This is a genomic window from Microbulbifer variabilis, assembly GCF_052467165.1.
Genome location: NZ_CP174301.1, coordinates 2,378,601 through 2,436,271, shown reverse-complemented (window position 1 = coordinate 2,436,271; position 57,671 = coordinate 2,378,601). Strand labels below are relative to the sequence as shown.

The following is a 57,671-nucleotide window of genomic DNA, read 5'->3' as shown; positions in this document are numbered from 1 at the left end:
GTTAGCCTATTTCCTAGTATTAAAATCAAAATAGTACCAGCCGCTCAAAGATGAAAAGGCACCACTTATAAAGCGGTGCCTTTTGCTTGTCTAAGGCGAAGCCATGCTTAACTTAGTAAGCTATACCTATTGTGCTTCATGCATAGTTTCAGTAACTTCAACTCGACTTTCAACAGCCAAGCCAGACTGTTTTATCGCATTGAAAGCTTCTACTAAGTCATTGCCTTCTTTAACTTTCAAGATGGCAATATCAGTACCGGGAAATACTGACAATACTTCCATGCCAGAAATTGACGCTACTTCTGATGCTTCAACATTCTTGCCTAATAATATTGTTATATTTCCGGTTAAAGTTGTCAGTTTGTTTGTGATTGTGTTTCGTACAATTGTACCTTTGCCAACAACATCTGATGCAGAATTATTGCCGATATTGACTATCGCCATTTCGCCTTTTGTCACAACAATAGATTCTGGTGCAGCAATGGATGCTGGGACAGTTTTCAAGGATCTTTCAACCTTAAAGATACCAAAATCAGCAGAATTCGTTCTTGCCGCAGCTATGGTGTTTAGCTTCTTAATCTCTATATCTTTCTTTTCCACAGCATCAATAGCGTTTGCCTGTGTAATACCTGATAAACACATTGCAGCAGTTAAGATCGTTAATTTATTTAGCTTCATTGTATTTCCCTTCTTATTGAACAGCACGACCAAACGCTCTAAGTGATACGCCTTCTAGAACACTCTCTACTGGGTTGTTCATCAGGCCTGTTGCATCCCAATAGTTATCTGGGTCTGTGAATACGATATTAGTCTCACCTGTATCTAATGCTTTGATAGTCCAAGTTCCTTTAGCATTTTCACCATAAAATGCATTAGAAAGGAATACGGCACCATTTAAAATATAACCCATGCTATACCCATCAGCAAAGCTATAAGAAGCATCTAATAATGCCTGCTTGGAAGAAAGTAGAACACTTCTTGTACCTGAGGGAGATACCACCTCCAGCGCCAAGTCATTACCAGCGGAGGTTAATAGACTATCATTTAAAATAGAACCCATGTGATCATTACGAATATCAAATTCGAACTGCATAGCTTCAATAATAATATCTTCTGTTACTTCGATTTGTTGGCTCACACCAGCCGCACTGTTATCTGGAATAACCGCCTCCATGGCTTCTTCATCAGCTGTTGAACCCAAACCTTGCCATTGGGTGATAATTTGTTCACCGAGACTCTCTGAGTAATCTAGAGCCATAGCAACAGCTGCACCTGCATCAACCCGACCAAAGCCATATAAGTTATTAAATTGATAACCAGCTGAGTTTTCAATCCAACCATCATGAGCAACAAAAGTACCCTCACCAATGGTGAGTTCAACCTTTTCATTTTCAGCATCAATCACAGTGCTAGTTGAAGCTAAGATGTGACGAACATCACGCCAGGTCAATTCTGGGTTTGCTGATAAGATTAGAGAGACAACACCTGATGCATTTGGCGCAGCGGAAGATGTACCATTAAAAGTTGAAGTATAGTTACAGCTCGCATTCTCAGGATGGCCTGGGTAATTAAATGGGAACTGGCTGGCTGCGAAGTCTTCGCCATAGGCTCCGCCCCAAGCACTTATTGTGCCGCCATTAAAGCCAGAGTAACCATTAATACAGGTCATCTGGTCAGTTGTTACCATCGCGGGAGCATAACGACCATACTCGCCCGCAGGGGCTGATACCATCATACTTGCACCAGCGGTTGAGTAACTTGTATGTTTACCGTTTGCGTTCACCGCTGCAACATTTAAGTAATATGGGTGACCATGGCTAGGCTGAAATGCCGAGTTATAGCACGTTAGGCCTAAATCATTTGCTCCGTTATCGGCACATAAAGAGCCTTCACCATTGCCGTCTTCAAAAGAATTACCGCTAGATTTCATGTTCAAAGCACCCTTACCGCCTCGAAGCATAAGATTAGGATAAGACTCAACAGCTTCATCTAGTGCAGAGTACGCAATAAATCCAGGATAGGTAATACCATAGCTACGGTTAAATGCCGAAATTTCTTCATCTGAAGAAATGCCACTTCCTGGGAATCCATGAACCAATAGATCTGTTTGCTCTATTTTTCCACTGCCTAAAAAGTTCATACCGATTAGCCCTGTGTCTGGAGAAACACCTCGGCTACCGATATTGTTCCAGCCTTTAGCCGCAATTAAGCCAGCTACACTGGTACCGTGATCACCACTATTAGAAAGACTTGTTGGATCTGTTCTGTCAGTTGCTGACTCATCCAAGTTGAGAGAGCGATTTATTAATACGTTATCTATTAAGTCTTCGTGGCGAATTTCTAAGCCTGAATCTACAACAACAGCAGTTACATTTGCACCGGTTACACCTTGAGCATAAGCCGCTACAACATTCATGTCTTCGCCAGCTACAAGCTCCTCGACTTCATTTTCCTCAAAGATGGAATTAATTTCCTCGGTTGTATAAATTCCGATATCGACAAGGCCTTGCTTCATTTCATCACTAAGAGCGTAAGCTTTTTGACCTGTGTTGCGTAAATGCCATTGTTGATAGGCTAAGGGATCATTTTCTACGTTCAGGATATCAACTTTTGCAGATGCTGAGGCACCGTTTGCGGTCACGGTATAAGTAATTGAAGCGTCCTGCCCCGAGATTGAAGTATATTCAAATAGATTGCCATCTAATGTTAACTGGCCATGGCTGAATGTATAAGTGCCATCAAGCGGACTAATAGTTTCATCATTTTCTGAGAAACTAAATGTTAAAGCATCGCCATTTTGATCAGTGCCCAATAGTTTTCCTGATACAGGAATCCATTGCTTTGCCCCATCTACAGTTACATCACTAGCAGTTGGCGGAATGTCAGTAGGAGTGGGAGCAGGAGCGGGAGAAGACGAGTTACTACTGCTATCACAGCCTGATAATGTCATTAAAAGAGCTGCTTGAATCACAGAAAGTCGAAACATTTTTTTATTCATTTAAATTCCCCATTATCCCCATTATAAGTATTTATCGGGTATTGGCATTATAAACCACCTCATTAGTCTTTAGCCAACTAAACTTGGTCAGCAAAATATTGCAACCTGACTTTAAGTGATGTTGTGACATTGAATTATCATATGGATTAAATAATGAACAACTTAAAAGAGGTGTTCGGCATTGAATTATGCTTGGAATTTCCATAGATGATAGTGGACTGGGGTTGTATGATAGGGGGCGTTTGTGAAGCATTGATAGTTATAAAATCTATAATGGGATTGTGGGCTAGACAGCTATGTGAAAAGGTAAGACTTTAGAGGGAATTTTTATTACCATGAATATGAAGAAATACTCACTAAAGCAATAACAAGGTTAGTAATGATGCTGTCAGAATATAGGACATGATTAGACGTCCTTACTATCAGACTGCTCGGTGAATGAAACTACTTGATAATCCAGTTATCAAAAAATATGGATGCGAGTAGCGTCCCAATTAGGTTTCATGAATGTTGGGATATATAGTTTTATGTAGATTGAAAGAGTTTAACTTAGATTTGATAAGTGTGAATTGTTCTGAACCGTTATCAAGTCTGGCTTATTTAGGTGTGCTCGCTTGGACTTGCTTCTACTTCAATAGGGTAGGTGAGGTCATCATTGGGCTACAAGTATGAGGTTTCCAAAAGTCAGAGGGCTTTTTTCTTGAGGTTTCAGTTAGCTAAATTTGGATAATAAATTGGTTGTCGTATTTAAAAGTGATTAAATTGAGTTAAGTAGGATTCTATTAGATGGCCCAATGCAAGGTAATCTGGAAAAGTTATGGAGATCAAGTTCTCATTTAAATCCATATGAGCCCTTGAATTTCTAGTGTTGATTGGGTGAAGTTGGGTTGGGCATTTAGCTTGAGGTATACAATCTTATCTATATATAGACGCACGGAGGATATCGCTGATGGCTTCTTAAACGTTTTCGATCGTGAAGTGCTCCTAATGTTAAGCTCCTCACTTCGAAGTTCATAAGTTCAAGCCTTTAGTGCTGTTTGAAATTAATAGTAAGTTTCTATCTAGGGCAAGGGTTATGGATGATGAAAGAAAAATTTATAGCAGAGTTTTATACTGCTTGATAGCGAGTTACTTATTTGTAGAAACTTTAACATTACCCTTAACGTATAAGCTCTACATGTAAGGTAATCTCAAAAATTCATCCTGTGTTAGCTGCCGTTTAAAGGGGCGCTCAGGATTTATTCGTTAGGTTAACGCTATGAAACCTACCACAATAGAAGAATTTAATGCGTCTCAGAATGATTGTGAAAGCCCTATTTGTGAAAAGCTGATGCATGAAATCAACCGAGGGCTACCTATGGCAGAAAGTAAAATCTGGCACGGACACCCCGTGTGGTTCTTGGATGGGAATCCAATAGTGGGTTATAACAAGCTGAAGGGTTCTATTAGGCTGATGTTTTGGAGCGGGGCTGACTTTGAGGAGCCGGATCTTAAGCCGGGGACAGGTAAGTTTAAGGATGCTTCTGTTTGTTATACAGGGGTTGAGCAATTAAATATAAAAGACCTGAAGCGTTGGCTGAAAAAATCTACAGAGATTCAGTGGGATTATAAGAATATCTACAAGAGAAAGGGTAAGTTGGTGCGACTTATCTAATAGGTCTTTTAAAGAAACGGCATGGTGCGCAGCTAGTATCCAAATGAGGTTGAAAATAAAGGTAGGTGGTAGTTGACGTCCTCATTATTTCCTCTCCAGATAAATCTGGAAGACACAAGGCTTGCATATTCTCGTTTTTGGGTGTTGTTGGCTCTTTCTGTGAGCTAATTGCCTAGTGAGATTGCCACTGTCTTTGGCACTTGAGTCGCTACAAACTTTGGGATAATTGCCCACCAATTTTTATTGATGATGATTGTAGTGTCAGAGTACAGTCTTTTACGATTTTCTAATCTTGTCACAATGATTCAGCTGTAAGAAGCCGCTCTAATTTGTACGATTTCTCGAAATTTGGATTATTGTTCTAGGAAGAATATTCAGCGTTTTCAGGTGGATAATAGTGACTTCATCAGATAAAGCTTCCTCAAAAGAGAGTCTCAAACTAAAAATTAAGTCAAAAAAAGAATGCGACTCTTGCGCCGAACCAGTGGTCCATAAATATGGAAACAATAAAATTTGTGTCACTGATAAGGTTGGGTTTCCTACTTTAGGTAATAAGTCTCCATTAGATCTGGTGTTGCATAGTGGTGAGGGTTTTATACCGTTGTGGGAGAAGGGTACGACTTTAAGGTGGAAGTTTGATGATGAGTCTTTAAGGTATTTTAAAAATCCAGATGAGATAAAGGACTATATTCGAATTCTTTTGGGCGAGGCACTACTTCAGTGGGGAGATGCTTCCCCGGTGAGGTTCAATGAGAATCCAAATGTTTGGGATTTTAAAATTAGGGTAGAGCCTGTAGAAAACTGTAGTGTTATCGGTTGTACTCTAGCTCGTGCTTTTTTTCCAAATCCTGGGCGGAATGAGCTAGTGCTTTTCCCCACAATGTTTGATCAAAGTCGGAAGGAGCAGGTTGACACTATGATTCATGAGTTGGGTCATATATTTGGGCTTAGACACTTCTTTGCCGATGTGAAAGAGAAGACCTGGCCGAGTGTAATTTATGGTGAACATAAGCCCTTCTCAATCATGAATTATGGGGAGCAAAGTGAACTTACAGAAGCTGATAAGAATGATTTGAAAAGCCTGTATTGCTTAGCATGGGCAGGGCAGCTTACAGAAATTGATGGTGCGCGAATCAAATTTGTTATGCCATACCATGAGGCTATCCTTCTTGAGCCAATTAATTATGAAAGCTCACCAGGGTAAACGAGGGGTCTAAGCATAAATAGCTTTAATATATTAAAAGCTTTTTAAATTACTGATATCAAATAATATTGAATAGTAAGTTTGTAGCCCGTTAAAATTGATTGATATAAGTCCAAAATTTTCATCTGTATGCCCTGTCAGGAATCTTACCCTTGATGAGCCCGCGCCGTAGTTTCCAGCAGATAGTAGAGTCAGGCCCCTTTTTTGCATTAGTTGACATTCCAGTGCCTTTCCACTAGTTTCGCGACCACGATAAGAGGTGCCTTCTGCCCTGTGCTGGCTGAGAAGGTTAAACGGGAAGTCCGGAATTCCGGCGCTGCCCCCGCAACGGTGATCCACCAGTATTTTGAGTGGTAAGCCCGATACCGGCCTCTTCTCGAAACACGATGGAGCGGAGGGCTACCATCTCGCAATACGATCTTTCACGCTTCGTCGGCGTGCCGCATTGCTATTCCTCCCTCGATCCCATGAGCTTTTGTCCTTAGGGGTTGAAACTTGAAAAAATCTTTATTGAGCTTGACTGTGCTGTCAGCTGTGAGTGTGCCAGTACTTGGCGAATCTACCGATAGTGCATCTTCTATTCCCGACCTGGAAACTTTAGTTGTTGTGAGCTCCCGCCAAGATGAGCCTTTGCGCAGGGTCGCCACTTCGGTAACCGTATTGGATGAAGAGCAACTCAAAGCACGAGGTTTGGCTTCCTTGGCCGATGTGCTGCGAAGCGTACCTTCGGTTTCTGTCAACAACAGCGGTGGTATTGGTAAGACAACCTCGCTACAGGTGCGGGGGGAATCTGGCTTTAGAACGCTGGTCCAAATAGATGGCATCGATATTTCTGATCCAACCGGTCTCCAGTCGGGTGCTCATATTGAGCATATTATGAGCAGTAATTTGCAGCGAGTAGAATTGCTACGCGGTCCGCAAGGCATGCTCTATGGGGCTGATGCTGGTGGTGTACTGGATATCTCGACCCGTCGAGAGGATGTAGGGCAGCGCTTTGAATTATCCGCTGAGGGTGGTAGCTACGATACTGAGCGCTACAATGCCAGTGCCAGTGGAGCCAATGAAACACTGGATTACTTCCTTTCAGCTGCGGCGCTGGAAACCGATGGTTTCAATACCAGCAGCGATGACACTGAATTGAGGGATGACGACGGTTATGATAACGAGACTTTACATGGCCGAGTAGGCTGGAATATCTCTGAGCTGTGGCGAGTGGAAGCTGTAGCGCGGGATACCGATGCCTCAGGTGAATATGATCGTTGCGGCTGGCCCTCTCAGGACGATTGTAACTTTGATTTCAGCCAGGAAAGTGCTCGTGTCAGCTTGGCTCACAATGGCGAAGATGGTCAACAAGAGTTGGCCTATTCACATTCTGATTTGAAGCGCACCTACATCGGAGGGGGAACTTCCTATGAGTATGAAGGTGATATTGAAAAATTGAACCTCACTGGTTCTCATGGGTTTAGTCGCGAACATGGGATGGCCTACGGGGTGGAGCACCGTGAAGATATTTCGGGAGACTTGGACCGGGATCAGTGGGCAGTTTATTCTGAATACCGGGGAAGCTATGCCGATCAAGCCTATATCACCCTTGGTCTTCGCCATGACAACAACTCAGATTTTGGCCGCTTTAACAGTTTCCGCGCCAGCTCAGCGTACCTGTTTGAGGATGTTGCCAACGGTACTGTAAAGATAAAAGGCAGTTACGGTACCGGCTTCCGCGCTCCCAGTCTGTATGAAGTTAATCACAACGCTACCGCAACTGATCGGTTGACTTCTGAGCCACTAGAACTGCCAACACTATCGCCGGAAGAAAGTCGAGGCTTGGACCTTGGTGTTGAGTACTTTGGTGAAAATTCCCTCTATCTGGAATTCGTACTGTTTAAGCAGGTCATTGATAAGGAAATTGGCTGGAATAACGATGCGTATGGTTACCTGCAAAGCAAGGGAACAAGCAAATCCCGTGGAGTTGAATTGATAGCCGAAACTCAGGTCACTGATACTCTGCTGCTGTCAGCCAACTACACCTATACCGATGCCGAACAGGCTGATGATTCTCCACGCCCGCGAATCCCGAAGCATTTGGCTAACCTGGGCTTTACCTATAAACCGACCGGCGCTCTTAGTCTTCTGGTGAATCTACGCTCTAGTGCTGGAGCGGAAGATACAGATGGCTCCTCCATAGATGATTACCAAGTATTGGATGCTAGCGTACGTTACCAGTTGAATAACGCTACCACCGTTTACGTTCGTGGAGAAAACCTCGTGGATGAAGACTATGAGGAAGTGCCTGGGTATAACACCGCGGGTGCTGCTGCTTATGCCGGTGTGGAATTCAGCTTCTAAAGCACTCTCTATAATAGATTCTTGAACTGAGGTGGCCATGCCGGAAGACCAGCAGAAAAAAAATGCCAAACACAAACAGGCAATGCAAAAACATAAGGCGAAGGTTGATGCAAATATAGCAGCGGCCGATATCCAGCGTGGAGTTGCTGTATTGCTAACTGGTAATGGCAAGGGAAAATCCAGCTCTGCTTTCGGCATGGTTATACGTGCGCTAGGTTATGGCCAGAAGGTGGGGGTAGTGCAATTTATCAAAGGCGCACAGCAATCTGGAGAGGAACTCTTTCTCAAATACCATTGCCCTGAAGTAAACCTCTACCAAATGGGTACAGGCTTTACCTGGAATACACAGGATCGCAGCAGTGATATAGCAGCTGCAGAACGAACCTGGGAGGAAGCCGGGAAAATGCTCACCGATGCCAGCTATGATCTAGTGGTATTGGACGAGTTAACTTATATGCTCGCGTATAAATACCTGGATGAATTACAGATATTGAAAGCTTTGGCGGAACGCCCTCCAGAGCAGAGTGTGGTAGTGACCGGCCGCGGCGGTGGTAGTGCTCTGCAAGAGCTGATGGACACTGTGTCTGAAGTAAAAGATATAAAGCATGCCTTTAAAGCTGGGATCAAGGCCAGAAAAGGGGTCGACTACTAAGTTGTATTCGTTATGTCCGTATTGATGATCCAGGGCACCACCTCGGATGCTGGCAAAAGTACTCTAGTTGCGGCGCTTGCCCGCTATTTTGCCCGGCAGGGACTTTGTGTTGCTCCATTCAAACCACAAAATATGGCGCTCAATAGTGCAGTCACTACGGACGGTGGCGAAATAGGGCGGGCGCAGGCGCTACAGGCCCAAGCTTGCGGAATAGAACCGCATAGCGATATGAACCCTGTGCTGCTTAAACCTGCTTCAGACACTGGGGCTCAGGTGATTATCCAGGGCAGGGCGCTGGGAAATATGCAGGCCCTGAATTACCACCATTACAAATCCACTGCACAAAATGCCGTGCTGGATTCCTTTAAACGCCTTAATGATCAATATGAGCTGGTGCTTGTTGAAGGCGCGGGAAGTCCGGCGGAAATCAATTTGCGGGAAAATGATATTGCCAATATGGGTTTTGCTGAGGCGGTGGATTGCCCTGTGGTGTTAATTGCTGATATTGATCGCGGCGGTGTTTTCGCCCACTTGGTAGGCACCCTCGAATTACTGTCCCCAACTGAACGCGACCGCGTAGTTGGATTTGTGATCAACCGCTTTCGTGGCGACTTGCAGCTGCTAGAGCCGGGGCTCGAATGGTTGGAAAACTACACCGGTAAACCCGTTCTCGGGGTATTGCCATATCTCCACGACCTGTACCTGGATGCGGAAGATGCGATTAGCACCCAGCAGGCTGGTGCTGATGCTCGGCTAAAGGTAGTGGTACCGGTGCTGCCCCGAATTAGTAACCATACAGATTTTGACGCACTGAGGTTGAACCCGGATATTGACTTGCAATTTGTTAGCGTGCGTGAATCAATCCCCCCTTGCGATTGGGTTATCCTTCCAGGAAGTAAAAATGTGCGGGCTGATTTGGCCTATTTAAAAGAAAATGACTGGCCTGCACAACTGGATCGGCACTTGCGTTATGGTGGAAAACTCATAGGTATTTGTGGCGGCCTGCAAATGCTGGGAAAAGAGGTGCAGGACCCAGATGGGGTAGAAGATGTCCCCGGCAGTGAGCTAGGCCTTGGTTATCTGGATTATATAACCAGGCTGCAGCCATATAAGGCATTAATAAATGTTACCGGGTTTCTATCTCTGGGAAATCAGGATAATGACCAGAGGGATATCGCCCTTCAAGGCTACGAAATACACTGCGGGATTACAGAAGGGCCAGCTTTGCAGATCCCCGCGGTATTTCTTCATGACGAAGCTGGAAACCTTAGGCCAGATGGGGCTATCAGTGCCGACGGGCAGGTGCTTGCTACTTATGTGCATGGGCTTTTCGATTCTCCGCAAGCCCAAAATGCGCTGTTTTCCTGGGGCGGCCTAACAGGGGCTACACCGCTGAACCTGAATGTCCATCGTGAGAAGCAGTTGGATAGGCTGGCTGATTCTATTGCCGAACATATGCGGAACTCTTGGCTTAGGCAATTCGGACGAGACCAAGGTGGGGCAACATTGGAAGAGGTAAGCCAATGACAATCGCCCGTGTCAAAGCTTTGAATCTTGCCTGGTGGGTATTGCCCGCAGGGCTCACAATGAGTTTTGTTGTCGCAGTGGCCGTCGGTGCTGTATATCTTTCGCCTTCTCAAGTTGTCTCTGCTCTCAGTGGGCAAGGGGAGGGAGGTCTGGCAAAAGATATCGTTCAGGCAATTCGCTTGCCACGGGCTTTATTGGCGGCAGGAGTAGGGGCAGTACTCGCCATCTGTGGTGCGATGTTACAGGGCTTATTTCGCAATCCACTGGCTGACCCTTCATTAATTGGGGTTACTGCGGGTGCTTCCCTTGGTGCCTGTCTGGCTATTTTACTTGGAGCAGAAGTAGCCGGTGGCTTTGGAAGTTTGCCGGTGGTATCAATTTCGGCATTTTTCAGTGGCTTGCTAGCAGTGACATTGGTTTATCGGGTGGCAAAAAGTATCAATGGAACTTCGGTGGCCACCATGCTGCTGATGGGTATCGCTGTGACTGCTCTATCAGCAAGTTTAATCGGGCTGATGGAATACTTTGCAGATAATGACACGTTGCGTCGTATGAGCCTCTGGCTAATGGGTGGGCTGGATGCGGCCAGCTATCCCCGTGCTTTTCTGATTTTGGCAGTATTGTGTGGGTTGCTTGCCAGCCTGCCCGGTTTTGGTTCTTCACTGAATGTTCTTTTGCTGGGGGAATCCCAGGCACGGCATCTCGGTGTCGATGTGGAGCGGGTAAAAACCAGCTTGATCGTGCTTGTCGCTGCAGGGGTGGGAACTTCAGTTGCCGTGGCCGGCAGTATTGCTTTTGTGGGTTTGGTGGTGCCGCATATAGTGCGGTTGTGGGTGGGGCCGGATCATCGCCAGCTGTTACCCCTATCGGCGCTGGCTGGCGCCAGCCTGTTATTGGTTTCTGATACCCTCGCACGCACAATTATTGCGCCCGTCGAGATACCGGTAGGGTTGATTACCGCCCTGATTGGGGTGCCATTTTTTATTTCCTTGTTACGCAAAAACAGGGGGTCCCTCTAATGGCTCTGTTACAGGCTGAGGGAGTCACGGTAAGTGTGGACAATCGACCGCTGCTTACCGATGTATGTCTTGACGTTGATGTCGGGGAGCTGGTTTGCGTGATTGGTCCCAACGGTGCCGGTAAGTCGACACTATTGCGCGCACTTTGCGGTGAATCTGCGATGGAGACTGGAAGAGTTCACTTTAAAGGTGAGTTGCTTGCTAGTTTGCCCGCTCGCAAGCGAGCCAGGCAGTTGGCAGTTCTGCCACAAAGCAATCCGCTTTCATTTGCCTTTACGGGCCTTGAACTGGTTGCCCTCAGCCGCACGCCACACTCCACAGGCACTGAGCGAGATAGAATTATTTGTTTGGAAGCTATGGCGGCACTGGACGTTTGCCATTTATCTGGGCGTCTCTATCCCACATTGTCGGGCGGTGAGCAGCAGCGCTTGCAACTGGCACGGGTAATGGCACAAATCTGGCGTGCTGAAGATGGAGGAGATCGTTTGCTTCTGCTGGATGAGCCGGCTACCAGCCTCGATATCGCTCATCAGTACGAAATGATGAGAGCGGTGCGCGACTTTGCGCGAAGTGGTGCGTCTGTTGTGATGACGGTGCATGATCTCGCTCACGCCAGTGGTTACAGTGACCGGATCCTCGCCCTTAAGCATGGCCGTAGCGTGGCCTATGGTTGCCCAGAAACGGTACTGACCGCAGAAAATATGCAGCAACTCTATGGTTACAGCGTCACAGTGGTACCACACCCGGTAACTGGTAAATCCCTGGTGGTTGCCGATGTATAACAACAGTAATTTGCACCTGATTCTCGGTGGTGCGCGCAGCGGCAAGAGCCGACTGGCACAGCAGCGTGCTGAACAGTGGCTGCAAAGTAACAATGCCGGTGGACTTAGTTACCTGGCAACTGCTACAGCGGGGGACGAGGAAATGTCTTCTCGTATCGCTCGTCATCAAGGAGACAGGGGGCAACACTGGCAAACTATTGAAGAGCCTATCGCGTTGGCTGAGGCTTTAGATGCATCCCCTAAATCTCACTGTGTTTTGGTGGATTGCCTGACGTTGTGGCTCAGTAACTGCATTCATGAAGGCGTCTGGGCGCGTGAACGCGAAGCATTGATGCAGCGTGTTGATCAAAGGCGCAATAATTCAGAAAACAATGCCGCCCCATGGATATTCGTTAGTAATGAAGTTGGCTCCGGGATAGTGCCTCTTGGGCAATTATCACGGGAATTTGTGGATGCTGCAGGCTGGTTGCACCAGGCGTTGGCGGAGCGGGCTGACAGCGTAACCCTGGCTATTGCCGGTTTACCTCTGACGGTAAAATAGATTGAGCACGAGAGGCGAAAGGTTATGTCTGATGAACTGAGCTGGCTCTATAACCCGGCACCTGCACCAGATCAATCGGCTCGAAATGCAGCTATTGCCCGGCAGAAACAATTGATAAAGCCAGAGGGCGCACTCGGCCGGTTGGAAACTATTGCTGTAGATTTTGCCGGGTTCCAGGGTAAAGGGCAGCCTCAACTTGAACGCCTATCTGTGCGTGTTTTTGGAGCTGATCACGGTATTGCAGCCCAGGGCACTTCGCAATTTCCCCAGGCCGTTACCTCAGTAATGCTTAATATTTTCTGTGAGGGTGGGGCGGCCATCAATGTATTGAGTCGAGAGCAGAATGCAGACTTTGCTGCTATTAATTTGGGCTGTGTGGTGCCCACTGAGCACCCTGAATTGATCGATGAGGTCATTGCGCCTTCTACAGCGGATTTTTCCCAAGGTAAACCCGCGATGACTTATGGGCAGCTCATAAGTGCGTTTAATGTGGGACGAAGGCACTCTACCGATAGTGATTGTTTTATCGGCGGGGATATGGGGATCGGTAATACCACCTCGGCAGCTGCAATTTTTGCTGCTTTGTTTGATTTGAAAGTTCCAGAAATCACAGGGAGAGGTACAGGTATCGGTGATGATGTACTCGCCCGAAAAATTGCACTGATTGAATCTGCTTTGGAGCAGCACAGCGCTGCTCTGGATTCCCCCGTGAGTATTCTGCAAATTCTCGGTGGTTTCGAAATTGCGGCCCTGGCCGGGGCATTTATCGCCTGCGCCCAGCGGGGAACCCCGGTTCTGGTTGACGGGTTTATGGCCACGGCTGCAGCTGCTGTTGCTGGAGCTATCAATCCCTCTGTAAACCCCTGGTTCTTATTTGCGCACCTGTCGGATGAACTTGGGCACAAACTGGCCCTAGAGTGTATGGGGGTTAGTCCTATGCTCAACTTCAATATGCGGTTGGGGGAGGGTACTGGTGCTGTTCTGGCTATAAGTATTATCAGGCAGGCGCTTAACCTGCATAACAAGATGTTCACATTTAGCGAAGCAGGTGTACCGGTTGAGGATTGACCTGTTACGACATGGCGCATGTGCTGGCGGTAGCATATTTCGTGGTCAGATTGATGTCTCTTTAACTGAAGAAGGTTGGGAGCAAATGTGGCAAGGACTCAGGGATCTTACCGGCCCATGGGATAGAATTATCACTTCCCCACTGGGTCGTTGCCAAGCATTTGCTGCCCAGCTGGGCCACAAAAGAAAGTTGCCAGTAGATATTGTTCCCGGTATCCGCGAAATTAGTTTCGGTGAATGGGAAGGGCAAGCGATCGACAAAATCTGGACCGAGCACAAAACCTTGTGTAATGCATGGAGCCGCGAGCCAGAAAAGCACTGTCCCCCAGGCGGTGAGCCTTTCACATCTTTCCGGTCCCGGGTGCTACAGACTATTAGCGAGCTGTCTGTGCGCTACTCGGGAGAATCTCTGTTATTGGTAACCCATGGTGGCGTGATCAAGTTACTGCTGACCATTGCCAATGGTTGGGGGCCCAGTCAGATGATGTCGTTACAGGTAGGCTATGGATTTGCCGCGTCAATGGAATACGATTGCAATAGCGGCACTTTCGGGATTCCCTATCCGGGGCAGGATACCTATGTTTATTGTCCGTAAATTTTCAAGTCTTATCCAGGCATTCCTATATGCACTGGTCTTTCTTACCCGGCTGCCAGTCGCGGGGTTGTTGTACCGGGTCGATAAAGAAACAGTAGAGCGGTCAATATACTTCTATCCGTTTGTTGGAGTTGTTATTGGGCTTCTATTATCCGCCGCAGCATACCTGCTGGCCCCACTGGGAATTCAGCTACAGGCGGCAATATTGCTGGGGTTTTGGGTCATTTTAACTGGTGCCTTACATCTTGATGGTCTTGCCGATTGTACTGATGCCTACTTTGCCGGTCACAAATGTGCCGATCCTGAAGAGAGGCGCAATCGAATCCTCACTGTAATGCATGATCCACATTGTGGCTCAGTTGCGGTTGTTGCACTTGTTGTATTTCTACTGACTAAATTCGCAGCGATCGCAACTCTACTTGCAGCAGAACTGGATGCGATAGAAAACTGGATATACCTGCCGCTGGTGCTGTCGCCGATGTTGGCCAGGGCGGCAGCGTTATCTCTAATGAGTATTTCAGACTACGCCCGTGTGGAGGGTTTTGTTCCACCCTCTGGCTCAAAGAGAAGGTGGGAACTATTACCTGTGGTAGTTATCGTTATGGCCATCGCCTTCGCAGCAGCTCCTATAGCCATCGTAGTTGGAATGGCTATTGCTTTACCTGTGCTGATTCTTTGTTGGCGCCACTTATGGGAGAAAACTATCGGTGGCTATACCGGTGATTGTCTGGGTGGCCTGGTCGAAATTATCGAACTTACAGTACTAATTCTGTGGGTAGCTCTTGCCAGTGTTTGAAATTTGAGTGTTACAAAACAATAAATTTAGAGTTAGACGAGTTAAATGATGTCTCGGAGTATTTTCACAATCTTCATTACTACCCTGAGCCTTTTTTGGACAGGCTCTTGTTGGGCCGATAAACCAGTACGTGTACAGGATGCACGGGGGCACTGGATCGAATTGGCAGCGCCGGCAGAGCGTATTGTTGCCCTGGCTCCACATATTGTAGAAAATTTCTACAGCGCAGGTGCGGGAGAGAAGCTGGTTGCTGCTGTTAGCTACAGCGATTATCCCGAGCAGGCAAAGAAGTTACCAAAGATTGGCAATTACAAAGCACTAAGCTATGAATCTTTGCTGGCTCTGAAACCGGATCTGATTGTCGCCTGGGGGTCGGGAAATGGCGATGAAATGATCCAAAAGCTGGATGATCTCGGGTTTACGGTATTCGTCACTGAGTCCCGAACTCTGGAAGATATTGCAAAGAATGTAAGATTTTTTGGCGAACTTGCCGGCACAAGCGAGAATGCGGACCGCACTGCAAGCGAGTGGCTTAAGAGACTAAATGAACTCCAGCATAGCAACAAGAAAAAAACACCGGTAAGTGTATTCTACCAGGTATGGAATGATCCCCTCCAAACACTCAATGGCGAGCATTTGATCAGCGATGTGATCCAAACTTGTGGTGGCCGCAATGCATTTGCTGATGCGATGGTTTTGGCGCCCAAGATCAGTATCGAATCTGTTCTTAACCGGAATCCTGAAGTGATTATTTCCAGCGGCATGGGAAAAAGCCGGCCAGATTGGCTGGATGCCTGGAAAGCCTATCCGACACTCAATGCGGTGAAAAATGATAGTCTCTATTTTGTACCCCCAGATATTATCCAGAGACATACCTTTAGAGTGCTGGATGGGATGGAAATGGTTTGTGATCACCTGGACAATGCGCGAATAAAAGTTGGCGCAGGCTCCATATAGCTAAGAATGATCTGTATTCCTGAGCAAAAATAGTTTCTACTGTCCGCTAGATATGATTTTTATATCAAAGCAGTGACGAGGCTAGGTATTTATGTGGTATCTGGTACTGGAAACAATAACAACGATTATAGTTTTTGCAATGATTATTGGAGGATTGCTAGCTATTCCTTTTGGAGCGGCTAAATTAACTAATCTTGAAAAGGGTAGAAATAACCGATGGTCAATTTTTTGGCGTCATATCTCTAAAGATATAGCTGCTGGAAAGGTAGCCTTATTAAGCCCTTTTTTAGGATGGTTTGTCTATTATGGATTCTATCAGTTTGTAAAAGTTGGAGATGATTCCTCTGCGATTTTAGCCATTGTCTCGTGTGCTGCAATTGGCTTGTTCCTTGTTTTTCATATGGGTTTGCTTGACCGTAAATTTTTTGATTTTCATTTAGATAACATGAAATTGCTGGCTGTGAGTTTGATGTCACTTATTCTCGTTGCGCTAAATGTTTCATTTTGGTTTACAACATTTATTGGCGCTATAGCTACTATGATTTGTGCAATAAAGTATTCTGTAGAGCAGATCATTCTGGAGGCTGAGCGAGCTAGAGCCAGAGAAGAGGGGAAATCACGTAAAATCTAACTCAGCCCTCCTTTATGAAGGCTGTTAGGCTGTAGAAGCTATTGAGTTATTGAAAAAATAACTAGAGGCTGTTTCATAACTTGAAATCGGCTATTCTCACGCAATTACATAGAAAAAAGTCCAGCAATAGTGAGCCGATTCAAGTCAGAGTTAACCAATGATCAATGGAAATTGATTGAACCTTGTCTTCCTGAGTTAAAACTAGGAAAGGGAGGCCCAAAACCCATTGTTAATCGAGCTTGTTTTGAAGGCATCCTGTGGGTTTTGCGTTCTGGAGCGCGATGGAAAGATCTTCCTTCACACTATCCATCACCGAGTACATGCTGGAGAAGGCTTCAATTTTGGGAAGAGCAAGGAGCTTGGTTACAGGCATGGAGAAGATTTCTGAAGCTGTTGGATCAGCAGTCTTTGCTTAACTGGGAAGAGGTCTTTTCTGATGGCAGCTTTGCACCCGTAAAAAAGGGGCTTCGAAATCGGGAAAACCAAGCGGGGCAAGGGTTCAAAGTGGATGGTGGTGGTCGATGGCGAAGGTATTCCACTGGGAGGCACCATTACTTCGGCCTCACCAGCAGAAGTGAAGTTATTACACCCATTACTTGATGTTACGTATAAAAATACAAAGATTCATCGCTTAGTTTATGATAAAGCGGCGGACTCGGATCCTCTTAGAGATAGCCTGTTGAGTCGTGGAATCGACCTTATCTGTCCACACAGGAGAAATAGGAAAAAAGTCTCAAGGCAGGATGGCAGAAAGCTCAGAAGGTACGCTCGCCGTTGGAAAGTTGAGAGGACTTTTGCGTGGTTGGGAAATTACCGCCGTTTAGTTATTAGATGGGAGCGATATTTGTCCACTTATCGTGCTTTTTTCTATATTGCATGCATGTTAATTACGTTAAAGAAGTTATGAAGCAGCTTCTAGGTATTGAACCGAGCATGAACTATCCAGGATTTATGAATGATAATGTGTATGTAGAATCATTTTTTTAGGCATTAAAAACTGAGAAATTTAAATGGTTATTTTTGATTCGGTTGAGGACCTGAGAAGTAACTTATTTTGGTATCTTGATAGATACTATAACCTTATAATAAGACATAGTTCACTTGGGTTCAAAAGCCCTGATGAATATGAAAGAATGGCCGCATAAGATGGCGTCTACTTTAAGGGGAGAGGCTTCTTGGTAAAATTTGATATTCAACCCTTCATAAAATTCCTTTGCTATATTCTTTGGTGTGAATTCCTTTGCTATATTCTTTGGTGTGAATTCCTTTGCTATATTCTTTGGTGTGAATTCCTAATGTGCTGCTTAAAATTTTATACGCCAAATATGAAGTAAATTTCATTTGGGTAGGATATTTATGAAGAAGATGACAACTACGTTGAGGGCAATGATTAATCAGCCAGGCCTAATTGTTGCGCCAGGGGCCTATGATTGCCTTACTGCGAAAATCATTCAGGAAGAGGGTTTCAAGGCACTTTACATGACAGGAGGTGGAACCGCTGTTACTCATGTTGGTCGCCCTGATCTTGGGTTTATTACATTGACTGAAATGGCTGCGAATGCGCGTGCTATAGCTTCAACTGTAAATATACCAGTGATTGCGGATGCAGATACCGGTTTTGGCAGCGCATTAAATGCCTATAGGACAGTCCAGGAATATGAGCGGTCGGGAGTTGCAGGATTACATATAGAAGACCAGATATTACCGAAGCAATGTGGTCACTTAGCCGGAAAGCGAGTAGTGCCAATCTCAGAGATGGTTCATAAAATATACGGAGCACTGGAAGGTCGCACTGACGATGATTTCGTTATTATTGCCAGGACAGATGCCTTGGCGGTGACAGGTATCGATGACACCCTAAAACGATGTGTTGCTTATGCTGAAGCCGGTGTTGATGCATTATTTGTAGAGGCAATTACAAGCAGGGAAGAAGTCCTTCGTGTACAGAATGAGGTGGATATACCTCTAATGTATAATTTTGGCGAACACGGTAAGTCCCCATTATTTACACATAAAGAACTTGAGGAGTTGTCTTATAAATTGGTTATTTACCCAGGAAGCCTGATGTTTTCTATGTGTAAGCTTGCCCAACGAGTATTGAGGGAACTTAAAGCGAAGGGAACAACAGAGGCTCTTATGAATGATATGTACTCTCCAAAGGAATTTTTTGAAACCATGGACTCCCAGCATTTTCAGGACCTTGATAACAAATGGAAAGCAGCGGCAGATAAAAATTTTGGAGATGAGCAAAAAGGGGCAATAAAATAGCTGTTCTTTAATTAATACAATTTAATCTTTAGGTGAGCTTGGTTTCAGATAACAGGTGCAATTGGTAAGGGAGGGCTAAGCTGGTAGAGTCTGTAACTCTCCCGACCAAGAGAAAGGCACTGATGAGCTACTACCAACTGAGCGAGAACGAACGACACCAGATTTACAGCTTAAGAAAATCCGGACACTCTCAGAAAGCAATAGCAAAATTATTAGAAGCTGTTTCATAACTTCTTTAACGTAATTAACATGCATGCAATATAGAAAAAAGCACGATAAGTGGACAAATATCGCTCCCATCTAACAACTAAATGGCGGTAATTTCCCAACCACGCAAAAGTCCTCTCAACTTTCCAACGGCGAGCGTACCTTCTGAGCTTTCTGCCATCCTGTCTTGAGGCTTTTTTCCTATTTCTCCTATGTGGACAGATAAGGTCGATTCCACGACTCAACAGGCTATCTCTAAGAGGATCTGAGTCCGCCGCTTTATCATAAACTAAGCGATGAATCTTTGTATTTTTATACGTAACATCAAGTAATGGGTGTAATAACTTCACTTCTGCTGGTGAGGCCGAAGTAATGGTGCCTCCCAGTGGAATACCTTCGCCATCGACCACCACCATCCACTTTGAACCCTTGCCCCGCTTGGTTTTCCCGATTTCAAAGCCCCTTTTTTACGGGTGCAAAGCTGCCATCAGAAAAAACCTCCTCCTAGTTAAGCAAAGACTGCTGATCCAACAGCTCCAGAAATCTTCTCCATGCCTGTAACCAAGCTCCTTGCTCTTCCCAAAATTGAAGCCTTCTCCAGCATGTACTCGGTGATGGATAGTGTGAAGGAAGATCTTTCCATCGCGCTCCAGAACGCAAAACCCACAGGATGAAAGGTGGCCTTTTGCTCTCCGGAGGTGTCTACCCGCCAGGCGCCATAAAACTGGCTGTGTAAAAAAACATGTGCTTTTAAGTGGAAAACCCTGAGCAAATCACTTAACACGTCCATAACGGCGAACACCTAAAAACCATATAGTCATACGATCTGACATGAAATATATACTTTTAAGCATTTATCATACAGATTGTGAAGATATTATACGTTCCAGGTTAAGCGCTAGCAATGCCCTGCTTACTTACCCTACATAACTTAAGAGCTTTGGATAGGAAAATACCTGATGAACTTTTTAAATAATCTAGTAGCGCCAGTTGTAACACTAGGACTTATCTCTTTCTCACTGAATTGCTTTGCCGATCAAGCTGAACCTGGTATGAAAATTGATCCTGAGCGGACTGCAATCGTAATAACCGACCCGCAGAATGATTTCTTAAGCCCTACTGGTGTTACCTGGGGTGTGGTGGGAGAAAGTGTAGAAAAAAAATACAGTTCAGAACCTTGAACGGTTAATGAAAGTTGCAGGGAAAAAGAATGTGCCTTTATTTATTTCTCCGCATTATTACTATCCTCATGATCACAAGTGGAAGTTTGAGGGGAGCCTCGAAGTGGTAATGCACAAACTTGGTATGTTCAACCGAGAGGACCCTCTAAGTTTAAACGGATTTGAAAACTCTGGAGCTGATTGGTTGGAGCAATATAAGCCATATATAAATAATGGTAAGACTGTTGTGACCGGCCCACATAAAATTTATGGCCCTGAAACAAATGATTTAGTACTTCAATTGAGAAAGCAGGGTATTGATAAAGTAATTCTTGCAGGGATGTCTGCAAATCTATGCACAGAATCTCATATGCGCGAACTGTTAGAACAAGGGTTTGAAGTGGCTGTTGTAAATGATGCAACAGCTGGTGCAAATTTGCCTGAGGGTGATTGCTACGAAGCGGCAATGATTAACTTCAAGTATATGGCTAATGATATATTAACCACAAAGGAAGCTGTTAAATTGATTAGAAAGGAATTCTAAGTAAGCGTAGGCATAATCAAGTCCATTGTTAATCTTGATTTTCAGTGAGTGATTATGCCTACAAAGGACATATATCAACATTTGATGGGTAGGCATTTTGACGAGCTGGGTTTAGGTCTGAAGTATAAAAAATCTCCTAGTTCATGAGTAGTACAGTCGATATGGACCAATTCTGCTTAAACTTCCCGAAGATTTGCCCTCTTATAAAGCATTAAGTGTCAGAGCTATTGACACATCGGGGAATACCATAAATATTGAGATCGCTTTCAGACAAAAGCGTATATACCCATGGTCTCTTCATGAGGTGATCAAATATTGTTCGTCCTGATTGCCTGTCATGATTATCTGTTCCGCTATGTATGATGTGCTTTGTATAGCGCTCCTTAAAGTATCTCCGTAATCAGAAGGAGATGGATTTTTTATGATGCATAAATAAATTGATAATTATATTTTAAATTGATTTCTGGGTTTTAATAAAAGTTAGAGAGAAATTATGTTTACAATAGACGAAAATGACTTCAATCGAACGTATGATGAAAAGCGCGACACTCTAGTTTTAAAAGATGACTTACCTGTTGCGGTTAGAGATGAGCAAGTCTTAAGGAGTCTTGGAACCGTTATATCAATCCCAGGAGTTACTTCAGGTAATGCTCTCCGCCTAAAAAATATTACAAACTCGCCACTGAGGGATTATATTCCAGAGGAAGAGCATATTTGGGTCAACCCTAATTATACAAGTTATGGAACTGCGTGGGAGAAAGCTGGTTTCGAAAAGCCTGATAGAGGTCTGGGTGACTTGGATCACCTTCATTCCAAAGAATGGGCAAAAAAAGGGGGATATGGGTATGTTGTCCTGATTCCCGTCAGATCGGGCGTAAATAGAAGCGCGGGTACCCTCGAAAAGAGCCAGGTAAGTTTAACCTCAAGAAATCATAGCCTCAAAGAACCTATTTTCTACGGCAATTATATTCACTGGGGCAAAATATGGAAACTTAAAATCGATCTTAGACGTGATTGAATGCAGATTTTATAGTGTTAAATCTGATTTCAGGCTTGATTTCACAGTGACATTTTTTAGAGGGTGCTTGTCAGATGAATTCTAATCTAGTAAAGATAAACTAGGCATCATTGACCGTACTCTGGTTTCTCACTTATTGTTATCAAATAGATCTGAATCGTTCAATATCTCCTCCTGATTTTTCAATTTAAAGTCTATTCAATTGAATGTGACTTTACTCAAAATTTGTTAGCCTATCATTGCCTTTCCGTATCTTCCATGTTCCTATTTATTCACTGCTAAGAGATCCTGCCGGGGAGAAATTGCGGTGTTGTCACCCTTGGCTTGTAGTAGTCCAAACTAAAATATCCAAATAAATTCCAGTATAAAAGGAAAATAGTTTTGAATAAGGTTATATTGACGGTTCTACTGATTGTATTCAGTTTTAAAGTGCTCGCATCTGACCCGAACGTAGAGCAAGCACGAGAGTCTTTGGATACCATCAAGGAGCTTACTCCCTGGTCTTGGGAAGAGCCCATTACCCCGATATTTGATAGCTACTTAGCAGCTGATTTCGATCAATACCAGGGAAGGTATAAATCTTTATACATGGTAGAAGATCTACTGATGCATAAGTGGGGCCAGTCTATTACTGAATTTATTGTACTGGCTGAACTATTGTACACTTTCCAGCCGGAAGATTATCAGCAAGAGAATCTGCCGGTATTTGAAGCAGCTATTCATGAATTGGATGAGTTCAGGTTAGCAATTAATGAATTTTTATTGCCCTATGTGCCGAGCTACAGTCTTAAACAGCAAAGTTTAGTTAGGCATTTTGATGGAGAAGGGATCGTTATAGCGGTATTCGATTTATTTGACCCTATACGATTGAAGGAGCAGCGTGAAATGTACCCAAATATTGAGGCTGAAGTTCAATTTGGTGACCCTATTACTTTTCTGCACGGAAATACTGTGATTGATATCATCCTGGATATCGCGCCTAAGGCCACTATTGTTCCAGTGAGTACAGAGAGTAAAACTTACAACGAAGCTATGGAATACATGCGTGCTCGTGAGGATATTAGTGTTATCAACATGAGCAGGGCATTTCACATTACCGACGATCAGTTAGATCAGGAGTTTGCCGATCATTTATCCAGTATCCTGCAGACAAAAATCTTTACAAAGTCCATTGGTAATACAGGAACAGACTTGGATGGAGTAAATACAGATGTTCGTGAGCGCTTAGGTCTGCCGCCGCTTGGTAGCTTTTTCACTTACGACCTGGAGTTAATAAAATCATTTCTTGTGCGAAATGAGGGTCAGCCTGGTGATAAGAACTTAATGTTCGCGATTAATTTGCAGCCTTTTTCAAATGAGGTTTCACTGACCGCCACCGTGCCTGGGTACAATCAGTTGGCTAGTGATCGAAGCTTTGCAATCGCGGGTGATGCGGTCTACTCAGCTTCAAGCAACAATTTTGAGTCCGGTAGTTCCTTTTCCGCGCCACAACTGGCAGCAGTGAGCGTTCTTTTACTGGATGCTGCAGAACGCTATGGTTTCTCTGGGAGTGAGGCAACTCAAAGGGTAGTACAAGCACTTCAATCGACAGCAAGACACTCACATCTGGGGGCTAACAATACAGGTCTCGGTTTTGTTGATGCTCAAAGAGCGTGGCATAAGGTGAAAGGTAAGGGCAGATATAAGCCCCATCCACGTACTGCTGAAAAGTAGTCAGTAATTGATATTTAGAAGATTTCTAATCTGGCAGGGACTTCTCTGTCAGGTTAGATACTATTGGGTTCCTGCCTAGATCAAGTAATAAAGAGATAAGCTCAAAAGTGGCTCTCATCCCCAGTAATAATCGAAGATATCATTGCAAATTAATTAGTATACTATACCTTTAACCTCCCATCGAATATTCAAGTAAACGGCCTTGTCAATATTGATTGCCAAATATCCTGGCTGAATGACTTCTGGTGAATTTATATAAATGGAGAGTGTAATGGATAAGTGCTTTCTTTTTGATAATGACGGTACCTTAGTTGACAGTGAGTATCTCTGTAATATCGGTTTGGCCAAAATGTTCCATCGATACGCCATAAAGCTTGATCCGGAGGAGTTGGTTATACGCTTTAGAGGATGGAAATTGGCCAGTATTCTCGTGATTTTAGAGCGAGAGAATGAGGTGACTCTACCGGATAATTTTGTTGATGAATATCGCTCGGTAGTATCAGACCTGTTCGATAGAGAGCTAAAGCCAGTGAATGGTGTGATCAACGCTCTTGAGGCACTGAATGGGCCTAAAGCTGTGGTTTCCAGTGGGCCATTGTCTAAAATCAAGCATGCGCTAAAGCTATGTGGGTTATCTCATTATTTTGGCGATAACCTATACAGCTCATATGATGTGGGGATCTGGAAGCCTGATCCTGGTATCTATTTGCATGCTGCCAAAGAGATGGGTTATACGGCTGAACAGTGTGTCGTAGTAGATGATGGGCCCGTAGGTGTCGAAGCGGGTTCCAAAGCCGGTATGAGTACTTTCTTTTACAATCGATATAATGAAAAATGTGATATTGATGGTGTTATAAGTTTTACAACCATGAATTCACTACCAGCATTAATAAACGCAGGGATTTAATGAAGTTAAATTGGTCGCAAGACGTATATCTCAAAGCCTGGAATTTTGCAACCTTAGTACATAGTGGGCAAAGGTACGCTAGTTCGGTAGCTGGTCAAGATTTCCCGTACATTAATCATATCGGAAGTGTGGCTATGGAGTTGATCTTTGGATTAGCTTCAGATGTTAACCTTAACGGTAACCTCGCCATTCAGTGTGCTTTACTCCATGATACTTTGGAAGATACTGAGTTTGATTTTGAATTCATAAAGTTCACATTTGGTGGGGATGTAGCTGAGGGTGTTCAGGCACTCACTAAAGACGATACATTAGTTACAAAGCAGGAACAGATGCTTGATTCGCTGAAGCGTATTAAGCTTCAGCCTAAAGAAATTTGGATGGTAAAACTTGCGGATCGAATAACCAATTTATCTGAACCACCGGCACACTGGGATTCAGTGAGGAAATCTGCATACCTGCAAGAGGCAATGGTTATCTATCAACATTTACATGAAGCAAATGAGTTGTTGGGTGCCAGGCTCCAAAAGCGTATTGAAAGCTATCGAAAGTATATCGGTTAGCAAATTCTTATACCATATTCCGATTTCGTACACATAGTTCCAAGATGAAGATAACTTCAGCTTCAATGAAGATTTGATTTTATTTGAGATGTCAGTCCATTGGATAACTGCTATGTTAGTGGTTTACTGGGCATTGACTGGCGGTGTTTTAGCTTGCTGACAGATTTTTAGTGCCTCAATCAAAAAAAGGTTTAGAAAATAATGAATGTCATTAAACGTTGCTTGAGAGTAGGCACTTTTTTTGCATTTTTGATTACCAGTCATGCTTGGGCTTCCGAGGATTTGATATGTGATGAGTCCTGTACATTTGTTCTTAAGAGTGAACGTGAATCCAAGTTTACAGTTATCAATCAAAGCAGAGCAGATACAAGGCTTTCACCTTTTTCCACCTTTAAAATACCCAATACCTTAATAGCCCTGGATTTGGGTGTTGTAAGTAGCTTGAATCAAGAGCTCACTTACGACCATGAGAAGTACCCAGCACAGAGGTGGTGGCCTACGGTTTGGTATGAAAAGCCACTCCCAATACGGGCTGCGTTCCAAAATTCTGCAGTTCCTATATACCAGCAAATCGCCTTTCAGGTTGGTGTGGAAAGAATGAATCAGTATTTGACAAGATTTAACTACGGAAATATGGATATTTCCTCTGGAGTGGATCGTTTCTGGTTAGATGGTAGTTTAAAGATTTCTGCTCGAGAACAGGTTAACTTCCTACATAAGTTATTTAGTGGGCAACTGCCGGTATCCTCAGATACATTGGTTTCTTTTAAAAAAATCATGCTGGTTGAGGAAACTGACAAATATAAATTCTATGCAAAAACGGGTGGAGGGCAAACCTCAAAAGGATACGCATTAGGCTGGTATATTGGTATTGTGGAATCCAAGGATAATGTGCATTACTTTGCGCTTAATATGGACGGGGATACGTTTGGTGAGGTTCAAAAGAATAGAGTTAAAATGGCTAAGCAGCAGTTAATAAAGCTTGGGATCCTTTAAATAACCCCTAATACTTCATATGCATACAATGAGTCAATATGCTAACGGACTCATTGTATTTCCTTTGTGAAGAGTTTGTGCTACAGGTTATGGATTTCGGTAGGCCAACCATTAAAAATAATTATATGTTAGTGATAAAATATATTAGAATATAATTTTAATATAGGTTTGGATATCTTGAGTTGAACTCCTTTATCGCTTTGGAATTGTAAGGAGTGGGGATATTCATCTTCCTTCCGAGTTCAACGATATGGCCATTTAAGGAGGCAATTTCAGTTTTTTTATTCTCTTTGATATCCTGGTAAGTGGATGGGTAATGATTCATATCCTTTACTCTATGATAAATGTTGTCCCAAAGAGTCTCTTTACTTTGATCAAATTCAATCTTTCTTGATAAAATATCATATGACTCAAAGTATGTATTTCTTATCCTTTTAGTTATTTTTTCGTCTTCGAATAAACCTTTATAGTTCTTTAAATAAATCGCAGAGAATATATTGGTTGAGCAGTTAAAGATGGCTTTTATAGCTCTCTGCTGAGAGATCTGTTTGGTTGTAGCTATCTCAATTTCTGCATCCTTAAATACGGAATATATTTTACATGTGTGCTCACTTTTTTCTATAAGAAAGCCTTTACCTCTAATGTAAGTGAGCTGATTGCCACGCAAATTAAATCCGTCATTAACAACAGCGATGAAAGTATTCCTTTCACTTGAGCCTATAAATTCGGATGTGTCAAAAATACAATTTTGCAGCAAAATATTGATTTTTGACTTGATCTTGCTTTTGGCTAAAAGGTCCAGATTTTCTTTTACATCAAAAAGCTTGGAAGTTAACAGTACAATGTCATAAGAGGTGCCGTTTTTTAATGCTTTAGAAACTGGAGGGAAATTATACTTTTTGTTATTGATGTAAAGTTGTCTTCCAACTTTTTCAGCTTTTCGGCCTATGACGTCTACATGGTACTGCGCATTGTAAAGTTTTGTAGCTAGATATGAGCCAACTGAACCTGCTCCAAGAACTAATATTTTCTCGTCTTTCATGGTAACTTTTCACATTTTATGATTGATAGCACAAATTAGCGCGGGCACTTTCTGTAGATGGGTACTTTAAGTGGAACAATCAATAAGTGTAGCGCAATTAAAAGACTTTCTTCCCTTAGGCGCGATATTCATTATGTCTTTCTATATATGACCTGTTAACTATTCTGTACAGCGGTAATGGTTAAGTAAAGGTCAGCAAGACTTGAGCTCATTTAAGTCATCAATTGTCAAAAATTTGATGTGTTTTATTTGGTATATCTCTAGGTTAAAATCGATGGTGTAAATCCTTAGTTACGTGCCGCTAAACCCCTTGGGCCATCATCTGAGTAACTTAACTATGATTGGATTTTTTTTATTTCCACTTCCAGGTAAATTGAGTCAGTAATTAATGTATAAGCCAAGCCAGCTGGATAAAATAATGAGAGGCATAATGCTTGGTTTTATCCCTCCTACATTTGCTTTATTCGCATATATTGCATTTTTTGCCAGAGGAGCAAGAACTGCAGTGGGAGTAAGCGATGTTGGTGATTTGTTATTTCTATCTTATGGAGAAATATTAATTGCATCATATATTTTTCTTTATATTGTTTCAGCAGTACTAGGTTATTTTATTGGATGGGATGGCTTTAGGTTGGTGGCGAAAAAAACAGGTGGGATTGTTGAAAAGATAAAGTTCCCTAGGAAAGTATCGGATCGGGTATTTGGTCCCAAAGTAGATATGGATGCCAAGATAATCAGTCCGAGAGAGCGAGTGGAGATGATGCATGATAAATCGTAGTTGATATAGGTTTATACCATCAGAAAAACCTATTGACGATCGGTTTTTGACGTTCTACCATCACTTAAAGAATGATTTTCACTGTTGGAATAATGGTCTATGCGACTTGGCGATCTTGAGAAACAGGTGCTCCAATATCTCTGGGATAGAAAATCTGCGGATGCCAAACAGGTCCACTCGGACTTGAGCCGGGCCCGTGGAGGATCTCTCAATACCATCCAAAGCACGCTGGACCGCCTCTACAAGAAAGGTTTGCTGTCCCGGGAGAAGCAGGGGCATGCATTCCAATACAGCCCGGCAGTGGAGCGCTATGAGTTTGTCGGGCAGCTGATTCAAGACGTTACTCGTGAGTTTGTTGATGATGAGAACGGGCTGGTAGCCGCATTTACCTCTATCTCATCGGAACTGAGCGAAAGTCAATTAGAGCAACTGGAGCAGTTGATCGAAAGCCAGAAGGTAAAACGCCAGCAGGGTGATCGCGAATGATTTTGGGGCAGGTTGCACTCTGGTTAAACCTGCTGACTATTGCGGCGCTTGGCCTGTTTGTCGGCATTATACTGGTGTCAGCTGCCTGCCTTTCTGCTTCCCGGCATTCACTTCGCTTGTCTGCCAGTAGTCGGCGTTTACTGCTATGGAGCGCGGTATTGCTGCCGTGGTTCGCGGCTTTCTCTGCCGCTGTTATCCTGGCATTCCCAAACCTTTTAGGGGGCGTTGCATCTCTGGCGCACTGGCACCATATCAACGCTTTTAATCTCTACAGTTGGCATGGTGTTTTTACCATTGCGTTTCTTTTCCTTACCGGGTTTTTGGTGTTTCAAAGTTTTAAACGAGTTCATCGTCATTTGGCGCAGCTCCGATTGTTAATGCAACTTTGCGAAAGGGATAAGTCTGATCAGAGTATTATCCAGGCCCAGGGTCCCCAAGCTTTCACCAGTGGTCTGCTCCGTCCACAAGGGTTTTATACCAGCGGTCTGCGAGACCAGTTAACAGCGGAAGAGTTTGAGGTGGTGCGCCTACATGAGGAAGCCCATGTGCAAAAATTTGATCCTCTGAAGAAATTAATATTCGCTTTGTTTGCCAGCTTTTTCCCTACGCGTTTGGGGAATTATCTGAATCGGCAGATGGCGCTGTGTATGGAGCAGCATGCAGACGCTTATGCCCATAGGCAGGGGTGGAGTGAGACCTTTATCGCCCAAACCCTGCTTAAGGTAACCCGTATCTCCAATGGGTTGCAGCCCAAAGAGAGAAGTTCAGCATTGGTCTGTTATTTCGCTCTTGACCAGTTGGATGCCCGTATACGTTACTTGCTGTCTGATAATAAGGGGCGCAACTTATCCCCTTTATTGTTAGCTGGATTGTTTGTAGTTCTCACTGGCACTTGCCTTGTGTCGGTGGATGCGCTCCACCACACCGTCGAAACCCTGTTCTCCCACTAAGGAAGCCGAAGTGTTTAATTGTTTGCGTTTAGTCATAACTAAAAAACCGACTATAGATCGGTTTTTTATGGCCGGGGCTGTGTTCATTTTAGTCGTATTGAGTGGGGCCCTTAGGGCAGAGCAGGGCGAGGAGTTATCGGGCCTCACTTATGAGCAGGCAATTCTTAAAAGCTTGCAAAATCACCCTGAACTGGCGGGTTACCGATATCAGTTTGAAGCTGTGGATGCTCTATCCGAGCACGCCAAGCTAGGACCACGACCGGAGCTTAGTGTTGCCGCTGAGGGGGTGGGAGAGGATAAGAGCAGCGATGGCAACGACAGTTCCCAGGTAACAGTCGGCATCAGTTGGCTATTACAGGGTGATCTCGCAGAAAAACGTGTATTGGCTGCACGCAGCAAGACTCCTGTGATTGAGGCCCAAAAGCAGGTTCTTGAATTGGAAATTGCCGCTAATACCGCGCGTTACTTTTTCCAGGTCCTGGCGCACCAGGAACGCCTGAAAATTGCTAAAACAGCTGTCGACCTGGCTCGCAATATGACCGCTGAAATTAATCGTCAGGTTAGTGTTGGCAGAACGAATGAAGCCGATGCTTTTCGGGCTGAAGTCGATTTGCAGCGTCGACTCTTAGCTGTGGAAGATGTCGAACACGAATTGGATATTGCCAGATATCAATTAGCTGCCCAGTGGGGCTCCAGAGAGCCCAGCTTTCTTGGGGTGGCGGGCTCTCTTTCCAGTGTCATTCCAGAAGTTGATTTATCTAGATTGCGAAGCTTGGTTGCGAGCAACCCAAATTTGGAAATATTCATGAGCCGCGAGCGCGTGAAGCAGGCGGAAATTGATTTGGCACGTGCAGAAGCGGGCATTCAGTGGCGGATTGATACAGGAATTCGTCGCAACGAAGCGAGCGGAGATTATGGATTGGTGGCCGGCTTCGCAATCCCACTAGGAAAGGGCGATCGCAATCGCGGCAAGGTATCTGCTTTGAGGGCGGAACAGAATCGTTTCCGAGCAGAAAGAAATGCGAAAGAGATTGCATTGGATACACAACTCTTTGTGATGACCCAAAGGCTACAGCATCACCGGCACGTGGCTGCCGCCTTGAATGAAAAGATGATTCCCAGTCTGGATAAGGCGCTCACCGCTACGCAAAAAGCCTATCGACGTGGCCGCTATAACTACTCGGAATTGGCACTAGCCCAACAGGGACTTACCGATGCGCAGCTTTCACTGCTCCAGGCACAGTACAACGCACACCTTAGCCTGATTGAAATTGAAAAACTCACCGGCCTGTCAGTGGCACAGATAAGCGAGAGCGAGATATGAGATCCGCAGTTTTTTCCAGCCTGATATTCAGTGCTTTACTTTCCTTGTTCCTTAGTGGCAGCGGCAGTGTCTATGCGGCCGGAGCTGTCGCAGGGGCGGAACCGGAAAAAGGGCCCAATCGTGGGCGCATGTTGCGAGAAGGTGATTTTGCCGTTGAGCTAAGTATTTATGAAACTGGTGTTCCCCCGGAGTTTCGGGTTTGGGTGAGTAATGATGGAGAGCTGGTTAATCCTCAGCAGGTTGATCTTAAAGTGGTTCTTACAAGGCTTGGAGATGGAGAGGATCACATCGAGTTCAGGCCCGAGGGGGATTATCTGCGTGGTGATATGGTGATCTATGAGCCCCACTCATTTGTTGTGACTCTAACAGCCAAGTACCAGGGGCAAGAACACCGTTGGCAATATGATAACTTTGAGGGGCGAACCCGTATTGAATCCGCTATTGCTGAATCCATGGAAATTGATACGGAAACCGTTGGCCCAGCCAGGATGAGTGAAACCAGCCGCGCTTACGGCAGGCTTATTGTAGACCCAGAGCAGGTACGTGAAATTAGTGCACGTTTCGACGGCTATGTAGAAGCTGTGCAGGTGGGATTGGGGGAGCGCGTTAAAAAAGGGCAACCCCTAATTGCCATTAACAGCAATCAAAACCTAAACACCTACACTATTCAATCACCAATTGCCGGTGTAGTTGTCCAGCGCAATGTAAACCCTGGTGAACAGACCGCAGGTCGAGTTTTATTAACGGTTGCCGATGATACTGCTTTGTTGGCAGAGCTGGATGTTTTTCCCTCGACACGCCCCCAGATTCGCCAGGGCGCGCCCGTTTCCGTCAATATCAAGTCCTTGGATACTCCTCTGCTCGGGGTAGTGAAACAAATTGATACTTTGATGAAACCCAATCAAGCCACCGCCGTTCGAGTGTCACTGCAAGATATTCCCGCAGGCCTCGCACCGGGTTCTTTTGTAAGCGGCGATATCCAAGTTGCTGAATATGAGGTGCCTCTTGCCGTCAAGCGTTCCGGTTTACAGGCGTTCCGCGATTTTACTGTCGTTTATGCCAAGGTGGGCGACCAGTATGAAGTGCGTATGTTGGAGTTAGGGCGTGAAGCCGGTGATTGGGTTGAAGTGCTGGGGGGGATTCGACCGGGAATCGAGTATGTCACCGGTAACAGCTACATCATTAAAGCGGACATTGAAAAGTCCGGTGCATCCCACGATCACTGAGGGTTCGACATGCTTGAGTACTTGATAAGAACCTCAATTCAAAATCGCGGACTGGTTATTGCCCTTGTGCTATTACTGTGCGGTTTGGGGATTTGGAATTTCACCCGGCTGCCCATTGATGCAGTACCAGATATTACCAATATCCAGGTGGTTATTAATACGGAGGCACCGGGGTATACCCCAAAAGAAGTTGAGCAACGGGTTACATACCCTGTGGAAAATGCAATGGCTGGATTGCCGAGCCTTGCTTATACACGTTCCGTTTCGCGGTATGGGTTGTCCCAGGTTACGGTGATTTTTGAAGATGGCACCGATATTTATTTTGCCCGCCAGTTAGTGAATGAACGGCTCACTAGTGTACGTGGTGCACTGCCTGCTGGTTTGGAGCCGGAGCTTGGACCCATCGCCACGGGTCTTGGTGAAATTTTTATGTTCACAGTGGACTCTGAACCTGGAGCCACCAATGCTGATGGCAGTGCCGTAACACCTAAAGACTTGCGTTCGGTGCATGACTGGATTGTGCGCCCGCAGTTACTGCGTGTACCTGGTGTGGTGGAAGTCAATCCGATCGGCGGGTTCAAGAGAGAAATTCTGATTGCTATAGAGCCGGATAAACTGCTGGCATTCGGCCTGACGCAGGAAGACCTGATTCGCTCGATCGAGGAGAATAATCGTAACCGCGGTGTAGGCTTTATTGAACACAGTGGCGCCCAGTGGTTGTTGCGGGTTCCGGGGCAGGCAAGCTCGTTAGAGACACTGAAGGATTTCCTGGTTGCGGAAGTGAATGGCGTTGCTATTCGCCTTGGCGACTTGGCCAAGATCGAAGAGGGGCGCGAAATGCGCACCGGGGCGGCTACTCAGAACGGCAGGGAAGTGGTGATGAGCACCGTTTTCATGCTGGTTGGCGAAAATAGTCGCACCGTTGCAGGTGCAGTTGGTGAAAAGCTAGAGGATATCAAACAGAGCCTACCGCCTGGTATCACATTGACTGCGGTTTATGATCGTACCGGTCTGGTTGACCAGACATTGCGCACGATCCAAACCAATCTTATGGAAGGTGCGCTGCTGGTTATCGCGGTTCTTTTCCTGCTGCTGGGGAATGTTCGCGCAGCAATTCTCACTGCGCTGGTCATTCCGGTAGCCATGTTAATGACTATCACCGGCATGGTTCAGGCCCGCGTAAGTGCAAACCTGATGAGTCTGGGGGCGCTGGACTTTGGCTTGTTGGTGGATGGGGCCATCATTATTGTCGAGAACTGTCTGCGACGTCTCAGCGAATCCGCCCGCGAGCGTGGCCAGTTGAGTCTTAAAGAGCGGCTTACCCTGGTATTTCAATCGACGCGGGAAGTGATTCGCCCGGCCATGTTTGGTGTTTTCATTATCACAGCCGTGTATTTACCCATTTTTGCCCTGACCGGAGTGGAGGGCAAGATGTTCCATCCGATGGCAATTACCGTGGTGATTGCGCTGCTTTCTGCGATGTTTCTTTCCATCACTTTGGTGCCAGCCGGCATAGCGCTGCTATTTCGCAAACCGGTGATCGAAAAGAAAAACCCTGCACTTGAGAAGCTGAATAGCTTTTATCGCCCGGCCTTGGAGTTTGCACTGCGCCAGCGTGGCATGGTTGTCGCTATTGCTGCGCTACTGGTGTTGGTTTCCTGTTATACGGCAAGCAGAATGGGTAGCGAATTTGTGCCGAATCTGGATGAAGGCGATATTGCCATGCACGCCTTGCGTATTCCCGGCACATCCCTGGAACAAGCGATTGCACTACAAAAATCCTTGGAGGAGCGGATTAAAGAGTTGCCCGAAGTGGAGCGTGTATTCGCCAAAATTGGTACTGCGGAAGTGGCTACCGATGCCGTTCCCCCAAGTGTTGCCGATAACTTTATTATCCTAAAACCCAGGTCTCAGTGGCCAGATCCGGATAAGCCGAAAGAGCAATTGGTAGAAGAGCTGGCAAAGTTGGTAGAGCCAATCCCCGGCAACCGCTATGAATTTCTCCAGCCAATCCAGATGCGCTTTAACGAGCTTTTAGCTGGGGTGCGTGCGGAATTGGCGATCAAAGTCTTTGGCGATGACTTTGAGCAATTAGAGCGTTTGGGCGGTGAAATTGAAGCGGCTATTGGCAGTGTAGAAGGCGTTGCTGATATACAGATGGAGCAAACCAGCGGTTTACCGGTTCTCGCCATTGTTCCTGACCAGGCCGCACTAACCCAGTATGGGCTGGCTATCAATCAGGTACAGGAGCAGCTGGCAACCGCCCTGGGAGGTACGGTTGCTGGCCGCTTTTATGAAGGAGACCGCCGCACCGATATTGTTGTGCGTTTGCCAGAGGTATTGCGCCAGGATTTGGATGCGCTAAAGAAACTGCCGATTCATCGACCCAATGGCAACTATGTGCCCCTGGAGGAAATTGCCAGCTTGGAACTCACTGCCGGTATCAATCAGGTTTTCCGCGAGAACGGTAAACGCAGGGTAGTGGTAACGGCCAATGTGCGGGGTAGGGATCTGGGTAGCTTTGTTGCTGATGTACAGCAGTCCGTTTCCGATAAAGTGGAAATACCACCCGGTTACTGGGTTGAATACGGCGGAACCTATCAAACGCTACAGTCTGCTACTGAACGCTTATCGATTGTAGTGCCGCTGACCCTTGTGTTGATTATGGGGCTTCTCCTGCTGGCACTTCGCTCCATAAAAGATGCGGCAATTATTTTTACCGGTATACCCCTCGCATTAACCGGCGGTGTGCTCTCTTTAATGTTGCGGGATATCCCTTTCTCCATTTCCGCAGCCGTTGGTTTTATCGCACTTTCCGGGATTGCCATCCTTAACGGCCTGGTAATGGTTTCCTTTATTCGGGATCTGCGTGACCAAGGTTACAGCATAGAAAAGGCCATTATTGAGGGCGCCCTGATCCGCTTACGTCCGGTCATTAGTACCGCACTGGTTGCCTCACTCGGTTTTGTGCCCATGGCCCTGAATACTGGTATTGGCTCTGAAGTACAGCGCCCACTGGCTACGGTGGTTATTGGCGGTATTGTCTCATCAACAATCCTGACGCTTTTAGTCTTACCGGCACTCTACAGAATTTTACATGGCAGGAATGCCAAGTCTGAGAGCTTACAAGATAACCCTGAAGTGGCTCTGGCTGGAGCCAGTTAACTGGGCCTGTGTGCGCTTTGGTTCACAAGAATTTAGAACTTTAAAAACGGGAGATAGTAACGTTGCTCAATAGTTTAAAAACAGTTTTCGGCTTGATGACGCTGATAGCAGGTATGGTGATATCTATGCCGCTATTTGCCCATGGAGTGGACGATGCGACCAAGACTTTTCTTGCCGGCAACGAAGGGGTATCTATTATTCCCTTTCTATATATTGGCGCCAAGCATATGGTGACTGGCTATGACCACCTGCTGTTCCTGGTGGGAGTCATTTTCTTTTTATATCGATCAAAAGATGTTCTTATCTATGTAAGCTTCTTTACGCTCGGTCATAGCTTAACTTTGTTATTTGGAGTGCTTAACGACACCCATGTGAATGCCTATTTGATCGATGCCATTATTGGATTATCCATTGTCTATAAAGGCTTCGATAATCTCGGCGGCTTCAAACGGGTTTTTGGCTTCCAGCCTAATACCAAGGCTGCCGTACTGATTTTTGGACTCTTCCACGGTTTTGGTTTGGCAACCAAATTACAAGAATTCAAGCTGTCCAGCGATGGGTTGGTGGAGAATATCCTGGCCTTTAATGTCGGAGTAGAAATTGGTCAGTTTGTTGCGTTGCTGTTTATTCTTCTCGCCATCAATTATTGGCGTCGCTTTGACAGTTTTCTGCGCTTTTCCACCATGACAAATACCTTACTAATGAGTGGTGGACTGATGTTGGTGGGTTACCAGATGACAGGCTACTTCGTAGGTTAGATAGCCAGAAAGTGGCTTTTACAAGTTTATTGAACAGAAAGAACTCAGATTTAGAGCTTACAGAATGAATACAACTGAAATGCCAGTGCAGACTGCACAAACGCTGATTAAATCCACACTTGCTGCTGGCGTGCTTGCAGCCATTATGTTGACCACAGTAATCCTGCCAGCTGAATACAATATAGATCCTACTGGAATTGGCAGTGCACTGGGACTGACTGAATTAAACAGTCAAGAGCAGGAAATTGCTGCACCAGAAGTAGTGCAGCGTGGCGAGCAGTCCTTTGCTTATCGGACTGACACTACAACTATTGAAGTGCCCGCTGGCCGTGGAATTGAATACAAATTTCAATTGGATAAATACGGTCATTTGGAATATGAGTGGGTAACGGAGAGTGGTGAGCTTTACTTTGATTTTCACGGCGAACCCACAGGCGATACTACCGGCTACTTTGAGAGCTTTGCTATTGCTACCGCAAATAAAATGAGTGGCTCTCTCACCACGCCTTTTGATGGTTCCCATGGCTGGTATTGGAAGAATAACGGTCAGGAATCTGTGAAAATCACTCTAAAAACAAAGGGGTTCTACGAGGTTATTGGACTCAAACAGTAACGCTTTTCTATCAACATTCGCTAAAACCGAGAAGAAAGAGAGTATTATGAACAAACTTATTCGAGTCATCTGTGTATCAGTTACCTTAGGCTTCGCAAATCTTGCTTTCGCCCATGGTGACCATGAGAGAGACAATTTTGCCACTGTATCTATGGTAGAAGCCAAAGGCATCGCCAGCCAGGAAGTAGCTCGCCTAATCAAAGAGGGTAAGCTTAACGAGTCCTGGTCTGGCAAGCCGCTCAATGCCGCCATGCAGCGTGTTGACAACCAGCGACAGTGGGTTGTCAGCACTCAGGGTAAGGATGGGGGCCTGGATAAAATACTGAAAGTGTTTTTATCAACGGAAGGGTACTTTCTTTCTTTTAAAGTGACTGATCGTTAAAAAATCAGTAATGTTCCTGCACTGCTGTCTGTAGGCATCGGCGCAGGAACATGACCTATAACTCTGATATGCCCAATGCGGCTATGAGGGTAATTATAGCTCTACATTTAGACCTCTTTTTTACTGAACTGGCTAGCTGCGTTTTCAAAGAATGTCTTGAGTAAAGTTGGTTTTCTGTCCAGAAGTTGCTCTACGTGATTGGAAAGCTCAATCGTGTGCCCCCACTCGCGGGTTACAGGCCAAAGCTGTGCCAACGCATCGGCAGCTCTCTCTGAAACCCCCAAACTTAATAATCCTGACCTTGCTGCTTCATCACTAATAGGTTGATAGGTTATCTTCCTCTGCAGGACTTCAGATAATATATTTGATATATCCGTATAAGTTAATTTTTCTGCCCCAGTAAGAATATACTTCTTACCAATATGCTCGCCCGGTTCTACTAGTATTTTGGCTGCTACATCACCGATATCCTGATGGTCAACAGTAACAATAGCTGCCCCCGGTGCAGAGCCAAATGGAGCACTAATTGTGCTTTGTTGAGCAATTTCTTCTGCAGAGGCAAAGAAATTGCTGTTAAAACTGGCGGGCTGAAGAATTGTCCAGTTTAACGTTGATTCGATAAGATGCTCTTCTGCCTCTCCCAACCATCTAGCTATGTCAATTGGTGAATCCTTATCAGCACCTAAGCCGGAGATTTGTACAATATGCTTTACTCCAGCTTGCTCCGCTATACGAATAAAAGCGGCATGCTTATTAGTAAATGAAGGTTCGAATGCTGTAACCAAAAAGGCAGTCTCGATACCTTGCATAGCTTCCAGTAGTGAGGATTCATTCTCATAGTCTCCTATTACATAGCTGATATTGTCAGCTACGATTGGAGCTCTAGAAAGATCCCGAAGCAGGGCCCTGACTGGTATATTGGTGTTAGCAAAGTTTTTCAGAACGGCTTTGCCGTTATTTCCGGTGCCGCCGGTAATTAAGATTTTTTCCATGATTACACCTAAGTGAAATTGATATATTTGTAAGTTAAGAGTTTTGTGTCACTAATGAGGGGTAGTCTAAATACCCGCGTTCATCGCCAGCGAAAAATGAAGACATATCCTCTTCGTTAAAGGGGCCATTATTTGCGAGGCGCTCTACGAGGTCCGGATTGGATATAAATAAACGGCCAAATGAAATGTAATCGGCAGAGCCATCGGCAATGGCATTGTTTGCGGATTTAAGATCATACATTCCATTGGCTACGTAAAGACCGTTATAGGTTTTGCGTAGCTGGGTGTGGTCAATGCTTGGTTGGTTCTCTCTGTCCCAGGCCCGTTCCATCATCTGTAGATAGGCAAGGTTATATCTGTTCAGTTGGTTGACAACATATAGATAGGTTTTTTGAGCATTACTGTCCGTCAAGCTGATTTCCGGAGATAGCTTGATTCCAACTCTATTTGATCCCCAGACCTCACATAATGCAGAAGTTACTTCGAAGATGAAGCGAGCTCTGTTTTCTACACTGCCGCCGTAGGCATCTGTACGATGATTGGTGCTGTCGTGAAGAAACTGAGCCGGAAGGTAAGGCCCTGCAGCGTGAAGTTCAACTCCATCAAAGCCGGCTACAAGCGCATTCTTAGCTGCTTGCTTGTAATCCGCGATAATAGCTTGAATCTCATCACATGTTAGAGCCTTCGGGACTGCATAAGGCTTCTTCCCCTCATAAGTATGTGCTTCACCCTCAGCTGCAATTGGCGAGGGAGCAACAGGCGCTTGCCCGCCGATAAGGTCTGGATGTACTTCTCGTCCCATGTGCCAGAGCTGGATAAAAATTTTTCCTCCCTGACGATGTACAGTATCGGTAACCTTTTTCCAGCCCGTGATTTGCTCTTCCGTAAAAATGCCTGGGGTATTCACCCATCCAAGCCCTTGGGCTGAGATCGCGGTAGCTTCCGAGATAATCATCGCCGCACTGGCACGCTGGGCGTAATACTTGGCGTTAACGTCTGTTGGTACGCCATCTCGACCGATCCTTGCACGTGTCAAGGCAGCCATAATGATACGGCTATCAGTTTCCATATGTCCGAGCTTTCCGTGGGAAAAAAGGCTCAGATCACTGCTTTTTTTAGTCATTTCTGTTGACTCTGCTTGTTTCGACAGGACGCAGATTAGCCATACTCTCGATAAAATAATAATGGTATATTTGGATCAAAATGATAGATTTTGTGAATCGAGTATTGATATGACCCAAGAGCAGCTCAAGATGTTTATTGCCGTTGTGGAGCAGGGAAGCTTTCGTGGAGCGGCCAAGGCGATTTTCAAAACCCAGCCGACGATTAGTAATGCGGTTAAGAAGCTTGAAGAAGAATTTGGCTTTCCCTTATTTGATAGGGATAGCTATAGACCGAACCTCACAAAACAGGGGCAGGCTTTTTATCAGCAGACTAAGAGAGTTATGCAAAGCCTCGAGCAGCTCTCTGTAATGGGGCACCAGCTTGGTGCGGGAATAGAACCCAAGTTTACTGTGGTCATTAGTGGTATTGTCGAGCTAAGCCCACTTCTGGAACAGATCAAACCTATAGTGCTGTCTTTTCCTAATACGGATTTTAGTATTAGCACTGAACTATTGTCTGGCGTAATGGAGCGCATAGATGACAATGAAGCTGATCTGGCATTTGCTACTTTGTTTGGCGTTGAGAGCAAGCATGAGTGGAAGAGAATAGGGCAGGTCGAATTAGTTAATGTTGTGGCTCCTGATGTTTTTCCTGGCGATGAAATTTCACAATTGGAAGCAGCACAACTACCCCAAATTGTCGTCAGGGATACGGGCCGCTCAAAAAATAAGGGAAATATCAACTTGCTGGAAGTTGGGCGCAGATGGTTTGTTAATGACTACCACACAAAAAAAGAGCTGACCCTTGCTGGACTTGGTTGGGGTCGGATACCAAGGCATTTCATAAAGAGTGAACTGGAGCGAGGTTTGCTTGTACCTATTAGTGTTGAGGGGATTGAAGCATTTAGCAGTTTTGATCTATGTATTATTCGTAATAGAGAGCGCACTTTGGGACCAATTGCTGGTAGATTTTGGGACTCTTTTTAAGGTTGGTATATTTTTAATACATTTACAACTATAAGGGGATTAAAGCCATCTTACAAAATTGAGTGGAGAAATTGTTCTTCAAATAAGATGTCTACTTTAAAAAAATATGTTGATAAATTAATGTGAGTTGGTTGAAACAGTTCAGACTTAAAATGAAATTATCTGAGTAACCGAGGCTATCATATCAGGTCTGAACATCTACATTTTTAGCGTTATTCCCATCAATAATGGAGATTTGCGAGTTGAAATCTCTATTAGTCAGTCTTAGGGATCGATATTCACAACAACTTTCCCCATAGCTTGCCCACTTGCCAGCCGTTCATGGGCCTTGCCAATATCAGGCAAACTATAAGAAGTTTCATCAAGCACAGGTTTGAGATCGCCTGCTTCAGTAATGGCTTTTAGTGCTTTTAAGATATGTCCGTGTTCCCCACGATGATAATTGTGTAGCATCGGAATTAACATAAATATGACATGCAAAGACAAGCCTTTAAAATGAGCAGGTGTCAGGTCAAGTTCTATCGTGGAAACGGTAGTAGCTACTTGGCCGTTGAGTTTTGCTGCCTCAAAAGAGTTCGTTATATTTGCACCACCGACTGAGTCGAATACTATGTCGAAGCCTGCTCCATTGGTGTACTTCTGTACATAAGACTCAACTGATTCAGTCCGGTAGTTAATCGGCGTTGCCCCCAATTTTTCAATCATTGCCCGTTGAGGATCTCCGGAGCCTGTTGAGTAAACATCAGCACCAAAGTGACGAGCCAGTTGTACAGCTATATGACCCACACCGCCCGAGCCACCGTGAACAAGAACACTTTGTCCAGGCTTAACCCCCGTACGCTGTAACCCTTCGTAGGCGGTTATGCCTACTAAGGGCAAAGCTGCTGCTTCCCGCATGGTCAGGTTCTCGGGTTTCAGGGCAATTAAGTTCGCGTCTGCAACAATATATTCGGTTAATGTTCCCGGTAAGTCAGCCAGTCCACCTGCGCAGCCATAGACTTCATCGCCCACCTGATAATCGGTAACACCTTCGCCAATCTCTTCAACAACACCAGCGAAATCCATACCCAATATTGCCGGGGCTTTCGGTGAAAGGGGTAATGCAGGTCCCATTTGGCGAATCATGGTATCTACGGTATTGACGCTGGTTGCTGATATTTTAATCCGCACATGGCCAGCTTTGGTGGTCGGCTTGGGTACTTCAGCAGCTTCAAATACGTCTGGGCCGCCAAAGGTATTTACAATCATTGCTCTCATTTTGATTCCCAGAAAGTGTACTTTCTGTAGAGTTTTGTCTAAGTGTCCGAAGTAAGTAGGGCATCGCAGTCTGTAAATCGTCGGATGCCCAATTGCTACTGCTAGTTTATTTTTTGTACATCCATAACCAGTTGGTTCCAGTTCCGCTGATTTTCAATATCGTGTTCCAACCCTTGTTCATCTGCGATAGAGAAGCGTTTTAAGGCAGGTGTTTTACTGGTTGCTTGATACAGCCAATAGGCCTCCGCTTTTAGCGCTTCATTGATAGGCTTATCGACTGACTCATAAACCGCCTGCTTACAGGCATTGATTGATTCTGCTGGAAATTGAGCAATTCTCTTCGCCAGGCTATCGACATACTCGCCAATTTCATCTGGGTCTAGTGCTTTGTTGATTGTGCCGAGCCTTTCCGCTTCGTCAGCATCGAAATCACGGGCGCTGAGAATAATCTCCAGCGCTTTACCCAGTCCTGTCTGGCGAGCCATCCTTGATGCGCCTCCCCCGCAGGGGAGGATTCCCATACCCACTTCCATTTGCATGAATTTATATTTTCCTCGGGCTGCGAAACGCATATCGAGTGCCAAGGCCAGTTCATGGCCACCACCTCTGGCGAAACCTTCTAATTTGGCGATCGTTGCCTGGGGCACCTTGCTGATGCGCTCACAGACAGTCTGTAAATCCAACAGTTGGGCTTCTTCGCGAGATACAGCTTCGTCAGACATATCTTTTAATAGCTCAGTGTCGTAATGACATACCCAAATCTCCGGATTTGCAGACTGAAACACAACGACTTTGGTCTCTCGATCCCGTTCCAGGCGCATTGCCAGGCTGTTTAAGTCGGCCAGCATTTCCTGCCCTTGAACATTCACGGGACCAAAGTCAAATGTCACAGTTAGGATTCCGTCATCTTGTTTCGCTGTGAATGTTGTAAAACCTTCATATTTCATGATGGATTCCTTTTAATTGATTGCGTTAACGTCTTAGGTATTTTTAATGCCGAGTTTGTCCAGAGTGTTCTCAATTTCTTCAATAAGTACCTTTCTCTTTTTCTCATCTAGCGCGTCTGGGTGCGGCTGGGACCAATTGCCTATGTCATTGTCAAAGTATTTACCGCTAGCGTTTGAGAACTCATCATCGAGCGCCGCCCGAACCAATATGTTGGCGCCGATGCTTAAGTCTTTCCCTTGAGTTCCGTAAGCATCTTTCACCATTTTGCTGCCCAGAAATGAGGCGGGATTGATTGCAATGAATTGTGGTGCTTTGTTGCCAAGTGATCGGGCTAGTTGAAAGGTCCACATAGTGAGAGCCAATTTACTTTGGGCATAAGCGTCGCTGTCGGATAGTTGTTGGTGACCTTTGAGCGCTTCGATGTTCACAGTTGCTTGCGCTGCAGAGGATATATTAATAATGCGGCCATTGGCGCTAAACAGCGGCAATAGCTGTGTCGTTAACAAGTAGGGGGCAATAGCATTTACGATAAAACGAACATCGTAACCCGTGTCGGTTATTGGGTTCTGTACTTTAAATACGCCGGCATTATTGATAAGAACATCAATATTTGAATATTGAACTTTTACCATTGAGACCAGTGCTAACACATCTGATAAATTGGATAAATCTGCTCGGAATGTATCTATATGGGCCTTGGGATAGCTTTGCTTTATTGCTTCTTTTGCACTTTCTAGTTTTGTATCGCTGCGGCCATGTAAGAGCAAAGTAGGATCCTTTGCTGCCAGTATTTTTGCAGTTTCTAATCCGATACCGTCAGTACCGCCTGTCAACAAAATGGTCTTTCGCACTTGTTATTCCTTTTCATTAAAATGTGGGAGAATTAATTCCGAAATTATTCCAAGTGTTTCTTCAATATTTACCCGGTTAAATCGGAGGTTAAGAGCAACATGGTTAACTCCGATCTCTTCTCGCGATTTAAGGTATTGATATAATTGGTTAATTCCCAGTCGATATCCCAAGTGTATGGGGTGTGGTAGGGCATCCGGAGTTTCAGTTATATCAATATAGAGAGGTTCCATCACTGGCTTGTTAATGGCAGAGTTATCTCTCAATTGGCCAATAAATTGTTTTTTCGCGATGTGTGGGCGAGGATAGGTGATCCAACCATCTCCGTTGTTAGAGAGCCAGTCTGGGGACTGCTGAGAGGAGCCCGTTATCAATAAAGGCAGCTTTGTTTTTTCTGGTTTGGGCAATATGTCCAGATCGCCAGAAATTGCTCCAAAGTAACTCTGAAGTTGGGGGTAGGGCTCTGCTACACGGCGAATATAATTATAGCTCTCCCGGAACAGTTTCCCTCGCTCCTGATACGAAACATTCATCGCAGGATATTCTTCCGGACGATCGCCACTGGCGATCCCTAGAATTAAGCGCCCGCCTGAGATTTGATCAATAGAGGCAGCAGCTTTTGCGATATGCGCTGGGTGACGTAAGGGCAAAATGATGCTGGCTACGCCGAGGGCAATTTTCGATGTCTGGCCTGAGAGCAGCCCAAGGTAGACGAATGGGTCAAAAGTTTGACCCGCATCGCCAAAAGAAGGCACATTGAAGGGGACATCTCTAAGCCAAATCGCACTAAACCCCTGTTCTTCCACAAGCCGAACCTTTTCAACATGATTAAGCATTGTTGGAACTGGATTCGTGGCGTAATTCTCTATGGGAACCACAAGTCCCACCGTGAGCTTACCTGGCCTAAATACAGCGTTGTAACCGGCATTGATACTAGCAAAAGAGCCACCTTGAGCTTGGTGTTGAGAGTGCACTGAGGTAGCTCCTAGGCTTCTCGGATAGGAGAGGCTTGGCGGCCAAAGGTGCTAACTAGATCACTATCAGCGGCTTGGACCTGGCCATTTTTTGCGCCGCCGTTCATAAACACTCGTACATGTATCTTTTATCTCCCACAAAGCCTAGGCCAGTCGTCAATCAGTGCTGGCTCGATCTATGATTCAAGACTAAATCATTGGAATTAGTGTATAAACGACGTATAAATGGAATCAGAATTCGGTTTTTGGAGATAATAAGTGGATACAAATGGGGTTCGGCTATTCGTGCTGGCCGCAGAAATGCTGAATATAAGCTCTGCGGGGCGAAGGCTTGGATTGGCTCCCTCTGTAGCCAGCGCCCGCTTGTCCAAGCTTGAAGTTCAGCTGGGGGCGGATCTTTTTCATCGATCTACCCGCAAGGTCTCACTGTCGATAGAGGGGGAGGAGTTCCTACCTTTTGCCCGGGAGATCATCGCACAAGAGGATTCGGCATTTGCTGCGCTAGGGCGTGGAAATTCCTCCGTGAGCGGAACACTCAGGTTTGCGGCATCGAGCACTTTCGTTCAGCATTTTATCGCGCCTATCCTGCCTGAATTCCTGGAAAGGTACCCTGGCGTCAATGTTGAGCTGAAGCTCTCAGACACACAAGTCAGCCTTATCGAGGGTGGCTTTGATTTGGCGCTTCGCAATTATGCGGTTGAAGATAGCAGTTTAATTGTTAGGAAGCTTGCGGATGACAAGCGAGTTCTATGCGCTTCTCCCAGTTATTTGAAAAAATATGGTGTTCCCGAAAAGCCGGAAGACCTAGTTGCGCATCAGCTTTTGGCCTTTATCAATTCAAAACCCAGACAACTCATATCTGCGAGCGATCAGACTACTTATCAATTCCCACCTTCACACAGCAAAGCTCGAGTGACTTGTGATGATGGCGCCAGCATGCGTATCGCTGCAAAAGCAGGGGTGGGAATTTACATGAGTTCTATCTGGAATATCCAAACAGAAATTTTAGAGGGCTCCCTGGTTGAGAAAATCGGGAGCCCTCCGATCTGGGAGCATTAGATTTTTCGCTTAAAGCAATGAAGCTAATTAATACCTGGCATGATTGCTTGCTCTTCAGCTCTTTTTTCTTGGTGTCATTCGGGTTGAGGGTTAGTGGAATAGATTTAAGACTAGTTTAGTAAGTCTTTTTCTATCCTTTCGCAAATTTCTTCCAAGTAAAAATCTCCTTGTTTTTCGAGCCCCCTGGAAATTTTTAATAGGGAATCTGGGTACTGTTCTATATAGTTTTGCTTAATAATACTGTCTCTTTCCTTAAATCGTTCATACCAGGAATTTAGTTTCTTGAAGCGGCGTGGGAGTCTTACGTCATAAAACTCGTCTAGGAACATAATTAACGGGAAGGTGACGCAATCTGCAATGGTGGGAGAGTTTCCATAAATGAATTCATGATTTTCATTGATGGCTGTCTCTAAAACATCCAGGCGTTTGATAAAATAATAGGCCCCGCTATATCCCGCATCTTTAAACTGTAACTCTCTCTCTTGAAAAACGGGACTGATGTTATAGTTCCATATTGACAGTATCGTATTTGCTTCGTCTGCCATCGTGGTTAACCTGATAACGTTGGCATAGTCGATATCACTTTCCCCGATCATGCTTGGAGTTGGGAATGCTCTCTCCAGATAGTGAATGATTGCGAGGGATTCTGTAATCGTATTTTCTTCACCTATCTTCAGGATTGGAAGTTTGCCATAGGGGTTTAGTTCTAGTACCTCGGGTGGCGGCCATTTCTTTTCGACTTTTGGATCATACTCCCTTGACTTGATATCCAGCCCTTTCTCCGCAAGATAGATATGTATCCTTCGAGGATAGAGCGCCCAGGAAAAGTTATATATCTCTAAATTACTTGTCATTTCCATCACCTTTGTCAACACGAAGCAACCAAAGACTGTTTTTGAAAACTCGATATCAAGTAACAATTAAGGTTACAATATCACTTACCATCATGCAACATCTATTGTTACATAATGGCACTTGCTTCCCCAGGAAATGGTTTTAATGGGTTTAGGAGCGTGACTTCTGGAGGTGCATTTATGTTGCCACATTCAAACTGCCCTAAGCACACAACCAGGTGCTTTAGTTGTATTGTTTGATACGGCTAAATTTAAAAGACCAAAAAATAAAAAAGTGTGTCCAGAATCTAAAGGTGGGATTCCAAACTCCGTGTAAGTTATGGGTGTAGCGGATAGGTGATTTTGGAGCCTGCCTGGTATGAAAGGCATCACAGTCAATTTGCTTTGGTTCACCAAAAAAATAGGATAGCCCTGTTTTGCATTTATGTAGTTTTGTCTTCACGTGTGGATACAGAGTAGAGCATCTTCCTATTCAGATCAGCCAAATAGGTTGGGCTTAATAAATGGCATTTGTAAGTTTGGTTCAGTAGGGATTCATCGAAATATATCTATAAACAGAATTGGGTTCAGAATGCTGAACAGTGATTTTAAAAAGAGTGCTTCAGTGATGGTGATCGAATTTCTGAATTCATAACACGGGAGGAGTGTTGTTTGTTTACGAGAATATTCTATCGCCACAATTGCTTATTGTTGTGTTACACCCTCAATTTCTAATGGCTTATTTCTGGAATCGTGAAGTATCGATCCAATGATTTAGCACTAAAAGAAATTTTCTCGAACCTATTTCGTTTTTAACTCATTAAAATATATGTAGGTAGCTCCAAGACAGGAAGTTGATATATGGAACTGATATTCAATAATGCCGCACTGCGTCAAAATATTATAGGCTGCCCAGCAACCCACGCAGATGCATTTAAAGCAACTGCCGCATCCCACCGTTGCGTTATTATCGTTCGTGCAACAGGGCCAACCTGCACTCAATTACTTGAGCAGGGATATGACACAAAGGGCTTTAGGATCCATGGGAAATCATGTGACTGGGGACCAATGGCAGGCTTCGTTTTGCTGGACCCTCGGTTAAATAAACATGGGATGGGAAAAGCGGCATATAACCGGGCTCAGCATCATGAGGCTTTTACCGACCTTAACTCTGGGGCAGGTTGGACAGCTTCAACAACACCTCTTCGCTTACATCAAGAACGGGTTGATTGGCTTATTCATAATGGAAAGATTAATGTCATAAGGAAAACTCAAGATCGTTACGAGGGAGTGGCCAATCACCCCAGTGGCATTACTTTTCATTATTCACTTATCAGGGTTAACACATGCTTGGGAGATATGTGGGGTGTTTATGTTGATAAAGAAAAAAGCAGGCAGTCAGGCTTTATTCAGGAGCGTGGCAATATTGTTGTTCAGTATGACACTAAGTACAAAGATATGTATGAGCCGCTGCTGGCAATGACCAACCCTGTGGAGCATCGTCATTTTCGAAATGAGCATCCCCTTAATGCTATTACCGGAGATTATGATCTATTTGCCATCTGGCCATTTAAGCAGGGCGCAAGGAGATTTGATCGATATGGAGATGATCGCCGTATTCTTGGCACTGCTCAAGCTTGGTCGCAGCGCCAACATATCGAAACTCATTTGGAGAGAAATTTCACTACTCAAGGGCAAGGCACCAAGCTGGGTAATATAACTAATCGGATTTATGAAATAAGTCAGACACTCAATTCTACTATCGGCTGCATCCACAGCCCAAGAGCCGGAACTGGAGCTGGCCAGTGGGGGCCATTTCCTAGAAGAAATGTGTTATGGCATAGTGATGAAGCCGCACGCCCATATGTGAATGACATAGATTTACCCCTTATTGCATTTACCCCTGCCCGCAGTGAAGTGGTTATTCAAACTTTGCAGGCTTTTAGAGAGCTTATAGCAATGTGCAGAATACATGGTGTCAATGTCACCCTGGCAGAGGGCTGGGCAATGAACCCTACCAATAATAAGCCCGACCGATTGGGGCAAGGCTACGGAAGGTTTGTACCTCGAGACTGGCACTTTGGTCAGTGGATTGTTCCCTCTTGGTACAATGCTTAGCTTGCCAATTGTTAATAAAAATTCTCATTTTTTTGATAGTCATTTAAGGTAAAGGAAAGTGATTTAAAGTATTCGAGAGGAGCCTCAAATAGTAGGGTGTTAGGTAATTTTTAGTAATTTTGCAGGTGCTTGAGGCGGCCAACGGTTCAGGCACTCAGCCCTCTCAAGGGAGATGGAGTTCCCTAAAGTTCCCAATAGCGTGAAAACCTCTTTAAGTGGCTCATTTGAGCAATATGCTTCCTCGGGAAGATGCCCGGGTTTGATATGGATGGCCCTTATCTTCGCTCATTGAAATTGCGCTCTAGTAGTTCCTGGCGAGCTTTCTCATCATAGGAAAGTTCTGCGGTGGGCCTTAATAGTAGGCGTTGCAGGCCAATAGGGTCACCGCTGATCTCACAATAGTCATAACTACCATCTTTTATCTTTTCTAGAGCCCGCTGGGTCTTACGTAACAACAGATTCTTCCGTCCGGTAAAGCGTAGGCGCTGCAGGTTCTCTTGCTCTGCGGCTGCTCGGTCCAGGTCATTAGCTAGGGCCAACTTCGTGTTAGCCATTGCCAGTCGCCCTTTTTCAAGCTCCATCCAAGCTCCATCAGTAGGTCACTTTTGAGATTTAGTAGATACTGTTGGAAGAAAGATAATTGCTTTTCATTCATATAGTCTGAGGTGGGCATCCCCAGCAGTTCCTGCTCATTGATTCGCGGCATTTCATGAACCTTTAGTCACACTGCTCTGTTTGACTTGAAATATTTTATTTATGATATAACATATCATTTCGTTGGCTGAAGTGTGGCTATCTGTCTTAAATACTCGAAGATTAAAAGGATTGTTGTGAGAGATACTTTAGGGATTTTGGCTTCTGGAGTTTGCCTAGTGCACTGTCTTTTGACCCCATTATTACCGTTATTGGGTGGTTTGGGGATATTGGGTGCACTGCAGGACGACCAGTTTCTCCACTTGCTTTTGCTCGTGCCGGTAGTGACCCTGGCTTTGGCCAGCTTCCCAGCTTCCTGTCGACGTCATCAACGCTATGCGGTAATGGTCGTGGGCTTCTCTGGGGCACTGCTATTGGTTGGGGCGCTTTACCTGGAGGGAGTATGGGAGCTAGTCGCCAGTATCCTCGGTGCTGGCTTGTTAATCATCGCCCACTGGGTAAACCAGCGCTTGATATATCAGGTGGCTTAGGTTGATTAGGTGAGGATAATGAATTTTGCACGGGTTCCGTTGGTTGCTTTGTTTGTTGCCGGTCCAGTTGCCGGAGATATGGGGGGGCATACTCACGGTGAGGCAGTAATGTACCTGGTGGCCGAGGCAGATAGAGTCCGTATCGAGCTGGAGTCACCTTCAGCCAATCTGGTGGGGTTTGAGCACGCGCCACGTAGCCATGCTCAACAACAATTGTTGGATCAGGTGTCCCTCGAACTTGCTAAGCCTGATCTTTTCCTGGAGTTTGTTGGAACCAATTGTAAGCCCCGAAGCGTGGATGTTGAGGTGCCTTATAGCTCGGAAGTTAGCAGTGATAGTTCGGTACATAGCGGTTTCCATGCTAGCTATGAATTCAAGTGTGATAATCTGGCACAGTTCAACAGCGTTATTGTTACCCTGTTCGAGAGATTTCCCGGTATTCATGGGATTGCAGTGCAATGGGTCAGCTCCGGTCGACAGGGGGCTGAACTGCTCACTGTTAAAGACAACAAACTGCAAATGAAATAGCTATGAAAGCATCCCAAATCAGACAGACCCTGAGCGTGGCAGAACAAGCCTGCCGTAGCTCAGGGGCGCGCCTGACTGAAAAGCGCAAGAATGTCCTAACCGTTTTGCTGCGGTCTAAAACCCCGCTCTCAGCCTACGAAATAGCGGAGCATTACAATAGTGACGTCGGCGACTCAATTCCTGCCATGTCAGTCTATCGAATGCTGGACTTCCTGGCCGCAGAGAACTTGGTTCACAAGCTTAATTCAGAAAACAAGTATCTGGCATGTGCTCATATTGCCTGTGATCACAGCCACCAAACCCCACAGTTTTTAATTTGCAACCGGTGTAGCAAAGTAAGGGAAATTGGCATCAGACCGGAAGTCATCACCGCGCTGCGCGATACGGTTGAAAGTGCTGGGTTTCATCTTCAAACGTCGCAGCTAGAGTTGGATTGTGTCTGTGATGAATGTAGCCGGGAAGCAGCTTAGTGGCGGCTAGTCAGTTGATACGCGGGGTACCCGCCAACGTTATCACCGGTTTTCTGGGTGTTGGCAAGACGACCGCAATCCGCCACCTTCTGGAAAGTAAGCCCGATGATGAACGCTGGGCTGTTCTGGTCAATGAGTTTGGAGAGGTGGGTGTTGACGGCGCACTTTTTGAACCGGACCAGGAAGACAGCATTTATATCCGGGAGGTACCCGGAGGCTGTATGTGCTGTGCGGCGGGCTTACCAATGCAGGTTGCTTTAAACCAGTTACTGGCCAAAGCCAAGCCCCATCGTTTATTGATCGAGCCCACGGGTCTGGGGCATCCGCGAGAGGTACTCGAAGCGCTGTCCGACGCTGTACGCGGCGGTGTTTTGAACCTTCGTGGTACGCTTACTTTAGTGGATGCCCGCTGTATAGAGGACGACCGCTATTTGCGTAGTGAGACTTTTCGGCAGCAATTAGAAGTTGCCGACCTGGTGGTTGCCAACAAGTCTGACCTCTATGGTCCTGAGGACTTGCAAAACCTTCAGCGTTTTCTCTCATTTTTAGGTGAAGGCACAGAAAAACCTCTTCAAGTGGTGGAGCAGGGGCGTATCGAGCTAGACTGGCTTCTACTTTCAAGTGGTTTCCAGGTTTCTACAGGGAATGATCACCAGCATCCGGTAAATCAGTCGGTGGATGAAGTTGAGCTATTACCGGAGTGTGGTTATCTCCGCTCAGAGAATAGTGGAGAGGGGTACTACAGCTGTGGCTGGCGTTTTAGCCCTGAATTTATATTTGACTATGATGCGCTCTTTTCACTATTCAGCGGCGCTGAAGCTGAGAGAATCAAGGGTGTATTTATTACCGAGCAAGGTGTATTTGGATTTAACAAGGCTGACAAAGTGCTCACAGTATTGGAGCTGGATGACACTTTGGAAAGCCGAATGGAGGTGATTAACCAGGTACCCTTGGGCTGGGATGAGATGGAGAAGTCCTGGATCGATGCTCTGGTAGATAATCAGGATGCAGAAACAAAAGTGTTTTATGAATCCAAATAGCTGTTAGGCCGGATATTCAAATCTGGCCTGGCTTATCGCAAATGCTTGCAAAGACCCTGATCATTTTTTGGGGACCGTGTTCTATAAAATTGTAATCTGACGTAAACCTCTGAAGTAAACCAATGAATATAAAATTACTCGGCCGCTTAACAGTGGCATGGCTTGCTATGTCCGGCTTTTCGGGCAGCTTTGCCGCAGACCCCCTAAATGTAACCGGTGATAAGTTCCGCCAGTTGGAGGAGCTGCTGCCGACACCTAATAGCTATCGCACTGCGTCGGGAGCTCCGGGTCATGCCTATTGGCAGCAGCAAGCGGACTACGATATCAAGGTTTCACTGGATGATGATAAGCAACTGATAACCGCTTCAGAGACCATCACTTACACCAATAATTCGCCAGATACACTGCGTTATTTGTGGGTGCAACTGGATCAAAATCGCTTCAAGCCTAACTCCTCTGGTAATTTGGCGAGGCCGGTTAACCTGGAAGCCATTGCCCCGGATACCATCCCGTTTAATAGTTTTCGTCATGCGGTGGTATCTGGGGAGTTTCCAGGGGGATACCAGATTACTAAAGTGGTTGACACACGGGGGAGGGAGCTTAGACATACTATTGTTGATACTGGTATGCGAATTGACCTGCCCCAGCCACTGGCCTCCGGTTCCAGTGTGAGCTTCCAGATTGGTTGGGCTTACAAAGTTGTTGAGCAAAAAGTGCTGGGTGGTCGCTCCGGTTTTGAATATTTCAAGCGCGATGATAACTACCTGTACGAAATAGCCCAATGGTTCCCGCGTATGGCCGCCTATAACGATGTTAGCGGCTGGCAAAACAAGCAGTTCCTGGGGAGCGGCGAATTTGCGCTTGAGTTTGGAAATTATCGTGTCGCTATCGAGGTGCCGGCAGATCATATCGTTGCCGCCACCGGCGTTCTTCAAAATCCGAGGGATGTGCTGACTTCCAAGCAGCGTGAGCGTTTGCGAAAGGCCCGTACTGCGAATAAGCCCGTGATGATTGTCACTAAGGACGAGGCCCTGGAAAATGAGAAAAGTCGTTCAACTGAGCGCAAAACCTGGGTTTTTGAAGCAGAAAATGTCCGTGACTTTTCCTGGGCATCTTCGCGTAAGTTCTTGTGGGATGCACAGGGTTATAAAAAGGGCGGTACCGACACAATGGCAATGTCCTTCTATCCAGAAGAGGGCACTCCTCTGTGGGATAAGTACTCTACAGAGTCCATTATTCATACAATAGACGTCTATAACCGCTACAGTTTTGATTATCCCTATCCGGTATCTATTTCAGTCAACGGCCCTGTGGGGGGAATGGAATACCCCATGATCACCTTTAATGGTCCGCGGCCAGAAATTGATGAGGAGGACCGCAGTAAGCGTACTTACTCCCGCCGCACCAAGTATGGGCTTATCTCGGTCATCATTCATGAGGTAGGGCATAACTACTACCCGATGATTATTAATTCTGATGAGCGCCAGTGGACCTGGATGGATGAGGGGCTAAACACCTTCGTACAGTTCCTGGCTGAGCAGGAGTGGGAGGAAAAGTATCCATCTCGCCGCGGAGATGCGCGAAAAATTGTCGAGTATATGAAGAGCGAGAACCAGGTTCCGATTATGACGAACTCGGAATCAGTACTTCAACTCGGTAACAATGCCTACGGAAAGCCGGCAACTGCACTGAATATCCTGCGTGAATCCATTATGGGACGTGAGCTGTTCGACTTCGCTTTCCGAGAGTATGCCCAACGTTGGAAGTTCAAGCGCCCTATGCCTGCAGATTTTTTCCGTACTATGGAAGATGCATCAGGTATGGATTTGGATTGGTTCTGGCGCGGCTGGTTCTACACTACTGATAATGTTGATATCAGCCTTGATGCTGTACATCACTACACCGTTGGTACACAAAACCCTGAAGTGGAAGGGCCTTGGAAGCGCGCTCAGCATGAACGGGAACCGGAGACTATCACTGTTATTGAGAACCGCGCGAGAAAGTTGACCCGTATCGTTGATGGTAAACCGGAATTGGAAGACTTCTATAACAAGCACGACGAGTTTGATGTTTCCAATGCAGATCGCAATAGCTACCGAAGTAAGCTGGAGGATCTGGAGGACTGGGAAAAAGATTTACTCAAGGTTGAGAGTAATGTCTACGTGCTGGACTTTAGCAATATTGGTGGCTTGGTAATGCCCCTGTTCCTGCGATTGGAATATGAAGATGGAAGTGTTGAGGATTTGCGTATCCCCGCTGAAATCTGGACTCGCAATGCTAAGAAGACCTCCAAGATGCTGGTGAGGGATAAGAGTAAGGTGCTGAAGTCAGTAGTGCTTGATCCCCACTGGGAAACAGCAGATGTCAATGTAGAGAACAACTTCTACCCACGCCGCATTATCAAGTCGCGCCTGGAGCTATTTAAGGATGAAAAGCAGCGTAATTTGATGAAGGATTGGGATGTAGAACTTAAAGAGGCAGGTTAAACCTTGGAGAAAAGTGCAGCTCACTGATAATTGGTTTGGGGAGCTGCAACTTGTGTTTTTGACGCAAAATATCTATCTGAAACATTCATTATGTATTGGTAGTAATTGATGAAAGTTTTATTTTCCTTTTTGCTGGTAGTAACGACCTCAGTAATTGCACTCCAGGCAAATGCACATCGCTATCATTTTGGTTTGACTAGCCTCTCAGTAAATGAACGCACTCAAACACTGGAGATTTCCCACCGATTTTTTGTTGCTGATATTGAAAAAGCTTTGTCAATAAGTGCCGGTAAAGAGTTGAATGAAGCACAACAACAGATGGAGAACTATGTCAATTCAAGATTCCAGGTTAGCCAGAAAAATGGTGATGTGTTAAATCTCAATTGGGTAGGTATGGAAGCCGATGTTCATGATATCTGGATATATCAGGAAGTGCCTTTGGTAGATCTTTCCAGTAAAAAATTGAGCATTAAGCAATCGATGCTGATGGAGATTGAGCGGGATCAAGTGAACACTATTACTGTAAATAATAGCAGTGGAAATCAAAGCTATACCTTAAAGTCAGGTGAGAGTAGGGTAGAGTTCAGTTTGTAATCTGATCATATACTAGTTAATCACTATGAACAGTGAGTGATATGTGGGGTTTCAGCATACCTCACTCACTCTAACCAAATTCAGTCACTCATTATGGCTGTTCGTACCGTTATACAGTTCTACTGTTGTGGCCATTAGTGATAATAGCCACTGGGTCCAATTATTGCTAATCAACTTGTTTTCAATAAGTGAAAAACCTCTTAAGAATCTAAAATATCAAAACGACTGGTAATACCTCTGAACCCTCTCAGCCGGCGGAATAAGTTCTCTATCTCGCTCTGTTCTCCTATATGCCAGGTCGTCTTTATTTTATACGAGAAGATTCATGAGAATGTAGGCGTTAAAATCCATTATTGATAGTCTCTGTAGATGTAACTTGAGACTATCTTTTGAGCGCTACAAAAGTATATCTTCAAATGGGAAATATCAGTTTATATTCAATTCGACTTTTAAATTCCAAGGGAGACACTCATGACGAAGCATTCATTTTTACTCACAGTGGTTTTGATTGCCCTTGTCTTTGTGAGATTTGAAACGTCAGCTGAAGAAGACAATCTTAATTCCATCAAAAGTGGCAAGGGTATCATTTGCAGTAATGAGTATGTCTTATGCACATCTGCCCCCTGTATTCCAGACCCCAGGAATCCGGATTCAAATGCAATATGTAGGTGTGATGTTAACAAAGGATTGAACTTTGGGTTATCAGAATGTAAAACGCGGATACCTGCGACCAACTCAAACGGCGTTAAAAAAGCCTTGTCGACATTTTCTTTCGCTCAGGCTCCTACTAAGCCTGTACTTTCCTGCCCCGAGGGTAAACCGTGGACAGATTGCCTGGATCAGCCTTGTATTGTCGACCCAATGAATCCGCTCAAGGCCATATGCACATGCAAGATTGTACGTGATAAGCCTTTTGTAACTTTTGGAGGGGATTGTGTTTCTCTGACTTGTGATACGGGTTATTGGTCAGGCGCAACTGCAGAGTCCTATCTTGAGGCAAGTAGACAGCTTATGAAGGCGGTTGATTTAGATGAAATGCCCGCTAAATACTGTGTGGGAAGGCCCCCTGAGATTTCAAAGTGATTCCTGTATCATTTTGAGCCTTTCCACGGCTTCAGCCAATCGTTAAAAATGATATTCGATTTTTTCTATACGGTCCGTTGATCGTTAAATTGATTTGCTACTCGTATATATCTGCGAAAATAGATGTTTTATGTCTATGGCCAGATGTATCTCTTCAAGTCTGGTGCCTCCTAAATCAGCATTTAGACGGATACGTATCTGCGAAAGACTCCCATTTGCCTCGACAATCAGATTATTGCCCGAGCCAACCAGATTGAATATCTACTGAGCGATTGTTAACGCAACATAAACATCTAAAGAAAAACGGAAAATTCCGGGATCTCCGCTTGTCAGTGAGTGGAATAGTCCTATTGTATTTTTCTTTCATATCTATTTAGGGCACTTCTCCCCGCAAATCAAAGGTTGGCACAATAAGAAAATTATTTAAATAGAGGCTCAAGCGGAGCAAAAACATAGTTTTTCCAGGTATATTAACTTGGCTCCTTCTATTTACTAACAAACCCCTTCAGGAACATTCCTGACTCTAGATGCGCGAAAGCTAAGTCGCGTCATGGCACTGCCGGAGCATTAAAAATGGTCCACAGGCTGTCGCTAAATAAAGAGGTGGATGGATATCTAAATTTTATATGGTGGTGATATATGACTAAAAAATCTTTACATTTTCTTCATTTTGATAAGTTGGATTGATTTTTATATTCTTTGTCAGATTTTCATTTTTTGCAGATGGGCCGAAAGTGTTGATAGGTGCTAGATTATATTTTTTCACGCACTTGCTTAAACCAGTTGAGGACTTTTTGGTGGTGCTCTTGCCCATATAAGAGAACAAAGTTACGGGTATGGTAGTTATTCTTATCTTGGAGTGCGCTGATACGTTCATCAACAAAGCCTGGTGTTAGCTCAATACCGCATTCTATCGTAATACAATGCAGCCAAGCATTAAAATCTTCGGGTACTATTGGCTGAGTCATGTTAATTCCTAATTAGACTTTTGGTAACTGCACGTCCTATGGGTAAATTTATAGAAACGCTAGAATATTTCTCAGTACTTATTAAGTACTACTCATATAAAAGAAAAACCACCGGTAATAATCATTGCCGATGGTTTTTTTTGACTGACTAGAGCTTCCCTTGATTAAAACATGCCCCGCAATCCAACACTAAAGTTCCTCCCGGGAAGTGGAGCAAGTTCTTTCAGGAAGGATGAATGCACATAGGCTAACTCGTCAGTTAGGTTATTACCCTTGAGGTAGACTGTAAGGTTGTGCTGATTTCCTAGAAAAGTGTACGCAAGCTCAGTATTCAAAAGTGTGTAAGCAGCGGTGCTAGTTTCCAGTTCTGATATTTTGTTTTGCTCAAACGCGTGCGTAATCTCAATTCCTGCATCCCATCCATTGGAGCTATAACTTAACATACTGCCCAATCGTGCAGGTGGAATGCGAGGCAGGTTACCTCCGTTATCCAACTTTCCACGAACAGTGTCTCCCCACAGTGTTAATGTGAGTGGCTTGGATATTTGCCAGGCAAACTCAGCTTCTAGCCCGTAGAGTGTCGAATCCGCTTGATCGAAGACATAAACGGGTAATTCGCCATGATCGTGACTCTCTTCTTCTTCTTCGTGATCGTGTTCTTCAAAGTCTTCACTGGTGTAGCCCGTATTGCGTTCGTAGTAGAAATTATCTATCTGGTTGTAGAATAAGTTCAGTACCCAGCCGATATTTCCTGAATGCCTGCGAAAGCTCAGGTCAATGTTGTTGGATACCTCTTCATCAACATTGTTTTCATAGTAAAAATAGGGTTCTTCTGTGTCATCATTCAGTTTAAAGAGCGCGCCGACTTCGAAGCTACTGGTGCCGATATGGGGGCCATACGAGAAAAGTTCAGCGGCGCTGGGGGCCCGTTGTGCGTGGGTAAAAGAGATCCCGGCATTGTAATTGGCGGCGATATCCCAGACCAAGCCAGCAGAAACGCTATAGGGCGTGAAAGCCAGTTTATCTAGATTTTCTCCTTCCCATTCATCATCGGCAGCTTCAACCGTGACTCTTTCGATACGGGCCCCTAATTGCCATAGGAATTCACCCGTGTGCTTTTCTTGTATCAGCCCAATTGCTGAGCTTCCTGTTGTGCTCGGCGGGGTGAAGGCCTCTTCACCTATCGCTTCAAAATCTGTAGTTTTGCTCTCCAGGGTTATTGCGCCGCGCCATCCGGCCCTTTCTTGCAGTAATAGGTTGACCCGAGCTTGAAGTGTCTGATTGCTGAATGTTGTACCGACAGCGTCGTTTTCGATTTCAGAATGTTCGTA

General features: G+C 45.1%; 57 protein-coding genes, 2 pseudogenes and 1 riboswitch (1 of these 60 only partly in view). Of the genes and pseudogenes, 43 read left to right on the top strand and 16 right to left on the bottom strand.

Annotation, left to right across the window (positions count from 1 at the left end; genetic code table 11):
• Window positions 1-126 precede the first annotated feature (126 nt).
• Both ACJJIP_RS10780 and ACJJIP_RS10775 read right to left on the bottom strand, forming a co-directional pair.
• Entirely contained in the window at window positions 127-678 is a 552-nt protein-coding gene (locus ACJJIP_RS10780; protein WP_282950700.1) for a serine protease external chaperone, read from the bottom strand.
• Between the two features lie 13 nt (window positions 679-691).
• Window positions 692-2,998 carry a S8 family serine peptidase gene (locus ACJJIP_RS10775; RefSeq protein WP_282950699.1) on the bottom strand — a complete coding sequence of 769 codons (2,307 nt, stop codon included), beginning with the start codon at window positions 2,996-2,998 and terminating at the stop codon, window positions 692-694.
• A gap of 1,258 nt (window positions 2,999-4,256) precedes the next feature.
• On the opposite strand from ACJJIP_RS10775, the gene ACJJIP_RS10770 reads away from it, so the two are divergent.
• The 17 genes and pseudogenes from ACJJIP_RS10770 to ACJJIP_RS10690 form a co-directional block, all read left to right on the top strand.
• Window positions 4,257-4,652: a DUF1801 domain-containing protein gene (locus ACJJIP_RS10770; RefSeq protein ID WP_020415293.1), complete on the top strand. Its 396-nt coding sequence runs from the start codon at window positions 4,257-4,259 to the stop codon at window positions 4,650-4,652.
• Window positions 4,653-5,049: 397 nt separating this feature from the next.
• Window positions 5,050-5,856, top strand: a complete 807-nt coding sequence (locus ACJJIP_RS10765) for a zinc metalloprotease (protein ID WP_020415294.1) — start codon at window positions 5,050-5,052, stop codon at window positions 5,854-5,856.
• A 240-nt stretch (window positions 5,857-6,096) separates the two neighbouring features.
• A riboswitch (cobalamin riboswitch) is annotated at window positions 6,097-6,244 on the top strand.
• A gap of 107 nt (window positions 6,245-6,351) precedes the next feature.
• Window positions 6,352-8,202: a TonB-dependent receptor plug domain-containing protein gene (locus ACJJIP_RS10760; protein ID WP_444946902.1), complete on the top strand. Its 1,851-nt coding sequence runs from the start codon at window positions 6,352-6,354 to the stop codon at window positions 8,200-8,202.
• A 37-nt stretch (window positions 8,203-8,239) separates the two neighbouring features.
• Complete coding sequence (gene cobO, locus ACJJIP_RS10755) at window positions 8,240-8,854, top strand: cob(I)yrinic acid a,c-diamide adenosyltransferase (protein ID WP_444946901.1); 615 nt, start codon at window positions 8,240-8,242, stop codon at window positions 8,852-8,854.
• A 12-nt stretch (window positions 8,855-8,866) separates the two neighbouring features.
• Window positions 8,867-10,381, top strand: coding sequence for a cobyric acid synthase (locus ACJJIP_RS10750; protein WP_444946900.1), 1,515 nt, complete (start codon window positions 8,867-8,869; stop codon window positions 10,379-10,381).
• Window positions 10,378-11,400 carry a FecCD family ABC transporter permease gene (locus tag ACJJIP_RS10745; RefSeq protein WP_020415298.1) on the top strand — a complete coding sequence of 341 codons (1,023 nt, stop codon included), beginning with the start codon at window positions 10,378-10,380 and terminating at the stop codon, window positions 11,398-11,400. The genes ACJJIP_RS10750 and ACJJIP_RS10745 overlap by 4 nt, the downstream gene beginning before the upstream one ends.
• Entirely contained in the window at window positions 11,400-12,182 is a 783-nt protein-coding gene (locus ACJJIP_RS10740) for a heme ABC transporter ATP-binding protein (RefSeq protein ID WP_444946899.1), read from the top strand. Before ACJJIP_RS10745 ends, ACJJIP_RS10740 begins: the two co-directional genes overlap by 1 nt.
• The gene (gene cobU / locus ACJJIP_RS10735; protein WP_353375365.1) at window positions 12,175-12,723 is read left to right on the top strand and encodes a bifunctional adenosylcobinamide kinase/adenosylcobinamide-phosphate guanylyltransferase; all 549 of its coding nucleotides are present in this window, start codon (window positions 12,175-12,177) and stop codon (window positions 12,721-12,723) included. Before ACJJIP_RS10740 ends, cobU begins: the two co-directional genes overlap by 8 nt.
• A gap of 24 nt (window positions 12,724-12,747) precedes the next feature.
• Window positions 12,748-13,791 (top strand): nicotinate-nucleotide--dimethylbenzimidazole phosphoribosyltransferase, encoded by a 1,044-nt coding sequence (gene cobT, locus ACJJIP_RS10730; protein ID WP_444901656.1) that lies wholly within the window; start codon window positions 12,748-12,750, stop codon window positions 13,789-13,791.
• Window positions 13,781-14,386 (top strand): histidine phosphatase family protein, encoded by a 606-nt coding sequence (locus ACJJIP_RS10725; protein ID WP_282950691.1) that lies wholly within the window; start codon window positions 13,781-13,783, stop codon window positions 14,384-14,386. Before cobT ends, ACJJIP_RS10725 begins: the two co-directional genes overlap by 11 nt.
• Window positions 14,370-15,182 (top strand): adenosylcobinamide-GDP ribazoletransferase, encoded by an 813-nt coding sequence (gene cobS, locus ACJJIP_RS10720; protein ID WP_444946898.1) that lies wholly within the window; start codon window positions 14,370-14,372, stop codon window positions 15,180-15,182. Before ACJJIP_RS10725 ends, cobS begins: the two co-directional genes overlap by 17 nt.
• A 45-nt stretch (window positions 15,183-15,227) precedes the next feature.
• Window positions 15,228-16,139 (top strand): cobalamin-binding protein, encoded by a 912-nt coding sequence (locus ACJJIP_RS10715; protein ID WP_282950689.1) that lies wholly within the window; start codon window positions 15,228-15,230, stop codon window positions 16,137-16,139.
• A gap of 91 nt (window positions 16,140-16,230) precedes the next feature.
• Window positions 16,231-16,770 carry a hypothetical protein gene (locus ACJJIP_RS10710; protein WP_282950688.1) on the top strand — a complete coding sequence of 180 codons (540 nt, stop codon included), beginning with the start codon at window positions 16,231-16,233 and terminating at the stop codon, window positions 16,768-16,770.
• Window positions 16,771-16,899: 129 nt separating this feature from the next.
• Window positions 16,900-17,127, top strand: a pseudogene (locus ACJJIP_RS10705) (transposase); the annotation flags it as partial.
• Between the two features lie 115 nt (window positions 17,128-17,242).
• Complete coding sequence (locus tag ACJJIP_RS10700; protein ID WP_444902640.1) at window positions 17,243-17,677, top strand: IS5 family transposase; 435 nt, start codon at window positions 17,243-17,245, stop codon at window positions 17,675-17,677.
• A 449-nt stretch (window positions 17,678-18,126) separates the two neighbouring features.
• Window positions 18,127-19,038 carry an isocitrate lyase/PEP mutase family protein gene (locus ACJJIP_RS10695; RefSeq protein ID WP_282950686.1) on the top strand — a complete coding sequence of 304 codons (912 nt, stop codon included), beginning with the start codon at window positions 18,127-18,129 and terminating at the stop codon, window positions 19,036-19,038.
• A gap of 122 nt (window positions 19,039-19,160) precedes the next feature.
• Window positions 19,161-19,256, top strand: a pseudogene (locus tag ACJJIP_RS10690) (helix-turn-helix domain-containing protein); the annotation flags it as partial.
• Between the two features lie 6 nt (window positions 19,257-19,262).
• On the opposite strand, the gene ACJJIP_RS10685 reads toward ACJJIP_RS10690, so the two are convergent.
• Both ACJJIP_RS10685 and ACJJIP_RS10680 read right to left on the bottom strand, forming a co-directional pair.
• Window positions 19,263-19,697, bottom strand: a complete 435-nt coding sequence (locus ACJJIP_RS10685) for an IS5 family transposase (protein WP_444946923.1) — start codon at window positions 19,695-19,697, stop codon at window positions 19,263-19,265.
• Between the two features lie 52 nt (window positions 19,698-19,749).
• On the bottom strand, window positions 19,750-19,905 hold the full coding sequence (locus tag ACJJIP_RS10680) for a transposase (protein WP_353056824.1): 156 nt from the start codon (window positions 19,903-19,905) through the stop codon (window positions 19,750-19,752).
• A gap of 299 nt (window positions 19,906-20,204) precedes the next feature.
• On the opposite strand from ACJJIP_RS10680, the gene ACJJIP_RS10675 reads away from it, so the two are divergent.
• From ACJJIP_RS10675 to ACJJIP_RS10645, 7 genes are all read left to right on the top strand, one after another.
• The gene (locus ACJJIP_RS10675; RefSeq protein WP_444901648.1) at window positions 20,205-20,426 is read left to right on the top strand and encodes a hypothetical protein; all 222 of its coding nucleotides are present in this window, start codon (window positions 20,205-20,207) and stop codon (window positions 20,424-20,426) included.
• Between the two features lie 7 nt (window positions 20,427-20,433).
• Window positions 20,434-20,949, top strand: a complete 516-nt coding sequence (locus ACJJIP_RS10670; protein WP_444946897.1) for an isochorismatase family protein — start codon at window positions 20,434-20,436, stop codon at window positions 20,947-20,949.
• Between the two features lie 493 nt (window positions 20,950-21,442).
• On the top strand, window positions 21,443-21,967 hold the full coding sequence (locus ACJJIP_RS10665) for a hypothetical protein (protein ID WP_444946896.1): 525 nt from the start codon (window positions 21,443-21,445) through the stop codon (window positions 21,965-21,967).
• A 471-nt stretch (window positions 21,968-22,438) separates the two neighbouring features.
• A complete protein-coding gene (locus ACJJIP_RS10660) occupies window positions 22,439-23,680 on the top strand; it encodes a S8/S53 family peptidase (RefSeq protein ID WP_444946895.1) in 1,242 nt (413 codons plus the stop codon).
• 271 nt (window positions 23,681-23,951) lie between these two features.
• Window positions 23,952-24,587 (top strand): HAD-IA family hydrolase, encoded by a 636-nt coding sequence (locus ACJJIP_RS10655; RefSeq protein ID WP_282950681.1) that lies wholly within the window; start codon window positions 23,952-23,954, stop codon window positions 24,585-24,587.
• A complete protein-coding gene (locus tag ACJJIP_RS10650; protein WP_444946894.1) occupies window positions 24,587-25,147 on the top strand; it encodes an HD domain-containing protein in 561 nt (186 codons plus the stop codon). The genes ACJJIP_RS10655 and ACJJIP_RS10650 overlap by 1 nt, the downstream gene beginning before the upstream one ends.
• Window positions 25,148-25,348: 201 nt before the next feature.
• On the top strand, window positions 25,349-26,143 hold the full coding sequence (locus ACJJIP_RS10645; protein ID WP_020415312.1) for a penicillin-binding transpeptidase domain-containing protein: 795 nt from the start codon (window positions 25,349-25,351) through the stop codon (window positions 26,141-26,143).
• A gap of 157 nt (window positions 26,144-26,300) precedes the next feature.
• On the opposite strand, the gene ACJJIP_RS10640 is transcribed toward ACJJIP_RS10645, so the two are convergent.
• Window positions 26,301-27,185 carry a ketopantoate reductase family protein gene (locus ACJJIP_RS10640; RefSeq protein ID WP_444946893.1) on the bottom strand — a complete coding sequence of 295 codons (885 nt, stop codon included), beginning with the start codon at window positions 27,183-27,185 and terminating at the stop codon, window positions 26,301-26,303.
• Between the two features lie 430 nt (window positions 27,186-27,615).
• Between ACJJIP_RS10640 and ACJJIP_RS10635 the strand changes: the two genes are divergently transcribed.
• From ACJJIP_RS10635 to ACJJIP_RS10595, 9 genes are all read left to right on the top strand, one after another.
• A complete protein-coding gene (locus tag ACJJIP_RS10635; RefSeq protein WP_282950678.1) occupies window positions 27,616-27,963 on the top strand; it encodes a hypothetical protein in 348 nt (115 codons plus the stop codon).
• A 99-nt stretch (window positions 27,964-28,062) separates the two neighbouring features.
• Complete coding sequence (locus tag ACJJIP_RS10630) at window positions 28,063-28,449, top strand: BlaI/MecI/CopY family transcriptional regulator (RefSeq protein ID WP_020415315.1); 387 nt, start codon at window positions 28,063-28,065, stop codon at window positions 28,447-28,449.
• Window positions 28,446-29,399 (top strand): hypothetical protein, encoded by a 954-nt coding sequence (locus ACJJIP_RS10625; RefSeq protein WP_444946892.1) that lies wholly within the window; start codon window positions 28,446-28,448, stop codon window positions 29,397-29,399. Before ACJJIP_RS10630 ends, ACJJIP_RS10625 begins: the two co-directional genes overlap by 4 nt.
• A gap of 79 nt (window positions 29,400-29,478) precedes the next feature.
• Window positions 29,479-30,723: a TolC family protein gene (locus tag ACJJIP_RS10620; RefSeq protein WP_444946891.1), complete on the top strand. Its 1,245-nt coding sequence runs from the start codon at window positions 29,479-29,481 to the stop codon at window positions 30,721-30,723.
• A complete protein-coding gene (locus tag ACJJIP_RS10615; RefSeq protein WP_444946890.1) occupies window positions 30,720-31,949 on the top strand; it encodes an efflux RND transporter periplasmic adaptor subunit in 1,230 nt (409 codons plus the stop codon). The genes ACJJIP_RS10620 and ACJJIP_RS10615 overlap by 4 nt, the downstream gene beginning before the upstream one ends.
• A 9-nt stretch (window positions 31,950-31,958) precedes the next feature.
• Complete coding sequence (locus ACJJIP_RS10610; RefSeq protein ID WP_020415319.1) at window positions 31,959-35,114, top strand: efflux RND transporter permease subunit; 3,156 nt, start codon at window positions 31,959-31,961, stop codon at window positions 35,112-35,114.
• A 62-nt stretch (window positions 35,115-35,176) separates the two neighbouring features.
• Complete coding sequence (locus ACJJIP_RS10605) at window positions 35,177-35,872, top strand: HupE/UreJ family protein (protein ID WP_425411211.1); 696 nt, start codon at window positions 35,177-35,179, stop codon at window positions 35,870-35,872.
• A 64-nt stretch (window positions 35,873-35,936) separates the two neighbouring features.
• Window positions 35,937-36,485 (top strand): hypothetical protein, encoded by a 549-nt coding sequence (locus ACJJIP_RS10600; protein WP_020415321.1) that lies wholly within the window; start codon window positions 35,937-35,939, stop codon window positions 36,483-36,485.
• A gap of 46 nt (window positions 36,486-36,531) precedes the next feature.
• The gene (locus ACJJIP_RS10595; protein WP_020415322.1) at window positions 36,532-36,867 is read left to right on the top strand and encodes a DUF6488 family protein; all 336 of its coding nucleotides are present in this window, start codon (window positions 36,532-36,534) and stop codon (window positions 36,865-36,867) included.
• A 107-nt stretch (window positions 36,868-36,974) separates the two neighbouring features.
• Here ACJJIP_RS10595 and ACJJIP_RS10590 read toward each other — a convergent pair whose 3' ends face one another.
• Both ACJJIP_RS10590 and ACJJIP_RS10585 read right to left on the bottom strand, forming a co-directional pair.
• Window positions 36,975-37,859, bottom strand: a complete 885-nt coding sequence (locus ACJJIP_RS10590; protein WP_444946889.1) for an SDR family oxidoreductase — start codon at window positions 37,857-37,859, stop codon at window positions 36,975-36,977.
• A 34-nt stretch (window positions 37,860-37,893) separates the two neighbouring features.
• On the bottom strand, window positions 37,894-38,928 hold the full coding sequence (locus ACJJIP_RS10585; protein ID WP_444946888.1) for an alkene reductase: 1,035 nt from the start codon (window positions 38,926-38,928) through the stop codon (window positions 37,894-37,896).
• Between ACJJIP_RS10585 and ACJJIP_RS10580 the strand changes: the two genes are divergently transcribed.
• Window positions 38,906-39,949 carry a LysR family transcriptional regulator gene (locus ACJJIP_RS10580; protein ID WP_444946887.1) on the top strand — a complete coding sequence of 348 codons (1,044 nt, stop codon included), beginning with the start codon at window positions 38,906-38,908 and terminating at the stop codon, window positions 39,947-39,949. The genes ACJJIP_RS10585 and ACJJIP_RS10580 overlap by 23 nt on opposite strands.
• Before the next feature lie 264 nt (window positions 39,950-40,213).
• Here ACJJIP_RS10580 and ACJJIP_RS10575 read toward each other — a convergent pair whose 3' ends face one another.
• The 4 genes from ACJJIP_RS10575 to ACJJIP_RS10560 all read right to left on the bottom strand — a co-directional run bounded on the left by ACJJIP_RS10575 (window position 40,214) and on the right by ACJJIP_RS10560 (window position 43,977).
• On the bottom strand, window positions 40,214-41,206 hold the full coding sequence (locus ACJJIP_RS10575; RefSeq protein WP_444946886.1) for a zinc-dependent alcohol dehydrogenase family protein: 993 nt from the start codon (window positions 41,204-41,206) through the stop codon (window positions 40,214-40,216).
• 101 nt (window positions 41,207-41,307) lie between these two features.
• On the bottom strand, window positions 41,308-42,153 hold the full coding sequence (locus ACJJIP_RS10570) for an enoyl-CoA hydratase/isomerase family protein (RefSeq protein ID WP_444946885.1): 846 nt from the start codon (window positions 42,151-42,153) through the stop codon (window positions 41,308-41,310).
• Window positions 42,154-42,186: 33 nt separating this feature from the next.
• Entirely contained in the window at window positions 42,187-43,005 is an 819-nt protein-coding gene (locus tag ACJJIP_RS10565) for an SDR family NAD(P)-dependent oxidoreductase (protein ID WP_444946884.1), read from the bottom strand.
• Window positions 43,006-43,008: 3 nt separating this feature from the next.
• Window positions 43,009-43,977: an LLM class oxidoreductase gene (locus tag ACJJIP_RS10560; protein ID WP_444946883.1), complete on the bottom strand. Its 969-nt coding sequence runs from the start codon at window positions 43,975-43,977 to the stop codon at window positions 43,009-43,011.
• A 258-nt stretch (window positions 43,978-44,235) separates the two neighbouring features.
• On the opposite strand from ACJJIP_RS10560, the gene ACJJIP_RS10555 reads away from it, so the two are divergent.
• Entirely contained in the window at window positions 44,236-45,036 is an 801-nt protein-coding gene (locus tag ACJJIP_RS10555; protein ID WP_444946882.1) for a LysR family transcriptional regulator, read from the top strand.
• A 110-nt stretch (window positions 45,037-45,146) separates the two neighbouring features.
• On the opposite strand, the gene ACJJIP_RS10550 is transcribed toward ACJJIP_RS10555, so the two are convergent.
• Complete coding sequence (locus ACJJIP_RS10550; protein ID WP_444946881.1) at window positions 45,147-45,890, bottom strand: glutathione S-transferase family protein; 744 nt, start codon at window positions 45,888-45,890, stop codon at window positions 45,147-45,149.
• 840 nt (window positions 45,891-46,730) lie between these two features.
• Here ACJJIP_RS10550 and ACJJIP_RS10545 point away from each other — a divergent pair.
• Window positions 46,731-47,987 (top strand): anthrax toxin-like adenylyl cyclase domain-containing protein, encoded by a 1,257-nt coding sequence (locus ACJJIP_RS10545; RefSeq protein ID WP_444946880.1) that lies wholly within the window; start codon window positions 46,731-46,733, stop codon window positions 47,985-47,987.
• 275 nt (window positions 47,988-48,262) lie between these two features.
• Here ACJJIP_RS10545 and ACJJIP_RS10540 read toward each other — a convergent pair whose 3' ends face one another.
• Both ACJJIP_RS10540 and ACJJIP_RS10535 read right to left on the bottom strand, forming a co-directional pair.
• On the bottom strand, window positions 48,263-48,541 hold the full coding sequence (locus ACJJIP_RS10540) for a TraR/DksA C4-type zinc finger protein (protein ID WP_444946879.1): 279 nt from the start codon (window positions 48,539-48,541) through the stop codon (window positions 48,263-48,265).
• The gene (locus tag ACJJIP_RS10535) at window positions 48,517-48,693 is read right to left on the bottom strand and encodes a hypothetical protein (protein ID WP_444946878.1); all 177 of its coding nucleotides are present in this window, start codon (window positions 48,691-48,693) and stop codon (window positions 48,517-48,519) included. The genes ACJJIP_RS10540 and ACJJIP_RS10535 overlap by 25 nt, the downstream gene beginning before the upstream one ends.
• Before the next feature lie 82 nt (window positions 48,694-48,775).
• On the opposite strand from ACJJIP_RS10535, the gene ACJJIP_RS10530 reads away from it, so the two are divergent.
• From ACJJIP_RS10530 to ACJJIP_RS10500, 7 genes are all read left to right on the top strand, one after another.
• Window positions 48,776-49,171: a MerC domain-containing protein gene (locus tag ACJJIP_RS10530; RefSeq protein WP_444946877.1), complete on the top strand. Its 396-nt coding sequence runs from the start codon at window positions 48,776-48,778 to the stop codon at window positions 49,169-49,171.
• Between the two features lie 18 nt (window positions 49,172-49,189).
• Window positions 49,190-49,699: a ZrgA family zinc uptake protein gene (locus ACJJIP_RS10525; RefSeq protein ID WP_444946876.1), complete on the top strand. Its 510-nt coding sequence runs from the start codon at window positions 49,190-49,192 to the stop codon at window positions 49,697-49,699.
• A gap of 2 nt (window positions 49,700-49,701) precedes the next feature.
• A complete protein-coding gene (locus tag ACJJIP_RS10520; protein WP_020415334.1) occupies window positions 49,702-50,169 on the top strand; it encodes a Fur family transcriptional regulator in 468 nt (155 codons plus the stop codon).
• Window positions 50,169-51,209 carry a CobW family GTP-binding protein gene (locus tag ACJJIP_RS10515; protein ID WP_444946875.1) on the top strand — a complete coding sequence of 347 codons (1,041 nt, stop codon included), beginning with the start codon at window positions 50,169-50,171 and terminating at the stop codon, window positions 51,207-51,209. The genes ACJJIP_RS10520 and ACJJIP_RS10515 overlap by 1 nt, the downstream gene beginning before the upstream one ends.
• Window positions 51,210-51,331: 122 nt before the next feature.
• Window positions 51,332-53,695 carry a M1 family metallopeptidase gene (locus tag ACJJIP_RS10510; RefSeq protein WP_353375375.1) on the top strand — a complete coding sequence of 788 codons (2,364 nt, stop codon included), beginning with the start codon at window positions 51,332-51,334 and terminating at the stop codon, window positions 53,693-53,695.
• A gap of 108 nt (window positions 53,696-53,803) precedes the next feature.
• The gene (locus ACJJIP_RS10505; RefSeq protein WP_282950663.1) at window positions 53,804-54,289 is read left to right on the top strand and encodes a DUF6702 family protein; all 486 of its coding nucleotides are present in this window, start codon (window positions 53,804-53,806) and stop codon (window positions 54,287-54,289) included.
• A 471-nt stretch (window positions 54,290-54,760) separates the two neighbouring features.
• Window positions 54,761-55,372, top strand: a complete 612-nt coding sequence (locus tag ACJJIP_RS10500; protein ID WP_020415338.1) for a hypothetical protein — start codon at window positions 54,761-54,763, stop codon at window positions 55,370-55,372.
• A gap of 752 nt (window positions 55,373-56,124) precedes the next feature.
• Here ACJJIP_RS10500 and ACJJIP_RS10495 read toward each other — a convergent pair.
• A complete protein-coding gene (locus ACJJIP_RS10495) occupies window positions 56,125-56,340 on the bottom strand; it encodes a PD-(D/E)XK nuclease superfamily protein (protein WP_282950661.1) in 216 nt (71 codons plus the stop codon).
• A 164-nt stretch (window positions 56,341-56,504) separates the two neighbouring features.
• A protein-coding gene (locus ACJJIP_RS10490) for a TonB-dependent receptor domain-containing protein (RefSeq protein ID WP_444946874.1) crosses the window boundary here: on the bottom strand, window positions 56,505-57,671 show its 3' portion. It continues 69 nt past the right edge of the window; the window shows 1,167 of its 1,236 coding nt (coding positions 70-1,236); the start codon falls outside the window, past its right edge — the gene reads right to left on this strand; the stop codon is at window positions 56,505-56,507.

Bases quoted from the DNA above. Each gene is read 5' to 3' on its own strand.
- ACJJIP_RS10745 (WP_020415298.1), top strand. From the start codon at position 10,378: ATGACAATCGCCCGTGTCAAAGCTTTGAATCTTGCCTGGTGGGTATTG.
- ACJJIP_RS10640 (WP_444946893.1), bottom strand. From the start codon at position 27,185: ATGAAAGACGAGAAAATATTAGTTCTTGGAGCAGGTTCAGTTGGCTCA.
- ACJJIP_RS10505 (WP_282950663.1), top strand. From the start codon at position 53,804: ATGAAAGTTTTATTTTCCTTTTTGCTGGTAGTAACGACCTCAGTAATT.
- ACJJIP_RS10545 (WP_444946880.1), top strand. From the start codon at position 46,731: ATGGAACTGATATTCAATAATGCCGCACTGCGTCAAAATATTATAGGC.
- ACJJIP_RS10625 (WP_444946892.1), top strand. From the start codon at position 28,446: ATGATTTTGGGGCAGGTTGCACTCTGGTTAAACCTGCTGACTATTGCG.
- ACJJIP_RS10585 (WP_444946888.1), bottom strand. From the start codon at position 38,928: ATGGAAACTGATAGCCGTATCATTATGGCTGCCTTGACACGTGCAAGG.
- ACJJIP_RS10780 (WP_282950700.1), bottom strand. From the start codon at position 678: ATGAAGCTAAATAAATTAACGATCTTAACTGCTGCAATGTGTTTATCA.
- ACJJIP_RS10580 (WP_444946887.1), top strand. From the start codon at position 38,906: ATGATACGGCTATCAGTTTCCATATGTCCGAGCTTTCCGTGGGAAAAA.
- ACJJIP_RS10740 (WP_444946899.1), top strand. From the start codon at position 11,400: ATGGCTCTGTTACAGGCTGAGGGAGTCACGGTAAGTGTGGACAATCGA.
- ACJJIP_RS10535 (WP_444946878.1), bottom strand. From the start codon at position 48,693: ATGCCGCGAATCAATGAGCAGGAACTGCTGGGGATGCCCACCTCAGAC.
- ACJJIP_RS10770 (WP_020415293.1), top strand. From the start codon at position 4,257: ATGAAACCTACCACAATAGAAGAATTTAATGCGTCTCAGAATGATTGT.
- cobO (WP_444946901.1), top strand. From the start codon at position 8,240: ATGCCGGAAGACCAGCAGAAAAAAAATGCCAAACACAAACAGGCAATG.
- ACJJIP_RS10520 (WP_020415334.1), top strand. From the start codon at position 49,702: ATGAAAGCATCCCAAATCAGACAGACCCTGAGCGTGGCAGAACAAGCC.
- cobU (WP_353375365.1), top strand. From the start codon at position 12,175: ATGTATAACAACAGTAATTTGCACCTGATTCTCGGTGGTGCGCGCAGC.
- ACJJIP_RS10615 (WP_444946890.1), top strand. From the start codon at position 30,720: ATGAGATCCGCAGTTTTTTCCAGCCTGATATTCAGTGCTTTACTTTCC.
- ACJJIP_RS10595 (WP_020415322.1), top strand. From the start codon at position 36,532: ATGAACAAACTTATTCGAGTCATCTGTGTATCAGTTACCTTAGGCTTC.
- ACJJIP_RS10540 (WP_444946879.1), bottom strand. From the start codon at position 48,541: ATGGCTAACACGAAGTTGGCCCTAGCTAATGACCTGGACCGAGCAGCC.
- ACJJIP_RS10650 (WP_444946894.1), top strand. From the start codon at position 24,587: ATGAAGTTAAATTGGTCGCAAGACGTATATCTCAAAGCCTGGAATTTT.
- ACJJIP_RS10525 (WP_444946876.1), top strand. From the start codon at position 49,190: ATGAATTTTGCACGGGTTCCGTTGGTTGCTTTGTTTGTTGCCGGTCCA.
- cobS (WP_444946898.1), top strand. From the start codon at position 14,370: ATGTTTATTGTCCGTAAATTTTCAAGTCTTATCCAGGCATTCCTATAT.
- ACJJIP_RS10665 (WP_444946896.1), top strand. From the start codon at position 21,443: ATGTTTACAATAGACGAAAATGACTTCAATCGAACGTATGATGAAAAG.
- ACJJIP_RS10630 (WP_020415315.1), top strand. From the start codon at position 28,063: ATGCGACTTGGCGATCTTGAGAAACAGGTGCTCCAATATCTCTGGGAT.
- ACJJIP_RS10645 (WP_020415312.1), top strand. From the start codon at position 25,349: ATGAATGTCATTAAACGTTGCTTGAGAGTAGGCACTTTTTTTGCATTT.
- ACJJIP_RS10635 (WP_282950678.1), top strand. From the start codon at position 27,616: ATGCTTGGTTTTATCCCTCCTACATTTGCTTTATTCGCATATATTGCA.
- ACJJIP_RS10670 (WP_444946897.1), top strand. From the start codon at position 20,434: ATGAAAGTTGCAGGGAAAAAGAATGTGCCTTTATTTATTTCTCCGCAT.
- ACJJIP_RS10655 (WP_282950681.1), top strand. From the start codon at position 23,952: ATGGATAAGTGCTTTCTTTTTGATAATGACGGTACCTTAGTTGACAGT.
- ACJJIP_RS10710 (WP_282950688.1), top strand. From the start codon at position 16,231: ATGTGGTATCTGGTACTGGAAACAATAACAACGATTATAGTTTTTGCA.
- cobT (WP_444901656.1), top strand. From the start codon at position 12,748: ATGTCTGATGAACTGAGCTGGCTCTATAACCCGGCACCTGCACCAGAT.
- ACJJIP_RS10775 (WP_282950699.1), bottom strand. From the start codon at position 2,998: ATGAATAAAAAAATGTTTCGACTTTCTGTGATTCAAGCAGCTCTTTTA.
- ACJJIP_RS10610 (WP_020415319.1), top strand. From the start codon at position 31,959: ATGCTTGAGTACTTGATAAGAACCTCAATTCAAAATCGCGGACTGGTT.
- ACJJIP_RS10715 (WP_282950689.1), top strand. From the start codon at position 15,228: ATGATGTCTCGGAGTATTTTCACAATCTTCATTACTACCCTGAGCCTT.
- ACJJIP_RS10550 (WP_444946881.1), bottom strand. From the start codon at position 45,890: ATGACAAGTAATTTAGAGATATATAACTTTTCCTGGGCGCTCTATCCT.
- ACJJIP_RS10590 (WP_444946889.1), bottom strand. From the start codon at position 37,859: ATGGAAAAAATCTTAATTACCGGCGGCACCGGAAATAACGGCAAAGCC.
- ACJJIP_RS10575 (WP_444946886.1), bottom strand. From the start codon at position 41,206: ATGAGAGCAATGATTGTAAATACCTTTGGCGGCCCAGACGTATTTGAA.
- ACJJIP_RS10750 (WP_444946900.1), top strand. From the start codon at position 8,867: ATGTCCGTATTGATGATCCAGGGCACCACCTCGGATGCTGGCAAAAGT.
- ACJJIP_RS10600 (WP_020415321.1), top strand. From the start codon at position 35,937: ATGAATACAACTGAAATGCCAGTGCAGACTGCACAAACGCTGATTAAA.
- ACJJIP_RS10675 (WP_444901648.1), top strand. From the start codon at position 20,205: ATGAACTTTTTAAATAATCTAGTAGCGCCAGTTGTAACACTAGGACTT.
- ACJJIP_RS10570 (WP_444946885.1), bottom strand. From the start codon at position 42,153: ATGAAATATGAAGGTTTTACAACATTCACAGCGAAACAAGATGACGGA.
- ACJJIP_RS10500 (WP_020415338.1), top strand. From the start codon at position 54,761: ATGACGAAGCATTCATTTTTACTCACAGTGGTTTTGATTGCCCTTGTC.
- ACJJIP_RS10510 (WP_353375375.1), top strand. From the start codon at position 51,332: ATGAATATAAAATTACTCGGCCGCTTAACAGTGGCATGGCTTGCTATG.
- ACJJIP_RS10695 (WP_282950686.1), top strand. From the start codon at position 18,127: ATGAAGAAGATGACAACTACGTTGAGGGCAATGATTAATCAGCCAGGC.
- ACJJIP_RS10495 (WP_282950661.1), bottom strand. From the start codon at position 56,340: ATGACTCAGCCAATAGTACCCGAAGATTTTAATGCTTGGCTGCATTGT.